Annotated in this window: 55 protein-coding genes (2 of these 55 cut by a window edge); 25 read left to right on the top strand and 30 right to left on the bottom strand. The window is 72.3% G+C overall.

The genetic code is table 11. The features are described 5' to 3' along the window. On the top strand, nt 1-458 hold the 3' portion of the coding sequence (locus ABZ342_RS08890) for a TIGR03620 family F420-dependent LLM class oxidoreductase (protein WP_360470448.1). 436 nt of this gene lie to the left of the window's left edge; only the last 458 of its 894 coding nucleotides appear in the window; its start codon lies beyond the left edge, outside the window; it ends in the stop codon at nt 456-458. On the opposite strand, the gene ABZ342_RS08895 is transcribed toward ABZ342_RS08890, so the two are convergent. After that, a complete protein-coding gene (locus ABZ342_RS08895) occupies nt 435-1280 on the bottom strand; it encodes a DUF3626 domain-containing protein (protein ID WP_360470450.1) in 846 nt (281 codons plus the stop codon). The two genes, ABZ342_RS08890 and ABZ342_RS08895, sit on opposite strands and share 24 nt — an antisense overlap. 96 nt (nt 1281-1376) lie before the next feature. Between ABZ342_RS08895 and ABZ342_RS08900 the strand changes: the two genes are divergently transcribed. After that, nucleotides 1377-2300, top strand: a complete 924-nt coding sequence (locus ABZ342_RS08900) for a DMT family transporter (protein WP_360470453.1) — start codon at nt 1377-1379, stop codon at nt 2298-2300. A 49-nt stretch (nt 2301-2349) separates the two neighbouring features. On the opposite strand, the gene arc is transcribed toward ABZ342_RS08900, so the two are convergent. Beyond that, a complete protein-coding gene (arc, locus tag ABZ342_RS08905; RefSeq protein WP_155544114.1) occupies nt 2350-4152 on the bottom strand; it encodes a proteasome ATPase in 1803 nt (600 codons plus the stop codon). A gap of 360 nt (nt 4153-4512) precedes the next feature. Here arc and ABZ342_RS08910 point away from each other — a divergent pair, with 360 nt between their 5' ends. Continuing rightward, entirely contained in the window at nt 4513-5370 is an 858-nt protein-coding gene (locus ABZ342_RS08910) for a hypothetical protein (RefSeq protein WP_360470456.1), read from the top strand. 13 nt (nt 5371-5383) lie between these two features. Further along, the gene (locus tag ABZ342_RS08915) at nt 5384-5833 is read left to right on the top strand and encodes a hypothetical protein (RefSeq protein WP_360470459.1); all 450 of its coding nucleotides are present in this window, start codon (nt 5384-5386) and stop codon (nt 5831-5833) included. 10 nt (nt 5834-5843) lie between these two features. Here the strand turns inward: ABZ342_RS08915 and ABZ342_RS08920 are convergent, their stop codons facing one another. Beyond that, nucleotides 5844-6674 carry a tRNA (adenine-N1)-methyltransferase gene (locus ABZ342_RS08920; RefSeq protein ID WP_155544117.1) on the bottom strand — a complete coding sequence of 277 codons (831 nt, stop codon included), beginning with the start codon at nt 6672-6674 and terminating at the stop codon, nt 5844-5846. Between the two features lie 62 nt (nt 6675-6736). After that, on the bottom strand, nt 6737-7888 hold the full coding sequence (locus tag ABZ342_RS08925) for a site-2 protease family protein (protein WP_360470462.1): 1152 nt from the start codon (nt 7886-7888) through the stop codon (nt 6737-6739). Between the two features lie 301 nt (nt 7889-8189). Here ABZ342_RS08925 and ABZ342_RS08930 point away from each other — a divergent pair, with 301 nt between their 5' ends. The 3 genes from ABZ342_RS08930 to ABZ342_RS08940 all read left to right on the top strand — a co-directional run bounded on the left by ABZ342_RS08930 (nt 8190) and on the right by ABZ342_RS08940 (nt 10880). Continuing rightward, nucleotides 8190-9089, top strand: a complete 900-nt coding sequence (locus tag ABZ342_RS08930; protein WP_155544119.1) for a RecB family exonuclease — start codon at nt 8190-8192, stop codon at nt 9087-9089. Beyond that, the gene (locus ABZ342_RS08935; protein ID WP_360470465.1) at nt 9089-9880 is read left to right on the top strand and encodes a thioesterase family protein; all 792 of its coding nucleotides are present in this window, start codon (nt 9089-9091) and stop codon (nt 9878-9880) included. Before ABZ342_RS08930 ends, ABZ342_RS08935 begins: the two co-directional genes overlap by 1 nt. A 64-nt stretch (nt 9881-9944) precedes the next feature. Then, nucleotides 9945-10880: a ParA family protein gene (locus ABZ342_RS08940; RefSeq protein WP_155544121.1), complete on the top strand. Its 936-nt coding sequence runs from the start codon at nt 9945-9947 to the stop codon at nt 10878-10880. A gap of 42 nt (nt 10881-10922) precedes the next feature. Here the strand turns inward: ABZ342_RS08940 and hisG are convergent, their stop codons facing one another. The 6 genes from hisG to metH all read right to left on the bottom strand — a co-directional run bounded on the left by hisG (nt 10923) and on the right by metH (nt 18401). Beyond that, the gene (hisG, locus tag ABZ342_RS08945; RefSeq protein WP_155544122.1) at nt 10923-11768 is read right to left on the bottom strand and encodes an ATP phosphoribosyltransferase; all 846 of its coding nucleotides are present in this window, start codon (nt 11766-11768) and stop codon (nt 10923-10925) included. Nucleotides 11769-11803: 35 nt separating this feature from the next. Next, nucleotides 11804-12067 carry a phosphoribosyl-ATP diphosphatase gene (locus tag ABZ342_RS08950; protein WP_155544123.1) on the bottom strand — a complete coding sequence of 88 codons (264 nt, stop codon included), beginning with the start codon at nt 12065-12067 and terminating at the stop codon, nt 11804-11806. 66 nt (nt 12068-12133) lie between these two features. After that, the gene (locus tag ABZ342_RS08955; RefSeq protein WP_155544124.1) at nt 12134-12640 is read right to left on the bottom strand and encodes a methylated-DNA--[protein]-cysteine S-methyltransferase; all 507 of its coding nucleotides are present in this window, start codon (nt 12638-12640) and stop codon (nt 12134-12136) included. An 8-nt stretch (nt 12641-12648) separates the two neighbouring features. Continuing rightward, complete coding sequence (locus ABZ342_RS08960; protein ID WP_360470469.1) at nt 12649-14112, bottom strand: AlkA N-terminal domain-containing protein; 1464 nt, start codon at nt 14110-14112, stop codon at nt 12649-12651. A gap of 59 nt (nt 14113-14171) precedes the next feature. Further along, a complete protein-coding gene (locus ABZ342_RS08965; protein WP_360470472.1) occupies nt 14172-14834 on the bottom strand; it encodes an HAD family phosphatase in 663 nt (220 codons plus the stop codon). Between the two features lie 12 nt (nt 14835-14846). Beyond that, nucleotides 14847-18401 (bottom strand): methionine synthase, encoded by a 3555-nt coding sequence (metH, locus tag ABZ342_RS08970; RefSeq protein WP_360470475.1) that lies wholly within the window; start codon nt 18399-18401, stop codon nt 14847-14849. 38 nt (nt 18402-18439) lie between these two features. Between metH and ABZ342_RS08975 the strand changes: the two genes are divergently transcribed. After that, complete coding sequence (locus ABZ342_RS08975) at nt 18440-19345, top strand: PAC2 family protein (RefSeq protein ID WP_155544128.1); 906 nt, start codon at nt 18440-18442, stop codon at nt 19343-19345. A gap of 19 nt (nt 19346-19364) precedes the next feature. On the opposite strand, the gene ABZ342_RS08980 is transcribed toward ABZ342_RS08975, so the two are convergent. After that, a complete protein-coding gene (locus ABZ342_RS08980) occupies nt 19365-20300 on the bottom strand; it encodes a phosphotriesterase (protein WP_360470478.1) in 936 nt (311 codons plus the stop codon). A 38-nt stretch (nt 20301-20338) separates the two neighbouring features. Between ABZ342_RS08980 and ABZ342_RS08985 the strand changes: the two genes are divergently transcribed. After that, nucleotides 20339-20884, top strand: a complete 546-nt coding sequence (locus ABZ342_RS08985; RefSeq protein ID WP_360470481.1) for a CGNR zinc finger domain-containing protein — start codon at nt 20339-20341, stop codon at nt 20882-20884. Here ABZ342_RS08985 and ABZ342_RS08990 read toward each other — a convergent pair. The 3 genes from ABZ342_RS08990 to ABZ342_RS09000 are packed head-to-tail and all read right to left on the bottom strand — an operon-like array spanning nt 20879 to nt 23522. Then, nucleotides 20879-21712, bottom strand: coding sequence for a metallophosphoesterase (locus ABZ342_RS08990; RefSeq protein WP_360470484.1), 834 nt, complete (start codon nt 21710-21712; stop codon nt 20879-20881). The two genes, ABZ342_RS08985 and ABZ342_RS08990, sit on opposite strands and share 6 nt — an antisense overlap. Further along, nucleotides 21676-22938, bottom strand: a complete 1263-nt coding sequence (locus ABZ342_RS08995; protein WP_360470487.1) for an MFS transporter — start codon at nt 22936-22938, stop codon at nt 21676-21678. The genes ABZ342_RS08990 and ABZ342_RS08995 overlap by 37 nt, the downstream gene beginning before the upstream one ends. Next, entirely contained in the window at nt 22935-23522 is a 588-nt protein-coding gene (locus ABZ342_RS09000; RefSeq protein ID WP_360470490.1) for a winged helix-turn-helix domain-containing protein, read from the bottom strand. Before ABZ342_RS09000 ends, ABZ342_RS08995 begins: the two co-directional genes overlap by 4 nt. Before the next feature lie 146 nt (nt 23523-23668). Here ABZ342_RS09000 and ABZ342_RS09005 point away from each other — a divergent pair, with 146 nt between their 5' ends. After that, nucleotides 23669-24145, top strand: a complete 477-nt coding sequence (locus ABZ342_RS09005; protein WP_360470492.1) for a MarR family transcriptional regulator — start codon at nt 23669-23671, stop codon at nt 24143-24145. A 156-nt stretch (nt 24146-24301) separates the two neighbouring features. Beyond that, on the top strand, nt 24302-25933 hold the full coding sequence (locus ABZ342_RS09010; protein WP_360470495.1) for an ABC-F family ATP-binding cassette domain-containing protein: 1632 nt from the start codon (nt 24302-24304) through the stop codon (nt 25931-25933). A gap of 57 nt (nt 25934-25990) precedes the next feature. Here ABZ342_RS09010 and mshC read toward each other — a convergent pair whose 3' ends face one another. Together mshC and ABZ342_RS09020 are read right to left on the bottom strand one after the other, a co-directional pair. Beyond that, nucleotides 25991-27229 carry a cysteine--1-D-myo-inosityl 2-amino-2-deoxy-alpha-D-glucopyranoside ligase gene (gene mshC, locus ABZ342_RS09015; protein WP_360470498.1) on the bottom strand — a complete coding sequence of 413 codons (1239 nt, stop codon included), beginning with the start codon at nt 27227-27229 and terminating at the stop codon, nt 25991-25993. Nucleotides 27230-27300: 71 nt separating this feature from the next. Next, nucleotides 27301-28059 (bottom strand): MerR family transcriptional regulator, encoded by a 759-nt coding sequence (locus ABZ342_RS09020; RefSeq protein ID WP_360470502.1) that lies wholly within the window; start codon nt 28057-28059, stop codon nt 27301-27303. A gap of 130 nt (nt 28060-28189) precedes the next feature. On the opposite strand from ABZ342_RS09020, the gene ABZ342_RS09025 reads away from it, so the two are divergent. Next, nucleotides 28190-29488 (top strand): hypothetical protein, encoded by a 1299-nt coding sequence (locus tag ABZ342_RS09025; protein WP_360470505.1) that lies wholly within the window; start codon nt 28190-28192, stop codon nt 29486-29488. Between the two features lie 142 nt (nt 29489-29630). Here ABZ342_RS09025 and ABZ342_RS09030 read toward each other — a convergent pair whose 3' ends face one another. Next, the gene (locus ABZ342_RS09030) at nt 29631-31595 is read right to left on the bottom strand and encodes a VWA domain-containing protein (protein ID WP_360470508.1); all 1965 of its coding nucleotides are present in this window, start codon (nt 31593-31595) and stop codon (nt 29631-29633) included. Beyond that, complete coding sequence (locus tag ABZ342_RS09035; protein WP_360470510.1) at nt 31592-32989, bottom strand: ATP-binding protein; 1398 nt, start codon at nt 32987-32989, stop codon at nt 31592-31594. The genes ABZ342_RS09030 and ABZ342_RS09035 overlap by 4 nt, the downstream gene beginning before the upstream one ends. Nucleotides 32990-33089: 100 nt before the next feature. On the opposite strand from ABZ342_RS09035, the gene ABZ342_RS09040 reads away from it, so the two are divergent. Next, a complete protein-coding gene (locus ABZ342_RS09040) occupies nt 33090-33887 on the top strand; it encodes a hypothetical protein (protein ID WP_155544139.1) in 798 nt (265 codons plus the stop codon). Between the two features lie 138 nt (nt 33888-34025). Here the strand turns inward: ABZ342_RS09040 and ABZ342_RS09045 are convergent, their stop codons facing one another. Continuing rightward, complete coding sequence (locus ABZ342_RS09045; protein WP_360470655.1) at nt 34026-35069, bottom strand: ferrochelatase; 1044 nt, start codon at nt 35067-35069, stop codon at nt 34026-34028. A gap of 87 nt (nt 35070-35156) precedes the next feature. On the opposite strand from ABZ342_RS09045, the gene ABZ342_RS09050 reads away from it, so the two are divergent. Together ABZ342_RS09050 and ABZ342_RS09055 are read left to right on the top strand one after the other, a co-directional pair. Further along, nucleotides 35157-35738: a TetR/AcrR family transcriptional regulator gene (locus ABZ342_RS09050; RefSeq protein WP_360470513.1), complete on the top strand. Its 582-nt coding sequence runs from the start codon at nt 35157-35159 to the stop codon at nt 35736-35738. Between the two features lie 69 nt (nt 35739-35807). After that, nucleotides 35808-36974 carry a Cmx/CmrA family chloramphenicol efflux MFS transporter gene (locus tag ABZ342_RS09055; RefSeq protein ID WP_360470516.1) on the top strand — a complete coding sequence of 389 codons (1167 nt, stop codon included), beginning with the start codon at nt 35808-35810 and terminating at the stop codon, nt 36972-36974. Between the two features lie 3 nt (nt 36975-36977). Here the strand turns inward: ABZ342_RS09055 and fabI are convergent, their stop codons facing one another. Beyond that, a complete protein-coding gene (fabI, locus tag ABZ342_RS09060; protein ID WP_013226770.1) occupies nt 36978-37745 on the bottom strand; it encodes an enoyl-ACP reductase FabI in 768 nt (255 codons plus the stop codon). A 35-nt stretch (nt 37746-37780) separates the two neighbouring features. Further along, nucleotides 37781-38485, bottom strand: a complete 705-nt coding sequence (locus ABZ342_RS09065) for a beta-ketoacyl-ACP reductase (RefSeq protein ID WP_155544142.1) — start codon at nt 38483-38485, stop codon at nt 37781-37783. Nucleotides 38486-38669: 184 nt separating this feature from the next. On the opposite strand from ABZ342_RS09065, the gene ABZ342_RS09070 reads away from it, so the two are divergent. The 7 genes from ABZ342_RS09070 to ABZ342_RS09100 are packed head-to-tail and all read left to right on the top strand — an operon-like array spanning nt 38670 to nt 44441. Beyond that, nucleotides 38670-39983 (top strand): MFS transporter, encoded by a 1314-nt coding sequence (locus tag ABZ342_RS09070; RefSeq protein WP_360470520.1) that lies wholly within the window; start codon nt 38670-38672, stop codon nt 39981-39983. Nucleotides 39984-39990: 7 nt separating this feature from the next. Then, nucleotides 39991-40668, top strand: coding sequence for a response regulator transcription factor (locus ABZ342_RS09075; RefSeq protein ID WP_155544144.1), 678 nt, complete (start codon nt 39991-39993; stop codon nt 40666-40668). A 3-nt stretch (nt 40669-40671) separates the two neighbouring features. Beyond that, nucleotides 40672-42063: a HAMP domain-containing sensor histidine kinase gene (locus tag ABZ342_RS09080; protein ID WP_155544145.1), complete on the top strand. Its 1392-nt coding sequence runs from the start codon at nt 40672-40674 to the stop codon at nt 42061-42063. Continuing rightward, nucleotides 42060-43004: a TAXI family TRAP transporter solute-binding subunit gene (locus ABZ342_RS09085; RefSeq protein WP_360470523.1), complete on the top strand. Its 945-nt coding sequence runs from the start codon at nt 42060-42062 to the stop codon at nt 43002-43004. Before ABZ342_RS09080 ends, ABZ342_RS09085 begins: the two co-directional genes overlap by 4 nt. 16 nt (nt 43005-43020) lie before the next feature. Further along, the gene (locus ABZ342_RS09090; protein ID WP_360470526.1) at nt 43021-43443 is read left to right on the top strand and encodes a thioesterase family protein; all 423 of its coding nucleotides are present in this window, start codon (nt 43021-43023) and stop codon (nt 43441-43443) included. Between the two features lie 3 nt (nt 43444-43446). Continuing rightward, on the top strand, nt 43447-43908 hold the full coding sequence (locus ABZ342_RS09095; RefSeq protein WP_360470529.1) for a tRNA (cytidine(34)-2'-O)-methyltransferase: 462 nt from the start codon (nt 43447-43449) through the stop codon (nt 43906-43908). A gap of 23 nt (nt 43909-43931) precedes the next feature. Continuing rightward, entirely contained in the window at nt 43932-44441 is a 510-nt protein-coding gene (locus tag ABZ342_RS09100) for a hypothetical protein (protein ID WP_360470531.1), read from the top strand. 1 nt (nt 44442) lies between these two features. Here ABZ342_RS09100 and ABZ342_RS09105 read toward each other — a convergent pair whose 3' ends face one another. The 4 genes from ABZ342_RS09105 to ABZ342_RS09120 form a co-directional block, all read right to left on the bottom strand. Next, complete coding sequence (locus ABZ342_RS09105) at nt 44443-45423, bottom strand: VWA domain-containing protein (RefSeq protein ID WP_360470534.1); 981 nt, start codon at nt 45421-45423, stop codon at nt 44443-44445. A gap of 73 nt (nt 45424-45496) precedes the next feature. Continuing rightward, complete coding sequence (locus ABZ342_RS09110; RefSeq protein WP_360470536.1) at nt 45497-46441, bottom strand: DUF58 domain-containing protein; 945 nt, start codon at nt 46439-46441, stop codon at nt 45497-45499. Between the two features lie 6 nt (nt 46442-46447). Next, on the bottom strand, nt 46448-47518 hold the full coding sequence (locus ABZ342_RS09115; protein WP_360470539.1) for an AAA family ATPase: 1071 nt from the start codon (nt 47516-47518) through the stop codon (nt 46448-46450). Between the two features lie 160 nt (nt 47519-47678). Then, nucleotides 47679-48224, bottom strand: a complete 546-nt coding sequence (locus ABZ342_RS09120; protein ID WP_360470541.1) for an NTP transferase domain-containing protein — start codon at nt 48222-48224, stop codon at nt 47679-47681. A 54-nt stretch (nt 48225-48278) separates the two neighbouring features. On the opposite strand from ABZ342_RS09120, the gene ABZ342_RS09125 reads away from it, so the two are divergent. Next, nucleotides 48279-48674 (top strand): DUF1801 domain-containing protein, encoded by a 396-nt coding sequence (locus ABZ342_RS09125; RefSeq protein WP_360470544.1) that lies wholly within the window; start codon nt 48279-48281, stop codon nt 48672-48674. A gap of 2 nt (nt 48675-48676) precedes the next feature. Here the strand turns inward: ABZ342_RS09125 and ABZ342_RS09130 are convergent, their stop codons facing one another. Both ABZ342_RS09130 and ABZ342_RS09135 read right to left on the bottom strand, forming a co-directional pair. Further along, nucleotides 48677-49390, bottom strand: coding sequence for a methyltransferase domain-containing protein (locus ABZ342_RS09130; RefSeq protein WP_360470547.1), 714 nt, complete (start codon nt 49388-49390; stop codon nt 48677-48679). A gap of 42 nt (nt 49391-49432) precedes the next feature. Then, nucleotides 49433-50746, bottom strand: a complete 1314-nt coding sequence (locus ABZ342_RS09135) for an NlpC/P60 family protein (RefSeq protein WP_360470658.1) — start codon at nt 50744-50746, stop codon at nt 49433-49435. Nucleotides 50747-51109: 363 nt separating this feature from the next. Between ABZ342_RS09135 and ABZ342_RS09140 the strand changes: the two genes are divergently transcribed. Next, nucleotides 51110-53941, top strand: a complete 2832-nt coding sequence (locus tag ABZ342_RS09140; RefSeq protein WP_196425969.1) for an aconitate hydratase — start codon at nt 51110-51112, stop codon at nt 53939-53941. Between the two features lie 52 nt (nt 53942-53993). On the opposite strand, the gene ABZ342_RS09145 is transcribed toward ABZ342_RS09140, so the two are convergent. Beyond that, complete coding sequence (locus ABZ342_RS09145; protein ID WP_360470550.1) at nt 53994-54698, bottom strand: MgtC/SapB family protein; 705 nt, start codon at nt 54696-54698, stop codon at nt 53994-53996. Nucleotides 54699-54902: 204 nt separating this feature from the next. Further along, complete coding sequence (locus tag ABZ342_RS09150; protein WP_360470552.1) at nt 54903-55757, bottom strand: alpha/beta hydrolase; 855 nt, start codon at nt 55755-55757, stop codon at nt 54903-54905. A gap of 90 nt (nt 55758-55847) precedes the next feature. Between ABZ342_RS09150 and ABZ342_RS09155 the strand changes: the two genes are divergently transcribed. Further along, nucleotides 55848-56426 carry a TetR/AcrR family transcriptional regulator gene (locus ABZ342_RS09155; RefSeq protein WP_360470555.1) on the top strand — a complete coding sequence of 193 codons (579 nt, stop codon included), beginning with the start codon at nt 55848-55850 and terminating at the stop codon, nt 56424-56426. A gap of 45 nt (nt 56427-56471) precedes the next feature. Here ABZ342_RS09155 and ABZ342_RS09160 read toward each other — a convergent pair whose 3' ends face one another. Next, nucleotides 56472-56676, bottom strand: the end of a protein-coding gene (locus ABZ342_RS09160) for an alpha/beta hydrolase (protein WP_360470557.1). The gene runs 1415 nt beyond the window's last position; only the last 205 of its 1620 coding nucleotides appear in the window; the start codon falls outside the window, past its right edge; it ends in the stop codon at nt 56472-56474.

Consider the following 56676-nt stretch of genomic DNA (forward strand, 5'->3'; position numbering starts at 1 on the left):
GACCGAAGATGCTGGAGCTGGCCGGGAACCGGTCGGCGGGCGCCCACACCTATCACGTGACGCCGGAGCACACCGCCCAGGCACGGGCGGTCCTCGGTGACCGGCCGTTCCTCGGCGTCGAGCAAGCCGTGCTCTTCGAAACCGACGCCGCCGAAGCACGGGAGATCGCCCGCACTCACCTGCACCCGTACCTCACGTCGGAGTACAACATCGCGAAGTTCCGCCGGCTCGGCTACACGCAGGCGGACATCGACGGCGGCCGCGGGAGCGACCGGCTCGTCGACGACCTCGTCGCCTGGGGCGACCTCGACACGATCACCGGCAAGCTGCGCGCCCACCTCGACGCCGGCGCCGACCACGTCGGCATCCAGGTGATCGGGACCGAACCGGGCACGTCGGCCATGCCGCACTGGCGGCGGCTCGCCGAAGCGCTGCTACCCGCCGAAGTCACCGCGTAGGCCGAACCGCGCGGTGCAGTGCCAGACGCACTTGAGCACCTGGGGATCGTGCCGGCCGGCGCGGACGGCGTCGCCGATGACGCGCGCGTCCAGCCGGCCGTCCTCGGCGATCTCCTTGCCGGCCCGCACGACTTCTTCGCCCCGGAAGTCGGCGTGCTCGGCCAGGACCTCGACCGGCAGCCGGAACCCGTGGTGCCAGCACGTGGGAAACGGCAGCTCGCCGGCCGCGGCCTCGACATCGGTGCCGCGGAACGCCGGGTCCAGCACGAGCGCCTCGACGTCGGTCGCGAGGCGGAGCGGGCCGTGGACGTGGGCTTCGATGTGGTCGTCGAGCTCGTCCCGCGTGTCCGCCTCGGCGAGCGCCACCAGCGGCATGTGCTCGGCGGTCCCGAAGTCTTCCGGCTCGGCGAAACTGTCCGGATAGCAGAACGTCGTGCGCGCGAGCACTTCCCGCCTCAGCCGGAAGTGCGACGAGCCGAACCGGACAGAGCCACCCGCCGGCCGGCGACGGTAGTCGAGCGAGCCGTACTTCGGGCGGGCCGACGGCGGCTGGTCGTCGTAGACCCCGCCGAAGATGCGGTGCTCCCAGCGCCAGCGGTCGCCGCCGGCGTGGGCGGTCAGGCCGCCGTTGCTCGTGCCCGTCTCGAACTGCGAGCGGTACACGCCGTCCGCGACGAGGTGCCGCAGCAACGACACCCCGCCCACCAGGCGGTCCGGGTGGAAGTGCACGGTGACGGCCAGGTCGCCGGCCAGCGGCGGCCCCGACACGCGGCCTGCCACGTGCGCGACCGCTCGCTGCCACGGTTCACTCCCCCACGCCATGGCGCCATCCTAACCCGACGAGTATAGGTCGTTATACACATCGAGACGTCCGAAAACCGCTGGCTTCGCGCCGGGCGGCCCGGCTTGACTGCGCGCATGCGGTTCGGAGCTACGGGGTTCGGCGTCACGGTGCGGTTCGCGCTGCTGGCCGTCGTCTGGGGTGCGAGTTTCCTGTTCATCAAGGTCGGACTGGCCGGGCTCTCCCCCGGCCAGGTCGCCCTCGCGCGGGTCGCTTTGGGCGCTCTCGCGCTGGCTGCCGTGCTGCTCGTGCGCCGGCGGCCGCTTCCCCGGGATCTCGTGCTGTGGGGCCATCTCGCGGTGGTCTCGGTGCTGTTGTGCGTCGTGCCGTTCCTGTTGTTCTCGTGGGCTGAGCAGTACATTTCGTCCGGTTTGGCCAGTATCTTCAACGCGACGACCCCGCTCATCACGATGCTGCTGGCCGCCGCGGCGTTGCCCGAAGAGCGGTTCACGCCGCCTCGGGTGCTCGGCCTGTCGCTCGGTTTCCTCGGCGTGCTCACGATCGTCGGGGTGTGGCACGGCGTCGACGTCTCGCACCAGCTGACCGCGCAGCTCGCCTGTCTCGGCGCCACCACCTGCTACGGCGCGTGTTTCGTCTACATGCGCCGGTTCGTCTCGCCGCGCGGGGTGGACCCGGTCGTCGTCGCGTTCGGCCAGACGGGCTCGGCGACGGTCATCCTCGGCCTGCTGGCCCCGGTGGTCGCGGCGACGCCGGTCCACCTGGACCTGGCGGTGGTGGCGAGCATGGTGGCGCTCGGCGTGTTCGGCACGGGCATCGCGTATGTCTGGAACGTCCGCATCATCGCCGCTTGGGGCGCGGCCAACGCCTCCGCGGTGACCTACCTCACACCCGTGGTCGGAGTGCTGCTCGGCGTGCTCGTGCTGGGCGAACCGGTGAGCTGGAACCAGCCGGCCGGCGCGCTCCTGGTGGTGCTGGGCATCCTCGCCGCGCACGGACGCCTGCGGCGACGCAGGCCCGAACCCGCACTCGTCAGCCGTTAGACACACCGATGGGGCGGCCGCCGAAGCGACCGCCCCATCGAGCGTCGGACTACAGGTACTGACCGGTGTTCGTGGCGGTGTCGATCGCCCGCCCCGAGTCCTGGTTCTTGCCGGTGACGAGCGTGCGGATGTAGACGATCCGCTCGCCCTTCTTGCCGGAGATCCGGGCCCAGTCGTCCGGGTTGGTGGTGTTGGGCAGGTCCTCGTTCTCCGCGAACTCGTCGACGATCGCGTCGAGCAGGTGCTGCACGCGGAGACCCGGCTGCTGGGTCTCGAGCACCGACTTGATCGCCGACTTCTTCGCCCGGTCCACGATGTTCTGGATCATCGCGCCCGAGTTGAAGTCACGGAAGTACAGGACCTCCTTGTCCCCGTTGGCGTAGGTCACCTCGAGGAACCGGTTCTCGTCGCTCTCCTCGTACATCCGCTCGACCGTGTGCTGGATCATCGCGTCGAACGTCGCCTTGGCGTCGCCGCCGAACTCGGCGAGGTCGTCGGCGTGGATCGGCAGGCCTTCGGCCAGGTACTTGGAGAAGATGTCCTTCGCGCCTTCGGCGTCCGGACGCTCGATCTTGATCTTGACGTCGAGCCGGCCCGGCCGCAGGATCGCCGGGTCGATCATGTCCTCGCGGTTGGAGGCGCCGATGACGATGACGTTCTCCAGGCCTTCGACACCGTCGATCTCCGACAGCAGCTGGGGCACGATCGTGGTTTCCACGTCGGACGAAACGCCCGACCCACGGGTCCGGAAGATCGAGTCCATCTCGTCGAAGAACACGATCACCGGGGTGCCCTCGGAGGCCTTCTCCCGCGCTCGCTGGAAGATCAGGCGGATGTGCCGCTCGGTCTCCCCGACGAACTTGTTGAGCAGCTCGGGACCCTTGATGTTCAGGAAGTAGGACTTCCCGTCCTCGTTGTCGCCCCGCGCCGCGGCCACCTTCTTGGCCAGCGAGTTCGCGACCGCCTTGGCGATGAGCGTCTTGCCGCAGCCCGGCGGGCCGTAGAGCAGGACGCCCTTGGGCGGGCGCAGCTGGTACTCCTGGTACAGGTCGGCGTGCAGGAACGGCAGTTCCACCGCGTCGCGGATCTGCTCGATCTGCCGGGTGAGGCCACCGATGTCCTCGTAGCGGACGTCGGGCACCTCCTCCAGCACGAGATCCTCGACCTCCGCCTTCGGCACGCGCTCGTACGCGTAGCCGGCCTTGGAGTCGACCAGGAGCGAGTCGCCCGGCTTGAGCGGCTGCTCGGCAAGCAGATCGGAGAGCAGGACCACCCGCTCTTCGTCCGCGTGCCCGACCACCAGCGCGCGAAGGCTGCCGCCCTCGACGTCGGCGGCGAGCACCTCACGCAAGGCACACACCTCGCCGGTGCGTTCGAATCCGCCGGCCTCGACCACGGTGAGCGCCTCGTTGAGCCGCAGCGCCTGGCCGCGACGCAACGACGAGAGCTCGACCGCGGGCGATACCGACACCCGCATCTTCCGGCCGGCCGTGAAGACGTCCACCGTGTTGTCCTCGTACGCCTCGACGAAGACGCCGTACCCGGACGGTGGCTGGGCCAGCCGGTCGACTTCCTCACGCAGCGCGAGGAGCTGTCCTCGCGCCTCACGCAGGGTTTCGACCAGTTTGGTGTTGCGCTCGGTGAGCTGGCTCACCCTTTCCGACGCCTCGGCGAGCCGCTGTTCGAGCACTCGGTTCTGCCGTGGCGAGTCGGTCAGTTTGCGGCGCAGCAGCGCCACTTCCTCCTCGAGAAAACGGATCTGCCGAGCCTGCTCGTCCGCCGTCGTCCCAGCTCCGGATGTTGCTGAAGGGTCGGCCTCCTCGCGCCGACCTCCGGGAAGGTCATGATGCATCGGGCACCTCCTCGGAGTGCTTTTCATTCCACGGTACCGGCGATCACCGACAAGAAAAGGCCTTTCCGGATCACAAGATCGGCGCGTCGCGGTTTCCTCGCCTGGTCCAGCACGGACATTCCCGCAGCGCAAGAGGCCATTTCGGTGCCGTGGCCCCGGCGCGTCGCGGGCCGATCCGGGCCAGGACGAACCAAGCACGTCGGGAGTACCCGCCCCCGGGACGGCCCAACCGCGCCCGTGGATGACGATTCGGGCCAGTTCCGCCCTAACCGCGCGGCGGTCCCCCGCGATGGCTAGCATCGGGCCGACGTCGGCCGCTCCAGGGCCGGGTCACCGTCTTGACGCGAGGGGGCACCACCCATGACCTACCCGCCGCAGCAACCGGGCGGCTACGGGCAGCAGCCCGGCGGCTACGGGCAGCAGCCCGGGCCGTACGGCCAGCAGCCCGGCGGCTACCCCCAGAGCGGCCCGCAGCCCCAGCCGGGCTACGGCGGCACCCAGCAGTTCGGCCAGCCCGACCCCTACGGCCAGCCGCAGCAGGGCGGTTACCCGCCCCAGACGGGCCCTCAGCCCCAGCAGGGCTACCCGCAGTACGGGCAGCAGGACCAGTGGGGCCAGCCCCAGCAGCAGCCGGGCTTCGGCGGTTACGACCAGTACGGGGGCGGCGGCTTCGGCGACGCTCCCCCGCCCAGGAAAAAGAAGACCGGGCTCATCGTCGGCATCGCGGCCGCCGCGGTGGTCCTCGTCGGCGGCGGCGTGACCTGGTTCGTCCTGGCCAACCAGGACGACGGCAACACCGCGGCACCCCCTGCCAGCAGCAGCTCGGCGGCGCCGACGTCCGCGCCGAAGACGTCGGCCCCGAAGAGCAAGACGACCTCGCCGTCCAGCCCGTCGACGAAGAGCACCAAAGCCGCCTCCGGGCCGGCGCCGTCCGGCAAGGACAGCTCGCAGGACCTGTTCGACACGACGATCGCCGCCTACAACGCGGGCGACGAGAAGGCGCTGGCCGACACCATCTGCCGGAGCGTCTTCGAGGGCACCACGGGCGAGATCCCGAAGGTCACGGTGAAGCTGACCGGCACGCCGCAGGACACCGGGGACAAGTCCACCGTGCGCTACTCGGCGACGGACGGCAGCAAGACCAAGGTCGGCACGATGTCGGCCCAGAAGGAATCCGGCCTGTGGTGCCTGTCCAACGTGAAGGCGGACGGCTCGTGAGCCCGCGCCGTCGGTGAACCGGGTGCTCGCCGCCGGGCTCGTGCTGCTCGGCGTGGCCGGTGCGGGCGTGGTGCTGGGACTGCTGCTCGTCGCGCCGTCCGGTACCGCGCCCACGCCGTCGAGCGCCTCGCCGCCGCCGGCCCGGACTTCGGCTTCGGCGGCGCCGAGCGCGGTCGACACGGCCGCGGTGAACGTGCTGGCCCGTGCGATCGTCGACGCGATCAGGGCCCACGACTCGGCGGCGTTCGGCAAGCTGACGTGCCGCCCGCAGAGCGTGGAGGCCCTGGCGCAGCTGCAGCGGACGTGGGACGCGGCCGGCCCGGTGACGGCGACCCTGAAGGAGCCGCCGGAGGTCCGCGGCGAGTCCGCGACGGCGAAGGTGCACGTCGAGGCGGCGGGCGGGACGAAGGACACGCCCTTCCCGCTGCACAAGGAGTCCGGCCGGTGGTGCGTTCCGGGTTAGCCCGGGTGCGTCAGCCCTTGCCCTTGGCGGGCCGGCGCGACACGCGCGGGGACACGGTCCCGTCCGCGAGCCGGCGGGCCGTGAGCAGGAACGCCGTGTGCGCGACCATCCGGTGGTCCGGGCGCACCGCCAGGCCCACCACGTGCCACGGCCGCATCAGCGTTTCCCACGATTCGGGCTCGGTCCAGCACTGCTGCTCGCGAAGCGACTCCGTGACGCGTGAGAGCTGCGTCACGGTCGCGACGTAGACGGTCAGCACGCCGCCCGGCACCAGGTGGGCGGCCACGTTCGGCAGCTGGTCCCACGGGGCGAGCATGTCGAGCACGACCCGGTCGACCTCGCCCTCGTGCGACGCCAGGTCCGCCACCGTCAGTGACCAGTTTTCCGGCTTCTCGCCGAAGAACTTCACGACGTTGTGCTCGGCGTGCACGGCGTGGTCGTCCCGGATCTCGTACGAGTGGACGCTCCCGGCCGGACCCACCGCGCGCAGCAGCGAGCAGGTCAGCGCGCCGGAGCCGGCGCCGGCTTCGAGCACGCGGGCGCCCGGGAAGATGTCGCCCCACATCACGATCTGCGCGGCGTCCTTCGGGTAGATCACCTGCGCGCCGCGGGGCATCGAGAGCACGTAGTCCGGCAGCAGCGGGCGCAGCGCGAGGTACGTCGACCCGCCCGCGGACGTCACCACCGAGCCCTCGGGACGGCCGATGAGGTCGTCGTGGGCGAGCCCGCCGCGGTGGGTGTGGTACTCCCCGCCGTCGGCCAGCGTCAAGGTGTAGTGCCGCCCCTTCGAGTCGGTCAACTGCACCCGATCACCCGCGCGAAACGGTCCGCTGACCGACAACACTTCCTCCAGTACCCCGAATGGCCGACACCAGATCTTCGCAGGCCGCCCGGGCCGGTGGGTCAGCGGGTACGGCGGTTCAGCGCGGCGCGCAGGTCGTCCCGGCGCAGCACGCCAGCCGGGCGGCCTTCGTCGTCGACCACCAGGAACTGCCACGCGGCGGTTTCGCGGACGCGTTCGACGACGTCCTCCCCCGGCTCCGAGGCCAGCAGGACGGTCTCGGCCCGGATCGGCTCGGCCGCGAGCTCCGCCGGCGCGTGCGGCGACGTGCTCGCGAGGCGTTCCGCCGCGCCCGTGTCGAGCAGGCCGGCGGCGACGCCGTCGGCGCGGACCAGCACCACGCCCCGCCCGGCCGACGCGGCCAGCGCGTCCGACACCGGGCTTTCGGCGGGCAGCTGCAGCACCGGCCGCACCAGCTCGCCGAGGTCCAGACCTTCCGGCCAGGTGCGACGCGTCTCGGCGGCCAGCTCCGACCGCGCGCCGAGGATCACGAACCACGCCGTGACGACGCAGACGCCGAGGCGCAGCCAGCGGTCCGGGCTGCCGGTCGCCAGGCCCCACAGCGCCCACACGAGCAGCCCCGCGGCGACGATCCCGCCGCCGGCGACCGCGGCGCGCGTGCCCTTCGCGCGGATCCCCGTCGCCGCCCAGACGCCCGCGCGGACCAGCCGGCCGCCGTCCAGGGGCAGGCCGGGCAGCAGGTTGAACACGCCGACGGCGAGGTTCGCCACGGCGCACTCGGCCACCAGCATCCAGACCGCGCCGTCGGGCGGGACGGCGAACATCAGCAGGCCGCAGAACCCGCCCAGCAGCAACGACACCGCCGGGCCCGCCGCAGCGACCAGGCCCTCGTGGACGGGCCGCTTCGGCGTCCGGGCCACTTCGGACAGGCCGCCGAGGAGGAAGAGGCGCAGCCGCCGCACCGGGATCCCCAGCCGCAGCGCGGCCAGGCAGTGGCCTAGCTCGTGCGCCAGCACCGACAGGCCCAGCAACAGCGCGAACGCGCCCGCGAGCACCCACGACGTCAGCGTCGAGGCGTCCGGGAGCAGCCGTCCGACCAGCGGCGCGTACAGCACGACGACGACCAGCGAGCCGATCCACCAGGACGGCGCCAGCAGCACGGGCACGCCGGCGACCCGGAACAGCAGGAGCCCGCCGTCCGAGCGGACGGCCTGCCGGGTGCCCCCGGTGCCCTGCTCACTGGTCGCGGCCATGCGGGAGAGCCTAGAGCCCCCGGTGTGGGTACCGGGTGATCCGGGTCCGGTGGTGTCGCACACGGACACCCACGTACCCGGCCGGCCGACACACGTGCCTGGGCGGACGACACGCGTACCTGGATGGACGACACGCGTACCTGGATGGACGACACGGCTCCGGGGTCGTGTCGTCCGTCGGCGTACGCGTGTCGGCCATCGGGGTACGCGTGTCGTCCGTCGGCGTGCGCGTGTCGGCCGGTGTGGGGGTGTGGGCGTTGCGGTCGCCGGAACTGTCGTACCCCGGCGTTACGCTCTGCCCATGCCCGACCCCGACACCGTCACCACGGAACCCCCGGCCTCCGCCGTCGCCACGCAGGTGCGGCGGCGGCCCGCGTTGTCGCCGTCGAGGGCCAGCGACTTCAAGCAGTGCCCGCTGCTCTACCGGTTCCGCGCGGTCGACCGGCTGCCGGAGGTCCCGACCAAGGCCCAGCTGCGCGGCACGCTCGTCCACTCGGTGCTGGAGCGGCTGTTCGCGCTGCCGGCCGCCGAGCGCGTTCCGGCACAGGCGCGGGAGCTGCTGGGCCCGGCGTGGACGCAGCTGTCCGAGGACCGTCCGGAGTGGACCGAGCTGTTCGACGGCGAGAAGCCCGACGACCACGCGGACTGGTTGCGGTCGGCGGAAAAGCTCCTGGACGCCTACTTCGAGCTGGAGGACCCGCGGCGGCTCGAGCCGGAGGCGTGCGAGCTGCACGTCGAGATCGAGCTCGGCTCCGGCGTGCTGCTGCGCGGCTACATCGACCGCGTCGACGTCGCGCCGACCGGCGAGATCCGGGTCGTCGACTACAAGACCGGTGCCGCGCCGCGGGAAATCGGCGAGGCCAAGGCGATGTTCCAGATGAAGTTCTACGCCGTGGTGCTGTGGCGGCTGCGCGGGATCGTGCCGCGCCAGCTGAAGCTGATGTACCTCACCGACGGCCAGTCGCTCGCCTACACCCCGGACGAAGCCGAGCTGCTCCGCTTCGAGCGCACCCTCGAAGCCATCTGGCAGGCCATCCTCAAGGCGGGCAAGACCGGCGACTTCCGGGCGAACAAGAGCAAGCTGTGCAACTGGTGCGACCACCAGGCGCACTGCCCCGAGTACGGCGGCACGCCACCGGCCTACCCGGGCTGGCCGGAGCCCGACGCGGGCGACGAGACGCCGCTGGACCGGGCCGACTGATGGCCGACGCCTTCTACGTCCCGCTCGGCGACGGCCGGTTCTCCGCGACCGCCCACACCGCCGGTCCCTGGTCGGCCGAGTCCCAGCACTTCGGCCCGCCGTCGGCGTTGCTGGTCCGCGCCCTCGAAAACGTCGAACCCGCGCACCCGGCGGAGCTCGCGCGGGTGACCGTCGAGATCCTCGGCCCGGCCCCGGTCACCGACCTCGCCGTGCGGGCCCGCGTCGAGCGGCCCGGCCGGTCGGTCGAGCTGCTGCAGGCCGAGCTGGCGACCGCGGACCGCGTGGTCGCGCGAGCTTCGGCGTGGCGCATCGCGACGTCGGACACCTCGGAGATCGCCACGGACGCCGGGCCGCTGATGCCCGCGCCCGACAGCGTCACGGAGTCGCCGTGGCCCGAAGGCTGGCAGGCCGGCTACCTCGACGCGGTGGAGTGGCGCGCGGTCCGCGGCGGCATGGACGTGCCCGGCCCGGCGGCGGTCTGGGCCCGCCAGCGCGTCCCGCTGGTCGACGGCGAGGAGCCGAGCGGGCTGCAGCGCCTGTTCGCCATCGCCGACTCCGGCAACGGCGTCTCGAACTACCTCGACCCGCGCAAGTGGTGGTTCATCAACTCCGAGCTGACCGTGCACCTGCGGCGGCCGCCGGCGGGCGAGTGGATCGGCCTCGACGCGGTCACCCTGGTGGGCAAGCACGGCGTCGGCACGGCGACGAGCATCCTGCACGACGGCGACGGCCCGGTGGCCACCGGCGCGCAGGCGCTCATGGTGCGACCGCGACAGGCCGGGGGCGGATAGCCACCCACAACGGGCCCGCATCCAATAACCTTCGCGGAACGACCGACTTGAGGAGCGCTCCGGCATGCAGATCACCTCGGTGGTCAACCAGAAAGGCGGGGTCGGCAAGACCTCACTGAGCGTCGGCACCGCGGCCGCACTGGCCGAACAGGGCCGGCGGGTGCTGCTCGTCGACCTCGACCCGCAGGGCCACGCGACGACCGAGATGCTCGGGTTGTCCGAGGTGCCCCCCGACCGGCCGAGCCTGGCGAAAGCGCTGGCCAAGACGTGGAAGGGCCCGATCGAAGAGATCGTCGTCCCGCACCCGCGCAGCAACCTCGGCAAGGGGGGCGCGCTCGACGTCGTGCCGACGTCGCCGGGGATGTTCGACCTGATCCGGCGGCTCGACTCGTTCCGCGTGCCCGGGTGGCAGCTCGCCCGCGTCATCCAGTTCGCGAACTACGACCACTGCATCATCGACTGCCCGCCGGCGCTGGACGTGCTGACGAACAACGCGCTGGCGGCGTCGCACGGGATCCTGGTGCCGGTCCAGCCGGACAAGACGAGCATCCGCGCGCTGCGGCTGCTGGCCGACCAGGTCCGGTACGTCGAGCAGACCGTGGGGCGGCAGCCGCTGTCGTGGTTCGGCCTGGTGCCGAGCCTCTACCGGCGCCCGATCTCGCACTACGCGGCGGCCGCGCTGCAGGAGATGTACGAGTTCGGCATCCCGATGCTCTCGCACCTGCCGCTGGGCGTGGTGATGAACGAAGCGGCCGCGAACGGCGTCCCGGTGACGACGTACGCCCCGGAGACGTTGCAGGCGGTGTCGTTCCGCGAGATCGCCGCCACGCTGGACAGCTACTTGGAGCAGAACCAGGCTCCGGCGGTCGTGCCGGCCGACGAGGAGTTCGTCTTCGAGGACTTCATCTCCGAGGTGGCGGTGGCCCGCAACGTCAACGACAACGGCGCCCGCAAGGGGCTGTACGACCTGCTGCCGAAGAAGCCCAACCGGCCTCGGTGAGCTACGCGCGGGCGGGAAGCGGTTCCCCGCCCGCGCGAACGCTCAGAGACGGCAGGAGCGGATGTCCGACGCCAGGATCGCCTTGGCGCCGACCTCGGCCAGCTCGTCCATGATCAGGTTGACCTTCTTGCGCGACACCATCGCCCGCACGGCCACCCAGTCGTCGTCGGCCAACGGCGCCACCGTCGGCGACTCCAGGCCCGGCGTGATCGCGATGGCCCGCTCGACCAGCGTCCGCGGGCAGTCGTAGTCCAGCATCATGTACTGCTGAGCGAACACGACCCCGCGCAGCCGCGCGGCCAGCTGCGATTTCGCCTTGCTCTCCGCGGTGCCCTTGCGCTGCAGCAGCACGGCTTCCGACACGCAGATCGGGTCGCCGAACGCGACCAGGTTGTTCTGCCGCAGGGACCGGCCGGACTCGACGACGTCCGCGATCGCGTCCGCCACGCCCAGCTGGATCGAGATCTCGACCGCGCCGTCGAGCCGGATGACCTCGGCCTCGACGCCGTGACGGGCCAGGTCCTCGCGGACCAGCCGCGGGTACGACGTCGCGAGCCGCTTGCCGTGCAGGTCGGCCGGCTTCCAGTCCCGGCCCGCCGGCGCGGCGTAGCGGAACGTCGAACCGCCGAAGCCCAGCGCCTGGACCTCCTCCACCGGCGCGCCGGAGTCGAGCGCGAGGTCGCGGCCGGTGATGCCGAGGTCGAGGTCACCGGAGCCGACGTAGATCGCGATGTCCTTGGGGCGCAAGAAGAAGAACTCGACCTCGTTGACGGTGTCGAGCACCGTCAGGTCACGCTGCTCATGCCGCTTCCGGTAGCCCGCCTCGCCGAGCATCTCCGTCGCCGCGGCGGCGAGGGCTCCCTTGTTCGGCACGGCAACACGCAGCATTTCGCTTCTCTCCTCGTTCAGCGGTGGACCACCCGTCACAGGTAGCGGTAGACGTCCTCGGTCGACAGGCCGCGGCCGAGCATCAGCACCTGCAGCCGGTACAGCAGCTGGGAAATCTCCTCGGCCAGGCGCTCGTCGGACTCGTGCTCGGCGGCGATCCACACCTCGCCGGCTTCCTCGAGCACCTTCTTGCCCTGGGCGTGCACTCCGGCGTCGAGGGCGACGACGGTGCCGGACCCGTCGGGACGGGTACGCGCGCGCTCGGCAAGCTCCGCGAACAGCTCATCGAAGGTCTTCACGGTCTGCAGATCCTTCCACCCCGGTCCCGTCCCCGCTGCCCCGGGCCGGTCCGGATGCCGCCGATCTCACACCGAAGTGGACGCTTCCTCCCGAGGAGTGGGACACCGTTCGAAGTCGAGCAGGTACCGCTTGCGTTCGAGGCCGCCGCCGTACCCGGTGAGCGAACCGGTCGAGCCGACCAGCCGGTGGCACGGGACGATGATCGAGATCGGGTTCTTGCCGTTGGCCAGGCCGACCGCCCGCGCGGCCGCCGGCTTGCCGAGCAGCTGGGCCAGCTCACCGTACGACGCCGTTTCGCCGTACGGGATCTCGAGCAGCGCCGACCACACCGAACGCTGGAACGGCGTCCCGCGGAAGGCCAGCGGAAGGTCGAACTCGCGGCGCTGCCCGGCGAAGTACTCCCCGAGCTGGGTCTCCGTGCGGGCGAAGACCTCGCCCGCGCCGGGGTCGCCGAACGTCGGCTCGGCCGGGCGGTGGCGCTGCTCGTGCATGTACAGCCCGCAGAGGGCGTCGTCCTCGGCGACCAGCGTCAGCGGGCCGCACGGGCTGTCCACGACCGTGTGGGAACGCATTGGATCTCCTAAGCGGCGGGCATCCGGTTGATCGCGTGGTCGCCGGTGGCCCACAGGTGCTGGGTGGCGTAGGCGCGCCAGGGCCGCCACGCCTCGGAGCGGGCGACGACGGCCGCCTGGCCGCCCAGGCCGAGGGTCTCCGCGGCGTACTTGATGCCGAGGTCGGTGGGGAGGAACGCGTCCGGGTCGCCGAGGGCGCGCATGGCGATGCTCTCGACCGTCCACGGCCCGAACCCGGGCAACGCGCTCAGCGCCGCCCGCGTCGACGCCCAGTCGCTGCCCGCGCCGAGATCGAGCCCGTCCGTCAACGCCGAGACCAGCGCGAGCAGCGTGCGACGGCGGCTGCGCGGCATGGCCAGCGTCTCGGGGTCCAGTGAGGCGAGAGCCTCCGGCGAAGGGAACAGGTGGGTCAGCCCGCCCTCGGGATCCTCGATCGGCTCGCCGTGCGCGACGACGAGCCGGGCCGCGTGGGTGCGCGCCGCCGCCGTCGAAACCTGCTGCCCCAGCACGGCCCGGACGGCGAACTCGGCGCCGTCGACCGTGCGCGGGACGCGGCGCCCCGGCGCGGCCGCGACCAGCGGCGCGAGGAGCGGATCGGTGGCGAGCTGGTCGTCGACGGCGGTCGGGTCGGCGTCGAGGTCGAGCAACCGGCGGCAGCGGCTGGTGGCGGCCGGCAGGTCCCGCAGGTCGGTCAGGCTCAGCCGGCAGGCGATGTGACCGTTCTCGGGGCGCAGGGCGACGACGCCGTGGCCGTGCGGCAGCCGCAGCGTCCGCCGGTAGGCGCCGTCGCGCCACTCCTCGACGCCCGGTACGCCGGTCGCGACGAGGTGGCCGAACAGGTTGTCCGGGCAGAGCGGCTTGCGGTAGGGCAGCCGCAGCACGATCGCGCCCGCCGTGGCGGACCGCTTGCCCTTCGCCCGCTGCCGCAGCTCGGTCGGGGAAAGGGCGAACACCTCGCGGACGGTGTCGTTGAACGTCCGGATGCTGCCGAACCCGGCCGCGAGGGCCAGCTCGGTCATCGGCAGCGTGGTCGTCTCGATCAGGGTCCGCGCGGTCTGCGCGCGCTGGGCCCTGGCCAGGGCGAGCGGGCCGGCGCCCAGCTCGGCGAGCACCTGGCGCTGGACCTGCCGGACGCTGTAGCCGAGCCGGGCGGCGAGACCGTCGACGCCTTCGGTGTCGACGACGCCGTCGGCGATCAGCCGCATCGCCCGCGCGACGAGGTCGGCACGCTCGTTCCACAGCGGTGACCCCGGGCTGGCGTCCGGGCGGCAGCGCTTGCACGCCCGGAAACCGGCCTGCTGCGCGGCCGCCGCGCTGGGGTAGAAGCTCATGTTCTGCCGCTTGGGCGGCACCACCGGGCAGCTGGGCCGGCAGTAGATCCGGGTGGTCAGGACCGCGCAGTAGAACCACCCGTCGAAGCGGGCGTCCTTCCCCTGCACGGCCCGCACGCACCGTTCGAAGTCCTCGTGCACGCGCTCCAGCATCGCCGACCCGCGACGCCGGGGCTAGCGGGAATGCGACACGGCCGTGCTCAGCCCAGCAGGGCCGCCAGCGCCGGTACGTCGACGCCCACGAGCGAGTCGCGGAACACGCGCCGCTCCCCCGGCTCGACCGGGACGTCGTTGGGGATCACCAGCACCGTGCAGCCCGCCGCGACGGCCGACTCCGTGCCCGGCGGCGAGTCTTCGACCGCGACGCACCGCGCCGGGTCGACGCCGAGCAGCTCCGCGCCCTTGAGGTACGGGCGCGGGTGCGGCTTGTTGAGCCCGTCGACCTCGTCACCGCAGACCGTGACGTCGAAGAAGTCCCGGCCGATCGTGTTGAGGGCCAGCTCGGTGAGGTCCCGCTCGGTGGAAGTGACCAGGGCCGAGCGCAAACCGGCTTCACGCACCGCGATCAGCGCCTCGCGGGCGCCCGGGCGCCACGGCAGCGCGTCGTCGAACAGCCCGGCCGTGCGCCGGCGGATCTGGTCACCGGTCGAGGCGATCGCCTCGGGGTTCACGGGCAGGCCGACGACCTCGAGCAGGTACGCCGACGTGTCGTCCATGTTGGACCCGACGAGCGTCATCCGCTGCTCTTCGGAAAGCTTGCCGCCCAAGGCTTCCGCCGTCTCGTAGAGCGCGACGTCCCACAGCTTCTCGGAATCGACGAGCGTGCCGTCCATGTCCCAGAGCACGGCGGCCAATCCGTCCACAGTGGAGTCTCCTCAGGTGTTGAAGTACTTGGCTTCCGGGTGGTGGCAGACGATCGCGTCGGTCGACTGCTCGGGGTGCAGCTGGTACTCCTCGGACAGCTTGACGCCGATGCGGCCCGGCTCGAGGAGCGCGACGATCTTCGCCCGGTCCTCGAGATCGGGACAGGCGCCGTAGCCCAGGGAGAACCTCGCTCCACGGTAGCCGAGCTTGAAGAAGTCCTCGACGTCGTCCGGGTCCTCTGAGGCGACCGCCACACCGCCGGGGAAGGTCAGCTCGCCCCGGATGCGGCAGTGCCAGTACTCGGCGAGCGCCTCGGTGAGCTGGACGCCGAGGCCGTGCACCTCGAGGTAGTCGCGGTAGGCGTCGGCGGCGAACAGCTCGTTCGCGTAGTCGGCGATCGGCTGGCCCATGGTGACGACGGTGAACGGCACGACGTCCACCTCGCCGGACTCGCGCGGGCGGTAGAAGTCGGCCAGGCAGAGCCGGCGGTCGCGGCGCTGACGCGGGAAGGTGAACCGCAGCCGCTCGGGCGCGTCCGCCTCGGGTTCGGTGAGCACGACCAGGTCGTCGCCCTCGGCGACGCACGGGAAGTAGCCGTAGACGACGGCCGCGTGGGCCAGGACGCCGTCCGCGGTCAGCCGGTCGAGCCAGTACCGCAGCCGCGGCCGGCCTTCGGACTCGACGAGCTCGTCGTACGTCGGGCCGGCGCCGCCGCGGGCGCCCTTGAGGCCCCACTGCCCCATGAAGGTCGCGCGCTCGTCGAGCATCGCGGCGTAGCCGGCCAGCGGAACTCCCTTGACCACGCGGCTGCCCCAGAACGGCGGCACCGGCAGCGGGACGTCGGTGGCGACGTCCGACCGCGCGGCCTGCGGCCCTTCGAGGGCTTCCTCCTCGGCCTTGCGGGCTTTGCGCGCTTCGGCGATCCGCAGCGAGCGTTCGCGGCGTTCCTTGCGCTCCTGCCGCTTCTTCTCCGCGTCGGCGTCCACCCGCGGTGACTCCCCGCGCTTGGCCGCCATGATCGCGTCCATCAGCCGCAGTCCCTCGAACGCGTCCCGCGCGTAGCGGACGTCGCCGGAGTAGAGCTCCGAAAGGTCGTTCTCCACATAGGACCGGGTCAGGGCCGCGCCGCCCAGCAGCACCGGCCAGCGGGCGAAGACGCCCCGGGAGTTCATCTCCTGGAGGTTCTCCTTCATGATCACCGTGGACTTCACCAGCAGCCCGGACATCCCGATCGCGTCGGCGCCGTGCTCGTCCGCCGCATCGAGGATGGTCGTGATCGGCTGCTTGATGCCGAGGTTGACCACCTCGTAGCCGTTGTTGGACAGGATGATGTCGACGAGGTTCTTGCCGATGTCGTGCACGTCGCCGCGGACGGTCGCCAGCACGATCCGGCCCTTGCCCGTGTCGTCGCCGGTCTCCATGTGCGGCTCGAGGTGCGCGACGGCCGCCTTCATCACCTCGGCGGACTGCAGCACGAACGGCAGCTGCATCTGCCCGGACCCGAACAGCTCGCCGACGGTCTTCATGCCGGACAGCAGCGTGTCGTTGATGATCTCCAGCGCGGGCCGCTGCTCCAGGGCCGCGTCGAGGTCGGCGGCGAGGCCGGTGCGCTCGCCGTCGACGATCCGGCGTTCCAGGCGCTCGAACAGCGGCAGCGCGGCCAGCTCCTCCGCGCGGGAAGCTCGGGTCGACGCCGCGCTCACACCCTCGAACAGGGCCATCAGCTCCTGCAGCGGGTCGTAGCCTTCGCGGCGGCGGTCGTAGACGAGGTCCAGGGCCACCGCGCGCCGGTCGTCCGGGATCCGCGCCATCGGCAGGATCTTCGACGCGTGCACGATCGCGGTGTCGAGCCCGGCCTGGACGCACTCGTGCAGGAACACGGAGTTCAGCACCTGCCGTGCGGCCGGGTTGAGCCCGAAGGAGATGTTCGACAGGCCGAGCGTGGTCTGGACCTCGGGGTGGCGCCGCTTGATCTCGCGGATGGCCTCGATCGTCTCGATGCCGTCGCGGCGCGACTCCTCCTGGCCGGTGGCGATGGTGAAGGTCAGGGCGTCGATGATGACGTCGGACGTCCGCAGGCCCCACTTGCCGGTGATGTCGGCGATCAGCCGGGACGCGATGTCGGCTTTATTGGCCGCCGTCCGCGCCTGGCCCTCTTCGTCGATGGTGAGGGCGACGACGGCCGCGCCGTACTCGCTCACCAGGTCCATGACCTGGGTGAACCGGGATTCCGGGCCGTCGCCGTCTTCGTAGTTGACGGAGTTGACCGCGCAGCGGCCGCCAAGCCGCTGCAGGCCGGCGCGCAACACCGGGACCTCGGTGGAGTCCAGCATGATCGGCAGGGTCGACGCCGTGGCCAGGCGCCCGGCCAGCTCGGCCATGTCGGCGGTGCCGTCGCGGCCGACGTAGTCGACGCAGAGGTCGAGCAGGTGGGCGCCGTCACGGGTCTGTTCGCGGGCGATCTCGACGCAGTCGTCCCAGCGGCCTTCGAGCATCGCCGTGCGGAACGCCTTGGAGCCGTTGGCGTTGGTGCGTTCGCCGATCATCAGCACGCTGGCGTCCTGCTTGAACGGCACCGCCTGGTACAGCGAGGACACGCCGGGCTCGGGACGCGGCCGCCGCGGGACCGGCGCGGTGTCCGCCACCGCGGCGGCGAGCTGCCGGATGTGCTCGTCGGTGGTGCCGCAGCAGCCGCCGACCAGGCCGACGCCGAACTCGCGCACGAACCCGGTCAGGGCTTCGACCAGCGCTTCCGGGCCGAGCGGGTACGCGGCGCCGTCCGGGCCCAGCTCCGGCAGGCCGGCGTTCGGCATGACCGACAGCGGCACCCGGGCGTGCTTGGCCAGCTGCCGCAGGTGCTCGCTCATCTCGGCGGGCCCGGTGGCGCAGTTGAGCCCGATCAGGTCGATGCCGAGCGGCTCCAGTGCCGCCAGTGCGGCGCCGACCTCGGTGCCGAGCAGCATGGTGCCGGTCGTTTCGACGGTGATCGAAGCGAGGATCGGCACGAACCGCCCTTCGGCCGCCATCGCCCGCTTCGCGCCGATGATCGACGCCTTGGTCTGGAGGATGTCCTGGGTGGTCTCGACGATCACCGCGTCGACGCCGCCGGCCAGCAGGCCGCGGACTTCCTCCTGGTAGGCGTCCCGCAGCGTGGTGAACGGCGCGTGGCCGAGCGTCGGCAGCTTCGTGCCGGGGCCGGCCGAGCCGAGGACGAAGCGCGGGCGGTCCGGCGTCGCGAACTCGTCGGCGGTCTCCCGGGCCAGCCGCGCGCCGGCTTCGGCGAGCTCGGCGATGCGGCAGGTGATGTCGTACTCGGCGAAGTTCGCGAAATTGGCCCCGAAAGTGTTCGTCTCGACGGCGTCCGCGCCCGCCTCCAGGTAGCCCCGGTGCACCGAGCGGACCACGTCCGGCCGGGTGACGTTGAGGATCTCGTTGCAGCCTTCGAGGCCGTCGAAGTCGTCCAGGCTCAGGTCGTGGGCCTGCAGGGCGGTGCCCATCGCGCCGTCGGCCACCAGTACGCGCGAGCGGAGGGCTTCGAGGAACGGCGACGACACCCGGTCGGACATGCTGAACAGGGTAAGGCCGGTGGTCGTAGGCTGGTCCGGTGAGTGAGCCCGACGACGAGACCCCGCGGCCGCCCGGCGACCGCACCGAACCCTCCCGGCCGCTGATGGTGGTCGCCTTCGAAGGCTGGAACGACGCAGGTGACGCGGCCAGCCGGGCGGTCGAGCACCTGCAGCTGAACTGGGACGCCACGCCACTGGCCGAACTGGAGCCCGACGACTACTACGACTTCCAGGTCAGCCGCCCGACCGTCCGCATGGTGGACGGCGTCACTCGACGGGTGGACTGGCCGACGACAACGCTGTCGGTGTGCCGCCCGGACGGGTTCGACCGTGACGTGGTCCTCGTGCAGGGCCCTGAGCCGAACATGCGCTGGCGCGCCTTCTGCGCCGAGCTGCTGGAGCACATCAAGCAGCTGGACGTCGCGACCGTGGTGACCCTCGGCGCGCTGCTCGCCGACACCGCGCACACGCGCCCGGTCCCGGTCACCGGGACGGCGTACGACAAGGACACCGCGTCGCTCTACGGGCTCGAGATGAACAACTACCAGGGTCCCACCGGCATCGTCGGGATCCTGCAGGACTACTGCGTGCAGGCGGGCATCCCGGCCGTGTCGATCTGGGCCGCGGTGCCGCACTACGTGTCGCACCCGCCGTCCCCGAAGGCGACGCTGGCGCTGCTGCACAAGCTGGAGGACATCCTCGACGTCGAGATCCCGCTGGGCGCACTGCCCGAGCAGTCCGAGGAGTGGCAGCGCACGGTCAGCGAGATGGCCGACGAGGACGAAGAGATCAGCGAGTACGTCCGCGGGCTCGAAGAGCGCGGCGACGCGCAGACCGAGGTCGAGCCCGAGGAGGTCAGCGGCGACAAGATCGCCGCCGAGTTCGAGCGCTACCTGCGCCGCCGCGGCCGAGGCGGCGGACAGGAAGGCTTCGGCCTGCGCTGATCCACTCCGAGCCGAGCCGCTACTTCAGCCAGCTGGTGGCGAACGCCCGCGCGGGGTTCGCCACCAGCATGGCGGTGACGACGTCGCCGCCGAGCAGTTTCGTCAGCCGCGGCGCCAGCGTCGTGAGCAGGTAGGACGCCCCGGGCTGGTGGCGGGCCGCCGCGGTCGTGGTGTCGCCGCCCAGCAGGATCTGCCCGCCGTGCCCGGCCCCGACCAGTGCTTCGAGGCCGTCGAAGAGCCGAGCGTCGGTGGCGTGGTTGGCCCGGGACGGGCCGTCGAACCCGAGGAAGACGCCGGTGCCGGCGATCTCGCGCTGCAGCGGCAGGTCCGGGTTGCGGTTGAGGTGCCCGAGGATCACCCGTTCGGGCGGCACATCCAGCTTCTCGCACAGCAGCTCGGCCACTTCGAGGGCCGCGGTGCCCAGTTCGAGGTGCACCGCGATGGTCGCGCCGGTCTCCTGGTGGGCGATCGCCGCGGCGGTGAGCGTCAGCCGCGCGTGCGAGTCGATCGTGTGGAACGCGCCGGCCACCTTGACCAGCCCGGCGCGCGGGCCGGTCCGCGGCTCGTCCGGCAGGTCGGCGGGCTGCGTGCCCTCGGTCAGGTCGGCGACGAAGACGCGGACCAGGTCGTCGACGACGCGGCTCAGGATCACCGGCGCGTAGTGCTCGGCGCGGTGGAGGCCCGTGGCCGCGACGACGTGCACCCCGACCTCGCCCGACATCCAGGCCAGCTCCCGGGTCCGGCGCGTGAGGCCGTACGGCGTCCACTGCACCAGTGCCTGGCCGCCGGCGCTCTGGAAGGCGAGCAGTTCGTGCGCGGCTTCCGCGGGGTCGTCCAGCTCCTGGCCGGGCAGCAGCTTCGAGGCGAAGAAGAGGTGGTCGTGCGAGTTCGTCACGCCCAGTTCGGCGGGATCGATGTCGCCCAGCACCGTGCGGACCTTGGGTTCCCCAGTCACGGGTCCGAGTGTAACGCCTCACCCGTTACGATGACGAGGTGTCCGAAGAATTCCGCCTCGACATGGGCGCACCCTGGCTGAACCTGCTCGCCACCCGCGGGACGCACTTCGGCCCGCGGCCGGTCGAGCGCATCCCGACGGTGGAGCGACTGCGCGACTGGCTGGCCCTGGTTGGGCTGACCCCCCTCACGCCCGTCACGCACGCCGACCTGCGCGAGGCTCACCGGCTCCGCGAGATCCTGCGTGAGCTGGCGCTGGGCGCGGTCGACGGGGTGGCACCGAAAGCCGACCAGGTGCGCCCGCTGACGACGTTCCTCACGACCGAGCCGGTCCACCTGGCCGCACTCGACCGCCTGCATCGCAGCGCCCCGCAGACCGCGTCGGATGCCTTCGCGCGGCTGGCCCACCAGGCGGCCGACTGGCTCACCGGACCGCTGCGCGACGACCTGCGCGCGTGCCCGGAGCAGGACTGCCGGGGCGTGTTCGCCGATCCCGGCGGGCGGCGCCGGTGGTGTCCCTCCCCCGCCTGCGCGAGCCGGGGCCGGGTGCGCGCGCTCAGGGAGCGGCGCCGCGCGGAGTCATGACGGCCACAGGATCCGGCGCATCGGCACGGCGCCCCGGGCCCGCTTCCGCCACTCGCGCGGGTAGCCGAGCGACACCTCTTCGAACCGGACGCCGTCGGCCTCGGTCGTGCGCGGGATGTGCAGGTGGCCGTAGACGGCGATCTCCGCGCGGTAGCGGACGTGCCAGTCCTCGGTCTTCGTGGTGCCGCACCACAGCGCGAACTCCGGCCAGTACAGCGGCGCCGTCGGGTGGCGGTGCAGCGGCCAGTGCGACATCAGGATCGTGCCGTGGTCCTCGGGGATCGCGTCGAGGCGTCCGGTGCTGATCTTGAGCCGGTCCTCGCACCACGCCTGCCGGCTCGGGTACGGATCCGGGTGCAGGAAGTACTCGTCCGTGCAGACCACGCCGGCGGCCCGGGCCTGGCTCAGGGCCTCCTCCAGGGACTTGCCCTCGGCCTCGGGGGTGCGCCAGCTGTAGTCGTAGAGCAGGAACAACGGCGCGATCGTCAGGGGACGCGCGCCGTGCCGCCAGACGGGGAACTCGTCTTCGGGCGTGAGCACGTCGATCGCGCGGCACTGCTCGACGAGGTACTCGTAGCGCGCCTGCCCGCGAAGCTGGCATTCGTCGTTGTTCGTGGTCCACAGCTCGTGGTTGCCCGGCACCCAGACGACCTTCGCGAACCGCTCGCGCAGGGTCTTCAAGGTCCCGATGGTCGCCTCGGCCCGCTCGGCGACGTCCCCGGCGACGAGCAGCCAGTCACCGGGGGTCTCCGGGACGACGTCGTCGAGGATCGGGCCGTTGCCCTCGTGGGTCACGTGGAGGTCGCTGGTGGCGAAGAGGTGCGGCACCCCTCCACCGTAACCATCGAAGACGGGGAAGTTCCGCGAATCCCGCGCTTCCGCGCCAGCATGAGCACTCCGGCGAGCACGTAGACGCCGGCCTGGATGTCCAGCAGCAGCGCCGGGCCGGTCGTCGCGACCAGCGTGCCCGCCAGCAGCGCCCCCACCGTCGTGAACGTCGCGATCGCGGCGAACGCCGTGCTCAGCACCCGGCCCGCCCGCTCCGGGGCCACCGCGCTCTGGATCTCCGACAGCACGCCCGCGCCCGCGGCCACGCCCGGTGCGCCGACCAGGACGAACAACCCCACGTACAGCCCCAGCGCGGTCGTCACCAGGTAGAGGTTCCAGATCACCGCGGAAATCAGGCCCAGCGCGATCGAACCCCAGCCGAGCAGCGTCGCCGGCGCCACCCGCCGCGCCACCGTGGCCAGCGCGAACCCGGCCGCCAGCCCGCCGATCGCCTGCACGCCGCGCAGCAGGCCCGCGTCGGCTTCGCTGCCGCCCAGCACGTCCAGGACGTACACCACGAACAGCACCAGGAACATGCCCTGCGCCAGGGACGTGAACACGACCGCGAGCCCCGTCCGCCACAGGCGGCGGTTGCGCGTGATCTCGCGCAGGCCGTCGAGCCAGGCCCGCACCACCGGCTCGGGCGCGGCGGCCGGCACCGGCGCGCTCACCCGGCGGAACGGCTTGGCCAGCAGCGCCGCCGCCACCGCCAGCACCACCAGGTACCCGGTGACGACGTCGGCGAGCCCGCCGAAGCCGAGCAGCGCGCCGCCCGCCCAGCCGCCGGCCAGCCGCGCGACGCTGCCGTTCACGCTCATCAGCCCGTTCGCCCCGGTGACCTCCTCGACGCCGACCAGCTCCGGGACCAGGGCGTTGCGCGCCGGTTCGAACACCGACGCCAAGGCCGCTTGACCGGCCATCACCGCGTACACCACGACGACGCCGGGCTCGGACAGCAGCGGCAGCGCGACGACCGCCAGCCCGCAGCAGACACCGAACAGCACGGCGCGCCGGTTCCAGCGATCGGCCACCACGCCGGCGACCGGGCTCAGCAGCACCGCGGGCAGCAAGCCGAGCACGATGCTCAGCGCCGTCGTCGCGGCGGAGCCGGTGCGCTGGAAGACGTACACCGGCAGCGCCACCTGCAGCATCCACTCGGCCGTCTCGCCGAAGAACGCGGCCACCCACAGCCGCGCGAACGCCGGAACCCCCAGCAATTGCTTCATTCCTCCGCCTTCCCCGAGTGTTCGATGCGCGGGAACGCCCGCAGGCCGACGTGCACCGGGCGCGCGTCCGCGGGGGCGTCGGTCCGGATGGCCCCGACGTAGGGCCGGACCAGCGCGTCGATCGCGGCGGTCAGCCGGGTCAGCTCCTCGGGCGTGACGCGCAGCGCGTACGTCGCCAGCCCGGACGCGGCCCGCCACGCGGGGTCGAGGCCGTCTAGCGAGTCCAGGTACCGCTGGGTCAGCTCCTGCTCGTGGCCCAGGGTCGCGCCGACCATGCCGAGCTGGGCGGCCCGGTGCGCCGGGTCGTCGGCCAGCTCCCCCATCTCGAGCCCGACCTGGCGGGCGCGCCACGGTCGTTCGCGGCCGTCCTCGGCGTCGGCCCGTTCGACGAGGCCGTACTGCGCGAGCTGCCGCAGGTGCCAGCTGCAGTTGGACGCGCTCGAGCCGACGGCCTCGGCGCACTCGCTCGCGGTGCGCGGGCCGACGGCGGTCAGGTGGTTCAGCAGCGCCGAGCGCAGCGGGTGGGACAAGGCGCGCAGCAGCTCGACGTCCTCGATCCGCTTGCGCGGTGGCAGCTCGGCCATGGGTCGTCCGATCTGAAAGTGTCATTTCGAAAGTACTCTTTCATAGTTGGTCCCGCCTGCGGGTTTGTCAAGGGGGTCGGCTATCGTTCGCGGGGCAGCCACTGCGCAGGGCAGTGACTGCTTCGTCACCCGACCTTGGATGGACGTTGCCCGACCAGCGCGAACTCGCCACCTCCGCCGCCCTCGCCCTCCCCCGCTTCGTGGGCTCGACCGCGCTCTTCCACGCCGCGGTCGCCGAGCGGATGGCCGTCACCCCGACCGAGCTGCACTGCCTGCACCTGCTCCACGGCGGGGTCAGCGACTCCCCGACCGAGCTCGCCCGGCTGCTCGGGATGTCCACGGGCGCGTTCACGCGGCTACTCGACCGGATGGCGCAGCACCGGCTCGCCGAGCGCGCCCCGGACCCGGCCGACCGCCGCCGGCTCGTCGTCCGGCCGCTGCCCGACCGGATGGCCGAGCTCGCGGAGCTGTACGCGCCGATGGCCCGGTTCGTCGGCGAGCGGCTGGCGCGCCTGGACCGGCGTCAGCTGACCGCCCTCGTCGGCTTCCTCACCGACGGGACCGCCGCCGCCGAGCAGGCGGCCGGGAACCTGCCCGATGTGACCCAGGCCATAACCAGTTGACTAACTCTACGGTTGTTGCGTTAACCTGGCTCCACTATGAAGAACTGACCCGTGCCCATCCCGCTTCCGAGGCGGCACCCGGTCGAGCCTGACGCTCCCGCGTGCCACGACGCCCGGCGGGATTTCCGCTTTCTCATCCGGGCCCGGTGATCGCGCATGTCTTCTCTTTTTCCTTTGCAGGCCAAGGACGTCGTCTTCGGCTACGGCACCCGCGTCGTCCTCGACGGCGTCACGCTGACCGCGTCGGCCGGGCAGCGGCTCGGCCTGGTCGGCGAGAACGGCACCGGCAAGTCCACACTGCTGCGGCTGCTCGCCGGGCTCGAAGAGCCGCGCTCCGGCGAGGTCCGCCGCGGCCCGGACGTCGGGTTCCTGCTGCAGGAGCTGCCGTTCGCCCTGGACGCGACCTTCGCCGACGTCCTCGACGACGCGCTCGCCGAGATCCGCGCGGCCGCCGCCCGGCTCGACGAGCTGACCGCGGCGATGACCGACCGGCCCGACGACGAAGGCGTGCTCGACGAGTACGGCCGCGTCCTGGACTGGGCCCAGGCCCACGACCTGTGGGACGCCGACCGCCGCGCGAAGCTCGTCTGCGACGGGCTCGGCCTCGGCGGCGTCGAACCCGACCGGCGGCTCGGCACGCTGTCCGGCGGGCAGCGGTCCCGGCTGGGCCTGGCCGCGCTGCTCGTCCGGCGGCCGGAAACCCTGCTGCTGGACGAGCCGACCAACCACCTCGACGACGCCGCGATGGACTTCCTCGAACGCCACCTCACCGAGCTGACCGGGATCGTCGTGCTGTCGTCGCACGATCGGGTGTTCCTCGACGCCGTCTGCACCGACATCGTCGACCTCGACCCGGCCGCGGCCGACCGCCAGGCCGGCGGGGCGGTCCGGTACGGCGGCAGCTATTCGGACTACCTCGGGCACAAGAAGGCCGAGCGGGCGCGCTGGGAACAGCGCTTCGCCGAAGAACAGGAGGAGCTGAAGGAGCTGCGGGAAACCGTCGCCGTCACCGCGCGCAACGTCGCTTACGGTCGCGCACCCCGCGACAACGACAAGTTCATCCACAAGTTCAAGGGCGCCCGCGTCCAGAAGACGATCTCGCGACGGGTGCGCGACGCCGAGCAACGGCTGGAGAACCTGGAACGCGACCAGGTCCGCAAACCGCCCGCCCCGCTGCGGTTCCGGGCGGAGCTCACCGGGCACGTGACCGGCGACGGTCCCGCGATTTCGGTGCGCTCACTGGAGGTGCCGGGACGACTGACGTTGCCCCGGCTCGACGTCGGGAGTGCGTCGCGGCTGCTCGTCACCGGCGGGAACGGGGCCGGGAAGTCGACGCTGCTGTCCGTGCTGGCGGGGCGGCTCACCCCGGCGGGCGGTGCCGTCCACTTCGGACACGGTGTGCGCGTCGGCCTGCTGGAGCAGGACGTCGCCGTTCCGGATCCGGAGCGGACGGCGGCCCGGGTGTACCGGGACGCGCTCGGCGAGGACGCTCCCCCGCTGAGCCACCTGGGCCTGCTGGCGTCCCGGGATCTCCGGCAGCCGGTCGGCGCGCTTTCGGTGGGGCAGCGGCGCCGGCTGGCCCTGGCGATCCTGCTCGCGGAACCGCCGGACGTGCTCCTGCTCGACGAGCCGACGAACCACATTTCGCTGACCCTGGCGGAAGAACTGTTCACGGCCCTGGAGTCGGCGCCGGGCGCGGTCGTCATCGCGTCCCACGACCGGTGGCTGCGCCGGGACTGGCCGGGCGACCACCTGGAGTTGGCCGACGGCCGTCCCGTCGCCGTGTAGGCCGTTATACACCCGCCGAGGGCGGAGCTTTCCCGGGAAAGCTCCGCCCTCGGGTCGTCAGAGGGTGATGCCGAGCAGGGCGTCGACGGCGGTGCGGATCAGGCCGGGCGCCGTCGCGTCCGTGCCGTCGCGGCGCAGGGCCTCGCTCGCCCACGCGTCGATCGCCGCCAGGGCCTTCGGGGTGTCGAGGTCGTCCGAAAGGTGGTCGCGCAGCCGGGAGATCGTGTCCTCGGCGGACGGTCCGGCCGGCAGGGCGACGGCTTCCCGCCAGCGCGCCAGCCGGGCCTCGGCCTCGGTCAGGAGGGTGGCCGTCCAGGCGCGGTCCTCGCGGTAGTGGCCGGCGAACAGCGCGAGCCGGATCGCGCCCGGGTCGACCTGGTCGGCCCGCAGCCGCGAGACGAACACCAGGTTCCCGCGCGACTTCGACATCTTCTCGCCGTCGAGGCCGATCATTCCCGCGTGCACGTAGTGGCGGGCGAACGGCCCGTCCTTGGCGACGGCTTCGGCGTGCGCCGCGCTGTACTCGTGGTGCGGGAAGATCAGGTCCGAGCCACCACCCTGGAGGTCGAACCCGAGGCCGAGGCGGTTGACGGCGATCGCGCTGCACTCGATGTGCCAGCCCGGGCGCCCCGCGCCCAGCTCCGACTCCCACGACGGCTCGCCCTCGCGGGCCACGCGCCACAGCAGCGCGTCCAGCGGGTGACGCTTGCCGGCGCGGTCGGGGTCGCCGCCGCGCTCGGCGAAGAACTTGGTCATGGTCGGCTCGTCGTAGTTCGATTCGTAGCCGAACCTGCCGGTCGCCGTGTGGTCGAAGTAGACGTCCGGGAACTCCGGGTCGTCCGCCCGGTAGGCGGCGCCGTTCGCGAGCAGCTTCGCGATGACCTCGACGATCTCCGGGATGCTCTCCACCGCGCCGACGAACTGCTTCGGCGGCAGTACCCGCAGGGCCACCATGTCCTCGCGGAACAGCGCCGTCTCGCGCATGCCCAGCACGACCCAGTCGTCCTGGTCGCGCTGGGCGCGCTCGAGCAGCGGCTCGTCGATGTCCGTCACGTTCTGCACGTAGTGGACGTCGTGCCCGTTGTCCCGCCACACGCGGTTCACGAGGTCGAAGGCCAGGTACGTCGCGGCGTGCCCCAGATGCGTCGCGTCGTAGGGCGTGATGCCGCAGACGTACATCCGGGCGGTGGCGCCGGGCGCGGTCGGGCGGATCTGCCCGGTGGCCGTGTCGTGGAGCCGCAGCGGGCGGGGGGTGCCGGGGATGCGGGGCACGTCGACCGATGACCAAGTCTGCATACCCCCGACTGTAAGCGCTGCCTCCGGCACCCTCCCGCCCGGTGGGACTCCTCCCCCACCTGGAGCAGCGGCTACTGCCGGCGTGCGATGTTCGCCACGATGGCGTCGCGGACGAACTCGCCGACGCCCGGCCGCTGCTCGTCCTCCCGGACGAGGAACGCGAGCTGCGCCGGCTCGGTCACGTACAGCTCACCGATGCGCCGCTGCGTCTCGTACGAGCACTCGCCCATGACCCTGGCGAGCATCTCCCGGTGTTCCTCGGCGAGGTCCGTCGCCTCGGAGCCGTCCGGGGTGCCGCCCGCGTCGAGGACGGCCCGGAGCCGGCCGACCCAGTCCCGGCGGGCCGCCTCCCCGGCCGCCAGGTCCTCCTCGGACGGTGGGGTCGCGCCCCGCCACTCGGGCGTGTCACCCCAGCGGCGCGCGGCCTCTTCCGCGTAGCCGTCCGGCTCGCGGAACCCGCCGAACACTTCGAACTTCTCCTCGGGCGTCAGTGCGTTGCCCATGGCTCTCGCCTCCATCGCGCGATCGACGGCCGCGACCATCCGCCCCAGTTCGCCCATCCGCGCGACCAGCAGCTCCCGCTGCCTCTTCAGGTGCGCGCCGGCGTCGGTACCGGGGTCGTCGACGAGGGTCGCGATCGTCTCGAGGGGGAACCCGAGCTCCCGGTAGAACAGGATGCGCTGCAGCCGGTCGAGATCGTCGTCGTCGTAGCTGCGGTACCCCGAGCTCGTCCGCCCGCTCGGGCTGAGCAGGCCGATCTCGTCGTAGTGGTGCAGCGTCCGGACGGTGATCCCGGCGAGTGCGGCGACCTTGCCCACGGGATGCCCCATCGGTTTCCCCTCCTCCATTCCGGCCGGTGTGGCCCTTGCGGTGATCACGGTGGTGCCTCACGCGGCGTGAGGGTCAAGCGTCACCCTTCCGTAGCCGCCGCACCGCGGCGAGCGCGGTTAGCCTGGCTCGATGAGGGCCGAGGTCGTGGTGGGCGCTGCGGTCGCCGTGCTCGCGCTGGTCACGGCGTTCGTGCTTCGGCGGCGGCGACGTGCGCGGCCCCGGCTGGTGCTGGGCGCGGTCCCCCGCGAGCCGCTGTCGGCGGTGTCCCGCACCGCGCTGCTGGCCAAGATCGAGGAGAAGTTCGCCGGCGGCCGGTTCTGCGTCCTGCTCGGGGGTGGCGGCGTCGGCAAGACCCACCTCGCCGCCGCCTACGTCCGCGCCGTCCGCGGCACCGTCGTCTGGGTGGCCGCCCAGGATCCGGCGAACACCGTCCGGGCGTACGCCGCGCTCGGCCGCGCGGCCGACGCCGAAGCCGCCGCCCGCGCGGGACTTGCGTGGCTCGACGGCCTCGACGACGCGATCGTGGTCTTCGACGGCGCGACCGACCCGGACGCGCTCAACCGCTGGCTGCCCGCCCGCGCCCGGGTCCTGGTCACGACGACCGTGCCGGACTTCGACGTCCTCGGCGGCACCGTGCCGGTCAGCGGGTTCGGCGAGGCCGAAGCCGTCCGGTTCCTGGAGGCGCGATCCGGGCGGGAGGCCGGCGCCGCCGCGGCCGACGTCGCCCGGGAGCTGGGGTGCCTGCCGCTCGCGCTGGCCCAGGCGGGCGGGGTGATCCGCCGGCAGCCGTTCGCGACCTACCTGGACGAGCTGCCGCACGCGCCGCCGCTGGAGCGCGACCCGGGCGAGGACCACCCACCCCGCGTCGAAGACACCACGCTCGCGGCACTGCGAGCGGTGGTGGCGCGCGACAGCCGGGCGCTGGCGCTCGCGGAGTTGCTCGCCGTGCTGGCGCCGTGGGGCGTGCGCCGTGCTCTGCTCCATCGAGCGGGGCCGGACCCGGTGGCAGTCGAGGCGGCGCTCCACGGGCTCACGGAGGCGGCCCTCGCGGAGTCCGACATCGGCGGCGAGGTGGTGATGATGCACCGGCTGACGCAGCGCGCGGTACTGGGCCGGCTGCACGCGGAGGAGCGGCTGGCGCGGGCCCTGGACCGGGCGTTCGAGGTCCTGGAGCCGGCCCCGGACCTCCCCGACCACGCGGCGGCGCTGTGGAGGCACTTCCGCGCGCTGCCCGCAGCCGAGGCGGCTCCTAGGCTGGGCCGGATTTTGCGCTTACGGCGGCGTTCGGTCGAGGTGCTGGCCGACTCGGGTGCGTTCGCGCAGGCGAAGATCCTCGGCCTGGAGGTGCTCGCCGACCACGAGGCGTACCTGCCGGCCGGGCACGCGGACACCGCGCGGGCGGCCCGGTCACTGGACCGGGCGGCTTGAGCCGGACCGCGGCGCCGGGTGCGCCGGTGGTCGCCGACCACTGAGGCACTCAGGTCCGGCGCCGACCGGGCCCCTGCACTGATCCACGGCGCGCAAGCCGAGCCGGCCGCCCGGTCACCGGACCAGGCGGCCTGACCCGACCTCAGCGCCGCCGCGTACGCAGGTAATCCCCGACCACCGCGGCACCCAACCCGTCCAGGTCCGGGGCCACCACCCGGCCGCCCGAGCGGCGGGCGATCACGTCCACGAACGCCGTCAACCTCGGGTCGTCACCCAGCCTGAACACCGTCACCGAGGCGCCCAGCTTGGCCAGGCGGTCCACTTCGGACAGTGTCTTGTGGAGGGTCTGGGGCTGGGGCGGGTAGTCGAAGACCGCTTCGCCGTCCGGTTCCAGATGCGCGGTCGGCTCGCCGTCGGTGACCATCAGGACCACCGGCTGGGCGTCCGGGTGACGGCGCAGGTGCTGTCCGGCCAGCAGCAGCGCGTGGTGGGCGTTGGTGCCCTGCTCCCACGCGCCCTCCAGGCCGATCAGCTCCGGCAGTTCCACCGGCATCGCGTGGCGCCCGAACGTGATCAGCTGCAGCGCGTCGTTGCGGAAGCGCGTGCTGATCAGCTGGTGCAGCGCGAGCGCCGTGCGCTTCATCGGGAGCCAGCGGCCCTCCTGGACCATCGACCACGACGTGTCGACCAGCAGCGCCACCGCCGCCCGCGACCGGTGCTCCGTCTCGACCACCTCGACGTCCTCGACGTCCAGCCGGACCGAAGACTCCCCCACCGACACCGACCGCAGCACGGCGTTGCGGATGGTCCGCGGCACGTCCCAGGGCTGCATGTCCCCGAACCGCCACGGCCGCGACGCCCCGGTCGGCTCGCCGGCCGCGCCCGCCGACTCCGTCTCCCGGTCGCCGGCCTTGCCGCGCAACGCGTTCACGATGTCCGACAGCGCCGTCTCGCCCAGGCGCCGCAACGCCTTGGGCGACAACCGGAGCGTCCCGTCGGCGGCGCGTTCGAACAGCCCCTGGCGGCGCAGCTCACGCTCCAGTTCGGACAGTCGCCGCGCGTCGACGCCGGCGTCCTTGCCGAGCTGACGCTCGAGGGACTCCAGGTCGATGTCCTCCAGGCGCGCGCCCGGGTACGACTGCCCGAGCTGCTCGGCCAGCGCGTCCAGCTCGGCGAGGTCGGCCATCGCCTGGGCGCCTTCGCCCATCCCCAACGGATTCTTGCCCCGGAAGCGCTCCGAACCCGTCCAGTCCTCGCCCGGCCGGGCGGCCTGCAGCTGAGCGTCCAAATTGGCCAGTTGCTGCGCGAGCCGCGGGTCGCCGAACGCCTGCTGGGTCAGCTCGGCCAGCTCCGCCCGCTGCTCGGCGGACATCGAGTTGAGCATCCGCTGGGCCGCCGCGGACCGCTCGGCGAGCGCGTCGATCAGCTCCTCGACGTTCCGCGGGTTCTCCGGGAAGAACTCGCCGTGCTTGCCCATGAAGTCGTCGAAGCGCTCCTGGATGTCCTCGGCGCCCCGGGCGTGCGCGGCCAGGAGGTCGTTGAGGTCGGAGAGCATCTCGTTGATCCGCTCGACGTCCTCGGGCCCGGCGTTCTGCAGCGCCTGCTTCATGCCCTGGAAGCGCGACTCCATCAGCTCCTGGCCGAGCAGGTCGCGGATCCGCTGGTAGTTCTCCCGGCCCTGTTCGGACCGCCAGTCGTACTCGGAAAGCTCGTTGACGGCGGCGGCCGTGCCGGGCGGCAGGGCATCCAGCTGGGCCTCGCGGAAGCGGGCGTCGTCGTCCGGGTCGGGGAACAGCTCGCGCCGCTCGGCGTCCAGCGCCTCGGAAAGCAGGCGCTGGACCTCCCTCAGGGTGCCGTCGAGGTTGTTGCGGCGCTGGATCTGCGACCGGCGCTGCCACAGGCGCCGGGTCAGCTCGTCCAGGCCCGACGTGCGCTCGGTGCCACGCCGGAGCAGCTCCTCCAGCGCGGACCGCGGCGACGAGCCCGCCATGACCTCGCGGCCGATCTCGTCGAGCGCGTCCCGCAGGTCGGCCGGTGGCGCGAGCGGGTCCGGCCCGTCGTGCCACGGGCCGTAGGAGTAACCGTCGGGAAGCGGGACCGCGGTCATCGGCCGTAGACGGTCGTCGCGTCGTCGGAGTCCTTGGCCAGCCGCCGCGCCAGGAACAGCGATTCGAGGGCGAGCTCGACGGCGGCCGCGATCCGCCCCGCGGGCTCGTCGGCTCCGACGCCGGCGCGCCGGGCGACCTCGTGCAGCACCGGGAGCTCCGGCAGGGCTTCGAGGACGTCCTTGCCCGGCACGCGCTCGCCGGTGGCGACCAGGTGCCCGTCGGCGACGGCGTCGGCCAGCGGCCGCAGGTCGAGACCGGCGAACCGCTCGCGGGCGGTCTCGGCGATCGCGCGGCGCAGCAGGTGCACGAGGTGCTCGATCTCGCGGCCTTCTTCGCCGGGCTCGAACTCGATCTTGCCGCGCAGCACCGACGGGACGGCGTCGAGGTCGACCGGGCGGGCCACCGCGGGCTCTTCCCCGGTCAGCGCCGAGCGCCGCAGCGCCGCGGCCGCGACGGTTTCCGCCGCGGCGACGGCGAACCGCGCCGACACGCCGGAGCGCTGGTCGATGACCGGCGATTCACGCAGGTTCCGGACAAACCGGGCGATGACCTCCAGCAGGGGCTCGCCGACCTCGGCGACCAGGTGGGCTTCCTGCCGGACGACGGCAACCTCGGATTCGACGTCCAGGGGGTAGTGCGTGCGGATCTCGGCGCCGAAGCGGTCCTTCAGCGGGGTGATGATCCGGCCGCGGTTGGTGTAGTCCTCGGGGTTCGCGGTGGCCACGAGCAGGACGTCCAGGGGCAGCCGCAGCGTGTAGCCGCGGACCTGGATGTCGCGCTCCTCCATCACGTTGAGCAGCGCGACCTGGATGCGCTCGGCGAGGTCGGGCAGCTCGTTGATGGCGACGATGCCGCGGTGGGCGCGCGGGACCAGGCCGAAGTGGATGGTCTCGGGGTCGCCCAGGCTGCGGCCTTCGGCGACCTTCACCGGGTCGACGTCGCCGATCAGGTCGCCGACGGACGTGTCCGGCGTGGCGAGCTTCTCGGTGTAGCGCTCGGAGCGGTGGCGCCAGGCGACCGGCAGCTCGTCACCGAGTTCGGCCGCGCGCCGGATCGACGCGGGCGTGATCGGCTGCAGCGGGTGTTCGCCCAGCTCGGAGCCCTCGATGACGGGCGTCCACTCGTCGAGGAGGCCGGCGAGGGTGCGGAGCAGGCGGGTCTTGCCCTGGCCGCGTTCGCCGAGCAGGACGACGTCGTGCCCGGCCAGCAGCGCGCGTTCGAGCTGCGGCAGCACGGTGCGCGAGAACCCGACGATGCCGGGCCAGGCGTCTTCGCCGGTTTTCAGGGCGTCGAGGAGGTTGTCGTGGATCTCTTGCGCGATCGGGCGGGGCTCGTACCCGGCCGCGCGCAGGGCCCCGGCGGTGCGGGGAAGAGCGTCTGGAACTGCGTTCACCCGTTCGACGCTACTGCGGGATCGGCGGTGCGTCGATGTGGAGCGACTCCAGCGTGGGCGCGCTGCCGGAGTGGCGGACGGCCCGGTAAAATAGGGCGTCGTGTGCCGTCCCAGTGCGACTTTCGCCGTCTGGTCGTCCGCGTGGCTGAACGGAGCCGCGGCGTCCGACGATGTCCTCGACGCCCTGCTCGCGTGGGGTGAAGCCCACGACGTCGTGGCGGCCGACGCTGCGGCGGCGGAGGCGTTCACCCTGCCGCTGGCCTTCAACCGCGCGGCCACCCCAGTCCAGCTGCTGATGGCCTTGCGTTCGCAAGGAGCGAAAAGCATGTGGCTGGTGCTGCCGGTCCCGGGCGACGTCCGCGGCCTCGGCGGCGCCGGGCCGTTCGCGGAGGCGGCACTGCGGGCGGGCGACGCGGTGGTCCTGCCGGAGCTGGGCTTCGGGCTGGTGCCGCAGCCGATCGCCGAGGGCCTGGTGCGCTGGACGGTGTTTTCCCTTTCGCCGACCGCGTCGCCGGAGTACGTCGGGCTGGGCGAAGCCGAGCACGGGCTGACGGACGCGATCCGCAACAGCGCGGGGGCACTGCAGGCGCTGGACGTGGCCTCGGACCGGCCCGGGGTGCGGGCCGAGCTGTCGGCCCACCTGCGGTCGCGGCCGGACGTGGACTGGCCCGCGGGCACGCCCGCGCGAGCGTTGCGGGTGCTGCAGCGGGCGGAGGAGATCGCGGCGATCCTGGCGATCGCGTCGTCGGACGACCCGGGTGGGGCGTTGTCGGCGTCGGCTTCGTCGTTGCGCGCCCAGGCTTTGCGGCCGCTGTCGGACGCGGTGCGGACGGCTCGGTGCGCGGCGGTCAACGAGGCGGTGCGGGTGTTCGCGGAGCAGACCGCCCGCGAGGGCTGAGGCCGGGTGTCCACAGCCCAGCCGTGATGTGGACACCGAGGCCGTACCCAGGGCTTTTCCGGCCTTTCGTCGGCGGGGGCCGATAGACTGGACAAGGGCACGCCCCCCAGGGAGGGCGGGGGCCCGCCGGTGGCTGGTTTACCGGGCCGGGCGCTTGGCCGGTTCGCAGCAGCCCACCGCGCACGGGGCGCCGTTGACCGTGCAGCCCGCGACCGGGAACGAGGACAGCTTGCGCGGCTCCACCCCGTGCGTGTGCTCGCGCACCAGCTCCACCACCAGCTCGGCGAAGCGCGGGTCCGAACCCGCCGTTGCCGCGCGGGCGAACGCCATTCCGTGCTCCGCCGCTCGCTCTGCCGCCTCGTTGTCCAGGTCCCAGATCACCTCGAGGTGGTCCGACACGAACCCGATCGGCGACACGACCACACCGGGGACGCCGGACTCGTGCAGCGCGTCGATGTGGTCGACGATGTCCGGCTCCAGCCATGGCACCTGCGGCGGCCCCGAGCGCGACTGCCAGACGACGTCGTAGGAATCGATGCCCGCCTCGGCCGCCACCAGGCGCGCCGCCTCGGCGATCTGGCGGGAGTACCGGCGGCCGCCTTCGGAGGGCGGGCCCGATGCCGCGTCCGCGCTCGACGGGACCGAATGGGCCGTGAACACCGTGCGGATGCCGGGCACGTCGCCCAGGGACGCGTGGGCCGCGCGGACGCCGTCCGCCACCGCCGAGATGAACAGCGGGTGGTCGAAGAACTGGCGGATCTTCACCATTTCGGGTGCACCGGAACCGACCGCCGCGCGGGCGCGCTCGATGTCCTCGTCGTACTGGCGGCACGCCGAGTAGCCGCCGTACGCGCTCGTCGGGAACACCAGGATCCGCTTCGCGCCCTCAGAGGTCAGCGACGCCAGGGTGTCTTCGACCATCGGGTGCCAGTTGCGGTTGCCGAAGTGCACCGGCAGGTCGACGCCGGCGGCCGCGAGCTGCTTCTCGACCGCGGCCATCGCGTCGCGGTTCAGCCGGTTGATCGGCGAGACGCCGCCGAAGTGCTGGTAGTGCTCGGCGACCTCGAGCAGCCGCTCGCGGGGCACCCCCCGGCCCTTGGTGACGTTCTCGAGGAACGGCATGACGTCGTCAGGCCCTTCCGGACCGCCGAACGAAAGCCACAGCAACGCGTCGTATCCCACCCCTGCCATCTTGCCGATGTGGCGGCCCGCACGCTGACGCGGGCCCGTTATGAATCAATCAGTCCAAAACCCTGGTAGCCTCATCCCATGGCCAGGCCGAGGGAGTTCGACGAGACCGCCGCCGTCGAGAGCGCGATGCACGCGTTCTGGACCCGCGGCTACGAGGCGACCTCGACGCAGGACCTGTGCGAGGCCACCGGACTCGGGCGCAGCAGCGTCTACAACACCTTCACCAGCAAGAAAGCCCTGTTCCAGCGCACCCTGACGCACTACAGCGCCCAGGGTCTCGCCGGCCGGAAAGCGGTCCTCGAAGGACCGGGCACCGCCGCCGAACGCATCGCGGCGATGTTCGACGACCTCATCGACGACGAGCTGCGGCACGGCCGCCGCGGCTGCCTCGTCGTCAACACCCTCGCCGAACTCGGCACGCCCGACGACGAGGTCGGCGCCGCCCTGCGAAAAGACACCGAAAAGCAGCTCGCCCTGCTCACCGGCAGCGCCCGGGAGGGCGTTCTCGATGGCAGCCTCCGGGACGGCCGCGCCCCGGCCGACGTCGCCGAGTTCCTGCTCAGCACCATTTCCGGGCTCCGGGTGATGTCGCGGCGCGGCGCGAGCCCCGAGGCGATGCACGCCGTCGCCGATCTCGCCCTGTCCGCGATCACTCGATAGAGAACACCCCGCGGCGCCAAACCCGCTGCCTCAATTTTGTACTGACCGATACACAACCAAGGAGGACCCGTGCCCCTGGCCGTCTTCGTCCTCGGGCTCAGCGTGTTCGCGCTGGGCACGTCCGAGTTCATGATCACCGGCCTGCTCCCCGGGATGGCCACCGACCTCGGCGTCACCATCCCCGACGCCGGCCTGCTGATCTCCGCCTTCGCCATCGGCATGGTCGTCGGGGCCCCGCTGCTGGCGATCGGCACCCTGCGGCTCCCCCGCCGCCGGACGCTCCTCGCGCTCCTCGCGGTCTTCTTCGGGGCGCACGTCGTGGGTGCGCTGTCCACCGGGTACGCGCTGCTGTTCGCGACGCGGGTGGTGGCCGCGCTCGCCTGCGCGGGCTTCTGGGCCGTCGCGGTGGCGACGACGATCGCCCTGGTGCCGGTGGAGCGCCGCGGCCGCGCGATGGCGGTGCTGGTCGGCGGGCTGACCGTGGCCAACATCGCCGGCGTCCCCGCGGGAACGTTCCTCGGCCAGCACGCGGGCTGGCGGACGGCGTTCTGGGCGGTGGCGGGCGTGACCCTGCTGGCGGCCGCCGGAGTGGCGGCGCTGGTGCCGGAGACGACCGGCGGCGGGATGAGCGTCCGCACCGAGCTGCGGCTGTACCGGCGCGGCCGGGTCTGGCTCGCGCTCGGCGTGATCGCCTTGTGCCAGGCCATGATCTTCGCCGCGTTCAGCTACCTCGCCCCGTTGCTGACCGAAACGGACGGTCTCCCGGAGGCCTGGGTCCCGGGGGTCCTCGCCCTGTTCGGCGTCGGCGCCCTCATCGGCATCACGGCCGGTGGGCGGCTGGCCGACCGCTATCCCTTCGCCACGCTCTACGGCTGCGTCGGGCTCGCCCTGGCGTCGCTGCTCGTCCTGGCCCTCACGACCGACACGGGGGTCGCCGTCGCGGCGGTGCTCGTGTTCGGCGCCGCCGGGTTCGGGGCCAACCCGGCGCTGAACGTCCGCACCTACTCCGTGGCCGGGAACGCGCCGACGCTCGTCGGCGCCAGCACGACGGCGGCGTTCAACGTCGGCAACACCCTCGGGCCGTGGCTCGGCGGCCTCGCGATCGGGGCCGGCCTGGGCTTCCCCAGCGTCGCGTGGACGGGCATCGCCCTCGGCGCGACGACGCTGGTCGCGGTCACGGTCGCGGTCGTCGTCCAGCGGAACGACGACCGCGACCGGGAGCCGCTGGCCGTGTGAGGCTCAGATGCCGAGGAAGTGGACCCCGCCGTCGACCATGATCATCGAGCCGGTGGTGGCGGGGAGCCAGTCCGAGAGCACCGCGCACACGCTCTTGGCCACCGGGTCCGGGTCCGTGCTGTCCCAGCCGAGCGGCGCACGCTCGCCCCAGCCGTCCTCCAGGTCGACGAAGCCCGGGATGGACTTGGCGGCCATCGTCTTCATCGGGCCCGCGCTGACCAGGTTGACGCGAATGCCCTGCGGCCCCAGCTCCTTGGCCAGGTACCGGTTGACCGACTCGAGCCCGGCCTTCGCGACGCCCATCCAGTTGTAGACCGGCCACGCGACGCGCGCGTCGAAGTCCATGCCGACGTACGACGCGCCGCGGCCCATCAGCGGCAGGCACGCCTTCGCCAGCGACATGTACGAGTAGGTCGAGATCTCGATCGCCGTCTTGACGTCCTCGGCGGGCGCGTCGAGGAACGGCGCGCCGAGGCAGGTCTGCGGGGCGAAGCCGATCGAGTGCAGCACCCCGTCGAGGCCGTCGACGTGCTCGCGGACCTTGTCGGCGAGGCCGTCGAGGTGCTCCTGGTTGGTGACGTCCAGCTCGATCACGGGCGCCTCTTCGGGCAGGCGCTTCGCGATGCGCTCGACCAGCGACATGCGGCCGAAGCCGGTCAGCACCACCTTCGCGCCCTCCTGCTGCGCGATCTTGGCCGCGTGGAAGGCGAGCGACGCGTCGGTGATGATGCCGGTGATCAGCAGGCGCTTGCCTTCGAGCAGTCCGGGCACGGGTCCTCCAAGTCTTGGTTCGGGATGAAGAGAGGTCAGTGGCCGAGGCCGAGGCCGCCGTCGACCGGCAGCACCGCGCCGTTGACGTAGCCGGCCTCGTCGGAGGCCAGGTAGCGCACGGCTGCGGCGATCTCCGACGGCTCGGCGTACCGGCCGGACGGCACCTGCGCGAGGATCTGCTTCTTGCGGTCCTCGGGCAGCTCGTCGGTCATGTCGGTGCGCACGAAGCCGGGCGCGATGACGTTCGAGGTGATGTTGCGGGAGCCGAGCTCACGGGCCAGCGAGCGCGCGAAGCCGACGAGGCCGGCCTTCGACGCCGCGTAGTTCGCCTGGCCGGCCGAACCGGAGAGCCCGACCACCGAGGAGATGAAGACGAACCGGCCCCACTTGCCGCGCAGCATGCCGCGGGAGGCGCGCTTCGCGACGCGGTAGGCGCCGGTCAGGTTCGCGTTGATGACGCGCTCGAACTGCTCGTCGCTCATCCGCATCAACAGCGTGTCGTCGGTCAGCCCGGCGTTGGACACGAGCACCTCGACCGCGCCCTGGTGCTCCTCGACGAGCTTGAACGCCGCGTCGACCTGCTCGGTGTCGGTGACGTCCGCCTGGACCCCGAAGAGGCCATCGGGCGCGCCCGAACCACGGTGCGTGACGGCGACCCGGTGTCCCTGCTCCGCCAGGTCCCGGGCGATCGCCAGACCGATGCCCCGGTTGCCCCCGGTGACCAGAACCGACCGTCCCACAGTGTTCTCCCTCTTCGTCGACCGTGCGCTGATGTCGGGCACGAGGTTATCGGCAGCGCCGCCGGGTCGCGCACCCGCGCCCGGGGTGCCGGTGACCGTCCTAAGCCCGTGTAAGGAACTGCCCTCCGACCTTGCTGGTTACCCGCTGGTTGGTCACCGTGAGTCGCAACACAGGAGGTCGACGATGACAACCCGGATCAGCGGTGCCACCACGGGGGCCGTGAGCGAGAAACGCGTGATCGGCAACGTGCTGCGCGGCTCCATCGGCAATCTGGTGGAGTGGTACGACTGGTACGCCTACGCGGCGTTCACCACGTACTTCGCCAAGTCCTTCTTCCCGACGAGCGACACGACGGCCGCCTTCCTCGGCACCGCCGCCGTGTTCGCGGTCGGGTTCCTCATGCGCCCGCTCGGCGGCTGGATGCTCGGGCGGTTCGCCGACCGGTTCGGCCGCCGCAGCGCCCTGGTGCTTTCGGTCACGCTGATGGCGGGCGGGTCGCTGCTCATCGCCGTCACGCCGAGCTATCACACGATCGGCCTCGCGGCGCCGATCCTGCTGCTGGTCGCGCGGCTGATCCAGGGCTTGTCCGTCGGCGGCGAGTACTCCACGTCGGCGACGTACCTGTCCGAAGTGGCCACTCCGGGCAAGCGCGGGTTCTACTCCAGCTTCCAGTACGTCACGCTGTACGGCGGCCAGCTGCTGGCGCTGGGTCTCCAGCTGATCCTCCAGGGCCTGCTCACCGAGCAGCAGCTGACGTCGTGGGGCTGGCGGATCGCGTTCGGCGTCGGCACGGTGGCCGCGCTCAGCGTCATGTGGCTGCGCCGCGGCATGGACGAGTCCGAGAGCTTCACGAAGGAAAAGGGCACCGAGGCGGCCGGTGACCGCGGCACGCTGCGCGCGCTGGCCAAGTACCCGAAGGAGATCGCGCTCGTCGTCGGCCTGACGCTCGGCGGCACGGTGGCGTTCTACACCTTCGCCACCTACAGCCAGAAGTTCCTCGAGAACACCGCCCACATCCCGCGGCGCACGGTCACGATCATCCTGTTCTCGGCGATCCTCCTCGCGGCGATCCTGCAGCCGCTGGCGGGCAAGCTGTCCGACCGGATCGGCCGCCGCCCGCTGCTGCTGTTCTTCGGCATCGCGGGCACGCTGCTCACCGTGCCGATCATGACGATCATGGGCTCGACCCGGAACCCGGTCGGCGCGTTCTTCCTCGTCCTGGCCGGGCTCGTCGTCGTGGCGGGGTACACGTCGATCAACGCGATCGTGAAGGCCGAGCTGTTCCCGACGAAGATCCGCGCCATCGGTGTCGGGCTGCCCTACGCGCTGACCGTGGCGATCTTCGGCGGTACCGCGGAGCTCATCGCGCAGGCGCTGAAGAGCGCCGGGCACGAGTCGGTGTTCTTCTGGTACGTCGCGGGCTGTGTCCTGGTCTCCCTGATCGTCTACGGCACAATGCGGGAAACCTCGAAGAGCTCCGAGCTGGAAGAGCGCTGAGAAAGGGATGGTCGTGCGCGTGCTCCTCGTCGAAGACGACGCGGGTGTCGCCGGCGCGCTCGCCGAGTCGCTGCACGCGCGCGGCCATCCCGTCACCAGCGTCGGGCGCGGGGCCGACGCCCTGCACCGCCACCGCGACGCCGACCTCGTCCTGCTGGACCTGGGGCTGCCCGATCTCGACGGACTCGATGTCCTGCGCAAGATCCGCGCCGTCTCGCCGGTGCCGGTGATCGTCCTGACCGCCCGCGGCGACGAACGCTCGGTCGTGCGCGGGCTGCGGCTCGGCGCGGACGACTACCTCACCAAGCCGGTCCGGCTGGCCGAGCTGCTGGCCCGGATGGACGCCGTCGTGCGCCGCGCCGTCGCCCGCGAAGCTCCGGCCGACAATGCCGGTGACGTCGTGCGCGTCGAGGACGTCGAGATCGACCTCGGCGCCCGCCGGGTGCTCGTCGCCGGGCACGACGTCGGGCTCACCACCAAGGAGTTCGAGATCCTGGCCGTGCTCGCCGCGCGCCCCGGCACCGCGGTCAGCCGCCAGCAGCTCATGGACGAGGTCTGGGGCGACGCCTACCTCGCGGTGTCGCGCTCGCTCGACGTCCACCTGACCGGCCTGCGCGCGAAGCTGGACCGGCCGGGGCTGCTCACCACCATCCGCGGCTACGGCTACCGGCTCGGCCGGGACTGACCCGTGCGCACCCGGCTGCTGGTCGTGCTGGTCGCCCTCGCCCTCGCGGTGGTCGCCGCGTTCGCCGTGCCGCTGCTGGCGTCCACCGCCGAGCAGCGCACCCAGCAGCTGGTCATCTCCCGCACCGCCGACGTCGACCGGTTCGTCGTGCTGGCCCAGCAGGCCGTCGACACCCGCGACTCCGCGGCCCTCGTGGCCGACTCGGCCCGCTACGCCGAGCTGTACGGCGAAGGCGTCGTCATCGTCGACGCCCGGCGCGCGCCGCTGGTGCAGGCCGGTGGGCTGACCGCGGCGGACCCGGCGGTGCACGCGCTGGTCGAGGCGACGATGCGCAACGAGCCGGCGCCGCAGGTCGGCCGGCTCGGGCCGTGGTCGGCCGAACCGGCGTACTTCGCGCGGCCGGTCGGCACCGGCACCCGGGTGTCCGGCGTGGTCGTGCTCCGCGCGTCGGTGACGGCGGCGGCCGCGGACGTCGCCACCCGCTGGGGCACCATCGGCGCCGGGGCGCTGCTGGTCGCGGTGGTGTTCGTGCTGCTCGCCGTGGTGCTGGCCCGCTGGATGGTGCGGCCGCTGCACGAACTGGAGACCGGGGTCCTCGCCGTCGCCGCCGGGCACCGCGCGCACGTCCCCGAACGCACCGGGCCACGCGAGCTGCGGGTCCTGGCCGGCGAGGTCAACCGGATGTCCGAAGCCGTCCTCGAAGCAGCCGACCAGCAGCACCGGCTGGTCGCCGACGCGTCCCACCAGCTGCGCAACCCCCTTGCCGCGCTGCGGCTGCGCGTCGACTCCCTGGCCGCGCAGGTGGCGGGCGACAACGCCACCTACCGAGCGACCGTCGCCGAGGTCGAACGCCTGGAGAAGCTCCTCGACGGCCTGCTGGCCCTCGCGCTGGCCGAGAGCACGGCGACCCGAGTCGCCGCCGGGGGCGCGGACGAGGCCTGCGATCTGGCCGCCGTGCTCGCCGAACGCGTCGACGCCTGGCGCCTGGTCGCCGAGGACACCGGCTCGACGCTCGTCCCGCCGCCCGGGCACGACGAGCCGGTCACCGTGCGCTGCCCCGAGGGCGAGCTGGCCCAGATCCTCGACGTGCTGCTGGACAACGCCGTCCACTACGCCGGCCGCGGCGCGAAGATCACCACGGACTGGGAAAGCGGTCCGGAGACGGCGACCCTCGTCGTCCGCGACGACGGCCCCGGACTGTCCACTGAGGACCGGGCGCGGGCGACCGAGCGGTTCTGGCGCGCCGGCGGCGAAGGCGCCCCGCGCGGGACCGGGCTCGGGCTGGCCATCGCGCACCAGCAGGTGCGCACCCGCGGCGGCGTTCTCGAGCTGCGCCAGGCACTCCCGCACGGGCTCGAAGCCCGGGTCACGCTGCCGTTGCGGGAGGAGCCGTGACGCTCACCCGCCGCACCGCCCTGCTCGGCGGGCTCGGCCTCGTCCTGGCCGGCTGCTCGACGGCGGGCTACGGAGGTCCCGAACGGACGGTCACCATCGCCGCCGGCGAACGCGGCGGCTTCTACCTCGCCTTCGCCGAGCTGCTGGCGGCCGAGCTGAGCCGGGCCGAGCCCTGGCTGCACGCCACCGCCGTGCCGACCGAGGCCAGCGTCGCCAACGTCGAGCTGGTGCGAAGCGGGCAGGCCGACCTCGGGCTGGTGCTCGCCGACGTCGCCCAGACGGCGCTCGCCGGGACCGCGCCGTTCACCGCGAAGGTGCCGCTGCTCGCGCTCGGCCGCGTCTACGAGAACTACCTGCAGCTCGTGGTGCGGGCGGACGGCCCGATCCGCCGGCTCGCCGACCTGGCGGGCCGTCCGGTGTCGCTCGGCGCGGGCGGGTCCGGCGCGGCCCAGCTCGGCGAGCGGCTGTTCGCGAAGGCCGGGGTCGCGGTCGACGCCCGGCACCTGCTCTTCGACGACGCCGTCCGCGCGCTGGCCGCCCGGCGGGTCGACGCGATGCTGTGGTCAGGCGGGGTGCCGACACCGAAGCTCGCGGACCTCACCCGCACGACGCCGATCGCCCTGCTGCCGCTCGACGCCGTGGTCCCGGCACTGCGGGCCGCGTACGGGCCGGTGTACGACCAGGTCCAGGTGCCCGACGGCGCCTACCGCGGGGTCGGGGCGCTGGGCACGATCGGCGTGGCGAACCTGCTGGTCTGCTCCCCCGCGCTGCCCGGCGACGTCGCCGCGGCCGTCGTCCGGCTGCTCGTGGAGCGGGCGACCGACCTCGTGCCCGCCGAGGCCGTCGGCACGCAGTTCCTCGACGTGCGGACGCTGATCGGCACGCAGCCGGTGCCGCTGCAGCCGGGCGCGGCGGCCGCGTACCGGACGCTGCACGGCTGAACGCTAGATTGGGCCGGTGACCGAACCCCGCCACCCGATCGTCGAGATGCCGCTGCGCGTGCGCTACCACGAGTGCGACAGCCAGGGCATCGTCTTCAACGCCCACTACCTGGCCTATGTGGACATGTGCGCGTTCGAGGCGGAGAAGGCGCTGTTCGGTTCGCACGACGAGTTCCTGGCCCACCGCACGGACGTCGTGGTGGCGGAGGCGAACCTGAAGTTCCGCGCGCCGGCCCGGTACGACGACGAACTGGTCGTCTCGCAGTACCTGACCCACCTCGGGACGACGTCGCTGATCTTCGACTTCGAGCTCCACCGCGGCTCGACGCTCATCGCGGCGGCGAACGTCCGGTACGTGTTCATCGACCCGGCCACCCTGCGTCCGGCAGCGCCGCCGGACGCGGTCCGCAAGGTCTACGCGGACCTGCTCGGGGACTGAGCCGTGTTCCGCATTCTCTTCTACCAGCCCGAAATCCCGCCGAACACGGGCAACGCGATCCGGCTGACGGCGAACACGGGGTGCGAGCTGCACCTGGTCGAGCCGCTCGGGTTCACGTTGGAGGACAAGCAGCTGCGCCGCGCCGGGCTCGACTACCACGACCTGGCGCGGGTCCGGGTGCACGCGTCCCTGGCGGCGGCGTGGGAAGTGCTGCTGCCGGCGAAGGTCTACGCGTTCAGCGCGTCGGCGACGCGGCGGTACACGGACGTCGCGTACGCGCCCGGGGACGTCCTGCTGTTCGGGCCGGAGTCGGCGGGGCTGCCGGCGGCGGTGCAGGAGGCACCGGAGGTGACCGACCGCGTACGGCTGCCGATGCTGCCGACCAGCCGGTCGCTCAACCTGGCCAACACCGCGGCGATCACGGTCTACGAGGCCTGGCGTCAGAACGGCTTCGCGGGCGCGTGATCACCCTCCGGTAGGTTCGCCGGATGCGACAGCAGTTCCTGGGGGCGCTCATCGGCGCCGCGTTCGGCACCGTGTTCGTCCTCGTCAACTCCGGCGACCCGCTCCCCTCGGCGATCGGCTGGGTGCTGCGCGCCCTCGCCGTGGTCGCGCTGGCGGCCGTGGTGGTCCTCGGTGTCCGGGCCGGCGGCCGGCCGACGCTCGAGGGGCGGCCGATGTTCGGGCCGAGCTACCGGGTCATCGTGATCGGCGAGGTGGTGCTGCTCGTCGCCGGGTTCTTCGTGCTCAGCCTGCTCGACGCGCCGGTGCAGGCGAACGTCGCGTGGATCGCGACCGTCGTCGGCCTGCACTTCGTCGCGCTGGCCTCGGCGTGGAAGGCGCGGTCGATCCTGGTGGTCGGGGTGGTCCTCACCGTGCTGGGCGTCGTCGGTCTCGCCCTGCTCGGGAGCGCCGCCGCGTGGGTTCCGTTCGTCAGCGGCGTCCTCTCCGGGGTGACCCTGCTCGGCGGAAGCCTCTACGGCGTCCGCCGAGCCTGAGTCACGGGAGTCGCTGTCCGAAGAACAGGCTGGCCGCCGCGCCCATCATGAGGATCAGCGTTCCCACGACCACCCACGGCTTGCTCGCGTCGGCGTCCTTCAGCTCGTAGCCGATCTGCTCGCCGAGGTCCGCGTAGACCTTCTTCAGCTCTTCGGCACTGGCCGCCTTGTAGAAGTCACCGCCCGAAAGACGCGCGATCTCGCGCAGCGACTCGTCGTCCACGCTGACCGGCTGGGCCTTGCCGTCGATGTCGACCGAGCCGTGCGTCGTGCCGAACGAGATCGACGAGATCGGCACCCCGGCCTGCTTCGCCGCCTGCGCCGCCGTGTAGCCGCCGCGCGCGGCGTACAGGTCCTCGGGCACCGTCTGCTTGCCGTCGGACATCAGCACGACCCGGGCCGGCGGTGGTCCGTCGGCCCCGCCCACGACGCTGGAGAAGCTCTCCACCGACTGCAGCGCCGCGAAGATGCCTTCGCCGGTCGCCGTCGACTGGGCCAGCTTGAGGTTCTCGATCGCCTTGATCACGCCGTTGCGGTCGGTGGTCGGGTTGACCAGCACCGTCGCGGTGCCCGCGAACGAGATCAGGCCCAGGTTGATCCCCGGGGTCATGTTCCGCGCGAACTGCGTCGCCGCGTCCTGCGCCGCCTTCAGCCGCGTCGGCGCGACGTCGGTGGCCTCCATCGACAGCGACACGTCGATCACCAGCATCACGGTCGCCCGGTTGCGGGGCACCTTCTGCTCGGCGGTCGGCCCGGCCAGCCCCACGGTCAGCAACAGCAGCGACAGGACGATCAGCACGGCCGGCAGGTGCCGGACCCAGCCCTGGCTCTTCGGCGCGACCTTGTCCAGCAGGGCCAGGTTCGCGAACCGCATCGTCCGCTTGCGGCGCGCACGCTGCACCAGGACGTACCCGACGGCGACCGCCGCGACGGCGATGAGCAGCAGGAACCACCACGGCGCGGCGAACCCGGTGAGACTCATGCGCACACCTCGCTGACGCTCGGTGCGGCCTGAGCCGAAGACGCTGTGTCGAAGGGTTCGGTCGCAAGCTCCCTCACGCGACACCCCCCGACCAGCGGCGCTTGCGGGCGACGACGAACCGCACCATGTCGGCGATCCAGTCGGCGTCGGTCCGCAGCGTCAGGTGCGCCGCACCCGCGCGCCGCAGGCCGGCCGCCACCGTCTGCCGGTGGGCGTGGGCCGCGGCCCCGAACTCCTTGCGCAGCAAGGCCGACGCGTGCACTTCGCGCTGTTTCCCTGTCTCCGGGTCGGCCAGCACGACGGTGCCCACCTCGGGCAGGTCGACGTCGCGCGGGTCGAGGATTTCGATCGCGATCAGTTCGTGGCGCCCGCCCAGCGCCCGCAGCGGCCGCTCCCAGGACGGGTCGCCCAGGAAGTCGGAGATCACCACGGCCAGGCCACGGCGGCGCGGCGGACGGCGCAACGCCTCCAGCGCCTGGGCGAAGTCACCGCGGACGCCCTCGGCGGCCCGGGGCGTCTCGGCCAGCTTCCGCACCAGCCCGCGGGCGTGCGCCAGGCCGCCGCGCGCCGGGATGCGGGTCAGCTCGGCGCCGGTGGAGATCAGCGCGCCGAGCCGGTTGCCGCCGCCCCCGGTCAAGTGCGCCAGCGCGGCGACCGCGCAGACCACCAGGTCGCGCTTCTCGCACAGCGCCGTGCCGAAGTCGAGGCTCGCCGAGAGGTCGGCGACGACCCACGTCTCCAGTTCGCGGTCGGCCACGGTCTCGCGGATGTGCGGGGTCGTGGTGCGCGCGGTGACTGCCCAGTCCATCCGGCGGACGTCGTCGCCGGGCTGGTAAGGGCGGGCCTCGCCGGGCTCGGACCCCGGCCCCGGCACCAGGCCGAGGTGGTTGCCCTGCAGCAGCCCGTCGAGCCGGCGCCGGACGTCGAGCTCCAGCGTCCGGAGCCCGGCCTCCAGCCGGTCGCCGCGCAGGACCGGCGGCGCCCACGAAGGGCGGACGCCCTTCTCGTTCTTCGCCATCGCCGGCTACCTGACCGGCGCGCCCGCCGGGACCGGGCCGCCCTGGCCGGCCCCGCCCTGCGGCCGGGCCGAGACCTGCGGCAACGGCACGGTCTGCAGCACGCGCGTGATGATGTGGTCGATCGGCACGCCGTCGGCCAAGGCGTCGTAGGACAGCACGAGCCGGTGGCGCAGCACGTCCGGCACGACGTCGACGACGTCCTGCGGCAGCACGTAGTCGCGGCCGCGGACCAGGGCCAGCGCCCGGGCGGCGGCGATGATGCCGAGGCTCGCGCGCGGGGAGGCGCCGTAGGACACCCAGCCGGCGACGTCGGCGAGGCCGTGCTCGTTCGGCGTCCGGGTGGTCAGCACCAGGCGCACCACGTAGTCGACGAGGGCGTGGTGCACGAACACCTGCGCCGCGACGCCCTGCAGCCGGACCAGTTCGCCGGGGCTGAGCACCTCGTGCGGGGTGGGCGGGGTGACGCCCATCCGGTAGATGATCTCGCGCTCTTCCTCGGCCGTGGGGTACTCGACGAGGATCTTGAACAGGAACCGGTCGCGCTGCGCCTCGGGCAGCGGGTAGACGCCCTCGTTCTCGATCGGGTTCTGGGTGGCCAGGACGAGGAACGGGTCGGGCATCGGGAAGGTCTGCCCGCCGATCGACACGTGCCGCTCGGCCATCACCTCGAGCATCGCCGACTGGACCTTGGCGGGCGCGCGGTTGATCTCGTCGGCGAGCACGAAGTTGGCCACGACCGGGCCGAGCTCGACGTCGAAGCGCTCGGCGCCCTGGCGGTAGATCCGGGTGCCGAGGATGTCCGCGGGCACCAGGTCGGGGGTGAACTGGACGCGGGAGAACGAGCCGCCGACGACCCGGGCGAACGTCTCCACCGCGAGGGTCTTCGCCACGCCGGGTACGCCTTCGAGCAGCAGGTGGCCCTTGGCCAGCAGGCCGACCAGCATCCGCTCGACCAGGCGGTCCTGGCCGACGATGATCCGCTTGACCTCGAACACGGTCCGCTCCAGCAACTGGGCGTCCCGCGCCGGTGTCGCCTGCTGGCCGTTCCCGCCCTCGGCGTAGCCGGGCTCGGTCACTCTGCCTCCTCGAAAGTTCGTGCGCCGCCCCCGCGACGGTGATCACGCGGTGCGACCGTACTGCGTCCTGCGGTGGTTCGTCTCATCCGGCACGCGGACGCACGCGTTGCCCCGTCAGTAGCCAACACCTTCCCCGGTGTGACATCTGTGAAGCAGCCGGTCAGCGGTGGCGCTCGAGGTCCTCGGGGGTGTCGATGTCGTCCGCTTCGCCCCGTTCCGCCGGGATCTCGGCGACGGCCAGGCCGCCCAGCACGCGGCGCAGCGCGGCGTTCTCCGGCCGCTCCGGCAGCGCCGCCTTCAGCGCGGTGATCCGCCACGCGCCGAGCAGCCACTGCCGCGACCCGGCGGCGTCCACGAGCACGGCACCGTCGCCGTCGCCGATCGCCGTGACCAGGCGGTCCACTGTGGACCGGCGGACGCCCGGGAGGTCGGCGGCCAGCACCGCCACCGCCTCGACGTCGTCCGGGACGAACGCGAGCCCCGCGGCCAGCGCCGCCACCGGCCCGGTGCCCGGCACCGGTTCGCGGGTCCACACGACGTCGAAGCCGGGTCGCCGCGGGCCGACGACGATCACCCGCTCGGCGCCGTCCAGTGCGTGGATCGCGCGGGCGAGCAGGGGCTTCCCGCCCACCGACAGGGCGGGCTTGTCCACACCGGACAGTCTGCGGGCCGAGCCACCGGCCACCACGATCCCCGCGTACCGCATCCGGGGAGGCTAGCCGCCGGGGACACGGGAGGTGAAGCCCGGCATACTCGTCGTGTGCCCTACACCGCCGAGCCGCGCGTCGACGCCTACATCGACGCTTTGCCGGACTGGCAGCAGGCGATCTGCCGGGAGGTCCGCGAGCTGGTCCACGCGGCCGACCCCGAGGTGACCGAGACGATCAAGCGCACCCGGCAGCCCTACTTCGTGCTCGAAGGCAACATCTGCGCCCTGCTGGCGGCGAAGGACCACGTCAACGTCTTCGTCTACGACGGTGGCATCGTCCCCGACCCCGAAGGCATCATCACCGCCGGGCACGACAACAAGACCGCACGGACGGTCGCCTTCCGCCAGGGCGAGACCATCAACGCGCCCGCGCTCACGGCGATGTTCCGGCAGATCATCGCGAACAACCGGGCCGGCGGCTGGCGCAAGCTGAAACGCGAGCGCTGACCTCAGCGGCCGAGCACGAGGTAGGCGAGTCCCAGTACGCCCCGGTAGTCCCGGACGTACTGGCGCAGCCGCTCGTCGAGCCACTCCCGCACCGCCCCGGCCCGCGGGTCGTCCGGGTGCGCCAGGAGCCACTCCTGCCAGGCCGCCTTCGACGTCGACTCGAAGTCGTCCCATTCGAGCTGGTCGGCCGTGCTGAGGTGCAGCACGCGCCAGCCCGCGGCGTCGGCCGCTTCGAGCAGTTCCGGCAGCGTCAGCGTGTCCGGGCCGAAGATCTCCAGCGCCGCCGGGTTCGGCGGGGCCGCCCAGAAGCCGTCGCCGTAGAGCAGCCGGCCGCCGGCGGGAACCACCTCGGCGAGCCGGGCGAGCGCGGCCTTCGTCGAGCCGAAAGCGTGGGCGGCGCCGATGCAGAAGGCCCGGTCGGCCGGTCCCGGCCAGGTCGCGGCCTCCGCCTCGGTGAAGTCCACCGCCAAGCCACGTTCGGCGGCCGCGGCCCGCCCGCGGTCGAGGCCGGTCACGTCGGTGTCGACGCCCGTCACGCGCAGGCCGGGCGCGCGGGCGGCCGCCCGCAGCGGCAGCTCGCCCCAGCCGCAGCCGAGGTCGACGAGCCGGCCCTCCCCCAGGTCCATCCGGTCGAGCAGCAGCTCCGCGTGGAGCTCGGACAGCGGCGTGTTCCAGCGCATCCGGGTGCGCCGCAGCGCGTTCAGTTCGTCGTCCACCGGGCGATCCTGTCGCCGCTCGACGCGGGCGTCGAGCGAGTTTCAGCCGATCAGCCGGGTCGCGTACGGCATGATCCCGCCGTAGCGCACCGGCGAGACCCGGACCCGCAGGCCGGACTGCGGCGCCTCGACCATCTGCCCGCCGCCCAGGTAGAGCGCGACGTGGTGGATGCCGCCGGCCCCACCCCAGAAGAGCATGTCGCCGCGGCGCATCTGCGAGAGCGGGACCCGGCGCCCGGACGTGTACTGGTAGCCGCTGTAGTGCGGCAGGCCCGTGACCCCGGCGAAGGCGTAGATCATCAGGCCGGAGCAGTCGAAGCCGATCTTGTTGTAGTCGCCGTAGCGGTCGGCGACGCCGCCGTCGCGGATGCCGCGGGTCGGGCCGCTCGCGTTGCCGCCGCCCCAGGCGTAGGGCAGGCCGATCTTCGACAGCGCCCGGGCGATGACCGCCTCGATGGACGAGCCGGCCGGGCCCGCCGGCGGCCGGCTCGCCGGGCGGCCGCCCCCACCGCCGGACGAGCCGAGCGCGGCCTGGCGGGCGCGCTCGTCGTCTTCGCGCTGCTTCTGGGCGAGCCAGTCCTGGTAGCGCTGCCGCTGGCCCTGCAGGCCGCTGACCTTCGACTGGGCGGCGTACAGCTGCTGCTCGACGTCGGACTTGTTCTTCTCGAGCTGGGTGTTCTGCGACGCCTGGTTGTCCTGGGCCGTGACGGCGGCCGACTGCGCGGAGTCCGCGCTGTGCTTCGCCTGGCGGGCGGCGTCCTGCTTCTGCTGCGCGATCTCGGCGGCCTTGCGGGCCGCCGAGTCCTTGTTCGACTTCTCGGTCTGCGCCTGCTGGAGCCGGTCGAGGGCGTTGAGCCGGTCGCCGCCGACGGCGTCGAGCAGCTGTGCGCGGGCCAGCATGTCCTTGGGGCTGTCGGCGCTCAGGTACGCCGAGAGCGAGCCGACCGTGCTGCCCTGCTGGAAGCTCGCGGCGGCGAAGGTCTTGAGATCGCCGCGGGCCTTCTCGATGGCCGCGGCGGCCGCGTCCGCCTCGGTCCGGGCGGCCTTCGCGTCGTTCTCCGCCTGGGCGGCGGCGTCCTGCGCGGACTGCAGGTCGACCAGGGCCTTGTTGGCCTCTTCCTGCTTGAGCTCGACGTCGTCCTGCAGCTGGGACAGCCTCTGCTCGGCCTGGGCCAGCTGGTTGGTCAGCCGGCCGACTTCACCGGCCTTCGCGTTCGCCTGGGCCTTGCTGTTGTTCAGCTCCGAGTCGCTCGGGTTGGGCGGCGGCGGGGGCGCGGCCAGGCCGGTGCCGCCGGCCCCGAACAAGATCACCAGGACCAGGGTGCTCACGGTCAGTCCACGGCGTGTGCCGGGCACCTTCTCGCCCCTGCGCCGTTCCGGCACGACCGCCACCTCCGCTCACCTGCGCACATCGCGCGTCACTGCAGTCACACCACTATCACAAGCATCACCGGAAACTTACACACCGTAGGCACCAATTCCCCTTATTGAGGGACCCCCGGCGCGGATGGCGCAGCCCACACCGCGTGTCGTCTTGAACCCCAAACAGGACGCGCGTACTGTTTGAGCCACCGCGAGGTGTGCCATCCCGAATCCGGTCCTACGGTGGGGGTGCGCAAGACTCGCGTCCGCCCCGTGCGGACTCTGCACGACCTGAGCACGAAACCCGAACTGACCGAACTGACCCGGGACTCGACCGCCGCACCGGCGCGGAAGTCCATGCCACTGGAGTTAGACGTGACCGCACCTGCCAGCAAGGACAGCTTCGGCGCCAAAGACACGCTGAAGGTCGGCGACGCCTCGTACGAGGTGTTCCGCCTGAACAAGGTCGAGGGCGCCGAGCGCCTGCCGTACAGCCTCAAGGTCCTGCTCGAGAACCTGCTGCGCACCGAGGACGGCGCGAACATCACCGCCGACCACATCCGCGCGCTGAGCTCGTGGGACCCGAAGGCCGACCCGTCGATCGAGATCCAGTTCACGCCCGCCCGCGTGATCATGCAGGACTTCACCGGCGTCCCCTGCGTCGTCGACCTCGCCACCATGCGCGAGGCCGTCACCGACCTCGGCGGCGACCCGGACAAGGTCAACCCGCTCGCGCCGGCCGAGCTGGTCATCGACCACTCGGTCATCATCGACGTCTTCGGCCGCCCGGACGCCTTCGAGCGCAACGTCGAGATCGAGTACGAGCGCAACCGCGAGCGCTACCAGTTCCTGCGCTGGGGCCAGGGCGCCTTCGACGAGTTCAAGGTCGTCCCGCCGGGCACCGGCATCGTGCACCAGGTCAACATCGAGCACCTCGCCCGCACGGTGATGAGCCGCAACGGCCAGGCCTACCCCGACTCCTGCGTCGGCACCGACTCGCACACCACCATGGTCAACGGCCTGGGCGTGCTGGGCTGGGGCGTCGGCGGCATCGAGGCCGAGGCCGCCATGCTGGGCCAGCCGGTCTCGATGCTGATCCCGCGCGTCGTCGGCTTCAAGCTGACCGGCGAGATCCCGGCCGGCGTCACCGCCACCGACGTCGTCCTCACGATCACCGAGATGCTGCGCCGCCACGGCGTGGTCGGCAAGTTCGTCGAGTTCTACGGCGAGAGCGTGGCCGCGGTGCCGCTGGCCAACCGCGCCACCATCGGCAACATGAGCCCGGAGTTCGGCTCCACCGCGGCGATCTTCCCGATCGACGAGGAGACCGTCCGCTACCTCAAGCTGACCGGCCGCTCGGCCGAGCAGGTCGCGCTGGTCGAGGCCTACGCCAAGGAGCAGGGCCTCTGGCACGACCCGTCGCACGAGGCGTCCTACTCCGAGTACCTCGAGCTGGACCTGTCGACGGTCGTCCCGTCGATCGCCGGCCCGAAGCGCCCGCAGGACCGCATCGAGCTGTCGGACGCGAAGTCGGCGTTCCGCAAGTCGATCCACGACTACGTGGACGGCGAGGACACCACGCCGCACACCAAGATGGACGAGGCTTCGGAGGAGTCCTTCCCGGCCAGCGACGCCCCGTCGCTGTCGTTCGCCGAGGACGACGCCGCGCCGGTCACCAGCTCCGCCGCGAACGGCGCGTCGGGCCGCCCGAGCAAGCCGGTCAAGGTCTCGACCTCCGACCGCGGCGAGTTCGTGCTCGACCACGGCGCCGTGGTGATCGCCTCGATCACCTCGTGCACCAACACTTCGAACCCGTCGGTCATGCTCGGCGCCGCGCTGCTCGCGCGCAACGCCGTGGACAAGGGCCTCGCGGTCAAGCCGTGGGTCAAGACGTCGATGGCGCCGGGCTCGCAGGTCGTCACCGACTACTACACCAAGGCCAACCTGTGGCCGTACCTGGAGAAGCTGGGCTACCACCTGGTCGGCTACGGCTGCACCACCTGCATCGGCAACTCGGGCCCGCTGTCGGACGAGATCTCCGCGGCGATCCAGGAGAACGACCTCACCGCGGTCTCGGTGCTCTCGGGCAACCGGAACTTCGAAGGCCGGATCAACCCCGACGTGAAGATGAACTACCTCGCGTCGCCGCCGCTGGTCATCGCCTACGCGCTGGCCGGCACGATGGACTTCGACTTCGCGAACCAGCCGCTGGGCCAGGACGAGCACGGCACCGACGTCTTCCTCAAGGACATCTGGCCGACCGCGCAGGAGATCCAGGAGACCATCGACTACGCGATCACGCAGGAGATGTTCACCAAGGACTACGCCGACGTCTTCGACGGCGGTGAGCGCTGGAAGGCGCTGCCCACCCCGGAGGGCAAGACCTTCGAGTGGGACGCCGAGTCCACCTACGTCCGGAAGCCCCCGTACTTCGAGGGCATGACGCCGGAGCCGGCCGCGGTCACCGACATCTCCGGCGCGCGCGTGCTGGCGAAGCTGGGCGACTCGGTCACCACCGACCACATCTCCCCCGCCGGCGCGATCAAGCCGGGCACCCCGGCCGCGCAGTACCTGACCGAGCACGGCGTGGAGAAGAAGGACTTCAACTCCTACGGCTCGCGGCGCGGCAACCACGAGGTGATGATCCGCGGCACGTTCGCGAACATCCGCCTGCGCAACCAGCTCCTGGACGACGTCCAGGGCGGCTACACCCGCGACTTCACGCAGGAGGGCGCCCCGCAGGCGTTCATCTACGACGCGGCGCAGAACTACGCGGCGGCGGGCACCCCGCTGGTCGTGCTGGGCGGCAAGGAGTACGGCTCGGGTTCGTCGCGCGACTGGGCGGCCAAGGGCACGTCGCTGCTGGGCGTGCGCGCGGTCATCACCGAGTCGTTCGAGCGCATCCACCGCTCGAACCTGATCGGCATGGGCGTCATCCCGCTGCAGTTCCCGCAGGGCGAGTCGGCTTCTTCGCTCGGCCTCGACGGCACCGAGACGTTCGACATCTCGGGCATCACGGCGCTCAACGACGGCGACACCCCGCGCACGGTGCACGTCACCGCCACCAAGGCGGACGGCACCAAGGTGGAGTTCGAGGCGGATGTCCGCATCGACACCCCGGGTGAGGCGGACTACTACCGCAACGGCGGCATCCTGCAGTACGTGCTGCGGAAGATGACGCAGGCGTAAGGGTTCCCGCTAGGAAAAGGCCTCCCCGTTCGGTGAGCGGGGAGGCCTTTTCTCAGGCCGGCACGGCTTCCCAGCGCACGCTGGAAACCGACGGCTCCAGCGAAAGCCGGGACACCGCCGCCTCCATCTGGGCGTCGTCGCGCTGGTCGCCGACCAGCTCGGCGCGGACCTCGACCGTGCGATCGTCCCGGTCGGTGCTCAGCACCGACAGCAGCCGGAAGTCCGTGCGGTTCAACGACTGCACGAGCAGCGCCCGCACGTGCGCCTCGGTCGCGTCGCGCGTCACCGCCTGGAACGCGTACCTCGTCGGTGTCTCGTCACCCGCTTCCGGGCGCCGGTCGACGACGCGGCCGAGCGGCCGCAGCACCACGTTCACCCCGACCACGACGGCGGTTCCCGCCGCCGCGACCCCGTACAGCCCGGCCCCGGCGAGCGATCCCACGGCGGCCGAGCACCACAGCGTCGCCGCCGTGTTGAGACCGCGGACGTTGAGGCCGTCGCGCATGATGACGCCGGCGCCGAGGAACCCGATGCCCGAGACGATCTGCGCGGCCACCCGGGTCGGGTCGGCGTCGCCGCTCGAAGCCAGCCCGCCGAACCCGTGGGCGGACAGCAGCACGAACAGCGTCGCGCCGACCGCGACCAGTGCGTTGGTGCGCAACCCGGCCATCCGGGCGCGGAACTGGCGCTCGACTCCGATGACGGCGCCCAGGCCGACGCCGGCGCCTACGCGCAGCAGCATTTCGAAGGTGGTCATGTCCGACTCGTTTCCGGCGTGCGCGCACTGCCGGACAGGAGGAGACCGGACGAGCTCAGCCCAGCCGGAAGCCTCCGGTGAGCGCACGCCCGGTCATCCGCTGACTGTCCGCTGGCATGTGCCGCTCACCTCGCTTCCGTTGCTCGTGGTTGATCAACCCGACCACTGTAGCGCCGGGACCGCGGCGCGAGGCTGTGATGATCACTACGCCCAGTGGCGACGCAGGTGCGGGACGAGGTCTTCGGGCCGCTCGTCCGGGAAGAACAGCTTCGCGCCGGGTACCTCGATGACCTCGGTCACCCCGGGGACGGCGTCGCGGAAGCGGTACGCCCACTCGATCCCGAAGTTCGGGTCACCGGTGCCCCACACGAGCAGCGTCGGCACCCGGAACTCCTTGAGCAGCGGTTCGATCGCGTCCAGCTCTTCGCCGCGGACCGACGTCAGCAGCCGCTCGAACTGCCGGGCCGCCTCGAGCGTGCCGCCGACCGGGCGCACGAAGGCGTCCAGGACCTCGTCGGACAGCTGTCCGGGGTGTTCGTAGCCGCCGCCCAGCGCACTGGTTCGCGCCCGCGTGGGGTCCGCGGTGAGCTGGACCAGCAGCGGCGCCAGCTTCCCTCGTTCGGCCAGCTCGACGATCGGGCGGAACGCCTCGGGCGGCAGGTTGCCCTGCGTGTCGCAGTTGGTCAGGGTGAGCGTCCGCAGCCGTTCGGCGTGGTGCACGGCGAAGACCTGCGCGACCGCGCCGCCGGTGTCGTTGGCGACGACGTCGAGTCCGCCCAGCTCCAGCGACTCGCAGAAGTCACCGAGCAGCCGCGCCAACCCGTTCAGGCTCAGGTCCTGATCGGGGGTCACCGGCGACGCGCCGTGGCCCGGCAGGTCGAGCGCGATGCACCGCCGCTCCCCCGCCAGCTCGGTGATCACCTTGCGCCACAACAGGTTGTTCGTTCCCACGCCGTGCACGAAGAGCGCGACCGGCCCCTCGCCCACGTCGGTGTAGCTCACCTCGCCGGACGCCGTCGACACGCGCCCGCGCTGGTCCTCCCAGGTTCGCAAGTCCATCGGTACAGTCCCTCCAGAAGTAAACCGACTGACGGTCTAGTATGAACAGACCGTCAGTCGGTTTGTCAACGACGGAGGCAGCCGACTCGCATGAACAAGAAGATCGACCGCGGCCAGGCGACCCGCGAGCACCTCGTCGCGGTCGCCACCGGCCTGTTCACCGAACAAGGCTACGACGGCACCTCGATCGAGGCCGTCCTGCGGGCCGCCGAGGTGAGCCGGGGCGCGCTCTACCACCACTTCCCCGGCAAGGACGCGTTGTTCGCCGCGGTCCTGGACACCGTCTACGAGCGGGTCGGCGCGGAGGGCGCGAAAGCCGTCGAGGGCCTGACCGACCCGGTGACGGCCTTGCGCGCCGCGTGTCTCGCCTGGATCCGGAGCACCCGCGATCCCGTGGTGCGCCAGGTGATGCTCATCGACGCGCCAGCCGTGCTGGGCTGGCAACGGTGGCGGGAGATCGACGAAGAACGCACGCTCGGCAAGATCAAGGCGGCGCTGCGACGCGACGGCCGGATCCCCAAGGCGCGCGTGGACCTCTTCGCGCACGTGTTGCTCGCCGGGATGAACGAGATCGCGATGCTGGTCGCCCGCGCCGACGACCACGGGAGCACCGCCGCCGAAGCCGAAGCGGCAGCCGGAGATTTGCTGGACCGCTTGCTGGGGACGTGAAACGGGCCGGGGCGACAGTGTCACCCCGACCCGTTTTCCTTGCTGCTAAGCGGTTTCGAACGGCTGGACGTTCGGCTGGAACACCTGCCCGTTCGCCGGCACCTTGAGGTCGGTCAGGTAGTCCGCCACGGCCTTGTCGACGCCCAGCGCGTCGCCGAGGATGCAGTGGCCGAACGCGTCGACCGAGAGCAGCCGGGAGTTGCCGAGCTCGGCCGCCATGCGCTGGCCGAACTTGTACTGCGTCGCCGGG

The sequence above is a fragment of the Amycolatopsis sp. NPDC005961 genome, from assembly GCF_040629235.1.
GTDB classification, from domain to species: Bacteria; Actinomycetota; Actinomycetes; order Mycobacteriales; family Pseudonocardiaceae; genus Amycolatopsis; species Amycolatopsis camponoti.

Coding starts and splice junctions, on each gene's coding strand:
- ABZ342_RS08895 (WP_360470450.1), bottom strand. CDS start 1,280: ATGGCGTGGGGGAGTGAACCGTGGCAGCGAGCGGTCGCGCACGTGGCA.
- ABZ342_RS08900 (WP_360470453.1), top strand. CDS start 1,377: ATGCGGTTCGGAGCTACGGGGTTCGGCGTCACGGTGCGGTTCGCGCTG.
- arc (WP_155544114.1), bottom strand. CDS start 4,152: ATGCATCATGACCTTCCCGGAGGTCGGCGCGAGGAGGCCGACCCTTCA.
- ABZ342_RS08910 (WP_360470456.1), top strand. CDS start 4,513: ATGACCTACCCGCCGCAGCAACCGGGCGGCTACGGGCAGCAGCCCGGC.
- ABZ342_RS08925 (WP_360470462.1), bottom strand. CDS start 7,888: ATGGCCGCGACCAGTGAGCAGGGCACCGGGGGCACCCGGCAGGCCGTC.
- ABZ342_RS08930 (WP_155544119.1), top strand. CDS start 8,190: ATGCCCGACCCCGACACCGTCACCACGGAACCCCCGGCCTCCGCCGTC.
- ABZ342_RS08935 (WP_360470465.1), top strand. CDS start 9,089: ATGGCCGACGCCTTCTACGTCCCGCTCGGCGACGGCCGGTTCTCCGCG.
- ABZ342_RS08940 (WP_155544121.1), top strand. CDS start 9,945: ATGCAGATCACCTCGGTGGTCAACCAGAAAGGCGGGGTCGGCAAGACC.
- hisG (WP_155544122.1), bottom strand. CDS start 11,768: ATGCTGCGTGTTGCCGTGCCGAACAAGGGAGCCCTCGCCGCCGCGGCG.
- ABZ342_RS08955 (WP_155544124.1), bottom strand. CDS start 12,640: ATGCGTTCCCACACGGTCGTGGACAGCCCGTGCGGCCCGCTGACGCTG.
- metH (WP_360470475.1), bottom strand. CDS start 18,401: ATGTCCGACCGGGTGTCGTCGCCGTTCCTCGAAGCCCTCCGCTCGCGC.
- ABZ342_RS08995 (WP_360470487.1), bottom strand. CDS start 22,938: ATGAAGCAATTGCTGGGGGTTCCGGCGTTCGCGCGGCTGTGGGTGGCC.
- ABZ342_RS09000 (WP_360470490.1), bottom strand. CDS start 23,522: ATGGCCGAGCTGCCACCGCGCAAGCGGATCGAGGACGTCGAGCTGCTG.
- ABZ342_RS09010 (WP_360470495.1), top strand. CDS start 24,302: ATGTCTTCTCTTTTTCCTTTGCAGGCCAAGGACGTCGTCTTCGGCTAC.
- mshC (WP_360470498.1), bottom strand. CDS start 27,229: ATGCAGACTTGGTCATCGGTCGACGTGCCCCGCATCCCCGGCACCCCC.
- ABZ342_RS09020 (WP_360470502.1), bottom strand. CDS start 28,059: ATGGGGCATCCCGTGGGCAAGGTCGCCGCACTCGCCGGGATCACCGTC.
- ABZ342_RS09025 (WP_360470505.1), top strand. CDS start 28,190: ATGAGGGCCGAGGTCGTGGTGGGCGCTGCGGTCGCCGTGCTCGCGCTG.
- ABZ342_RS09030 (WP_360470508.1), bottom strand. CDS start 31,595: ATGACCGCGGTCCCGCTTCCCGACGGTTACTCCTACGGCCCGTGGCAC.
- ABZ342_RS09050 (WP_360470513.1), top strand. CDS start 35,157: ATGGCCAGGCCGAGGGAGTTCGACGAGACCGCCGCCGTCGAGAGCGCG.
- ABZ342_RS09070 (WP_360470520.1), top strand. CDS start 38,670: ATGACAACCCGGATCAGCGGTGCCACCACGGGGGCCGTGAGCGAGAAA.
- ABZ342_RS09075 (WP_155544144.1), top strand. CDS start 39,991: ATGGTCGTGCGCGTGCTCCTCGTCGAAGACGACGCGGGTGTCGCCGGC.
- ABZ342_RS09100 (WP_360470531.1), top strand. CDS start 43,932: ATGCGACAGCAGTTCCTGGGGGCGCTCATCGGCGCCGCGTTCGGCACC.
- ABZ342_RS09105 (WP_360470534.1), bottom strand. CDS start 45,423: ATGAGTCTCACCGGGTTCGCCGCGCCGTGGTGGTTCCTGCTGCTCATC.
- ABZ342_RS09110 (WP_360470536.1), bottom strand. CDS start 46,441: ATGGCGAAGAACGAGAAGGGCGTCCGCCCTTCGTGGGCGCCGCCGGTC.
- ABZ342_RS09120 (WP_360470541.1), bottom strand. CDS start 48,224: ATGCGGTACGCGGGGATCGTGGTGGCCGGTGGCTCGGCCCGCAGACTG.
- ABZ342_RS09140 (WP_196425969.1), top strand. CDS start 51,110: ATGCCACTGGAGTTAGACGTGACCGCACCTGCCAGCAAGGACAGCTTC.
- ABZ342_RS09145 (WP_360470550.1), bottom strand. CDS start 54,698: ATGACCACCTTCGAAATGCTGCTGCGCGTAGGCGCCGGCGTCGGCCTG.
- ABZ342_RS09150 (WP_360470552.1), bottom strand. CDS start 55,757: ATGGACTTGCGAACCTGGGAGGACCAGCGCGGGCGCGTGTCGACGGCG.
- ABZ342_RS09155 (WP_360470555.1), top strand. CDS start 55,848: ATGAACAAGAAGATCGACCGCGGCCAGGCGACCCGCGAGCACCTCGTC.